Source organism: Mesorhizobium sp. M7A.F.Ce.TU.012.03.2.1 (assembly GCF_004006095.1).
GTDB lineage: Bacteria > Pseudomonadota > Alphaproteobacteria > Rhizobiales > Rhizobiaceae > Mesorhizobium.
In genome coordinates, this window is record NZ_CP034779.1 from 1,920,548 (window position 1) to 1,978,218 (window position 57,671).

The following is a 57,671-nucleotide window of genomic DNA, read 5'->3' on the forward strand; positions in this document are numbered from 1 at the left end:
GTAGTCAAAGACGATCAGAACGTCTCTCTTTCCTAAATCGACCAACAGATCCAGCTGCTGGGCGGACAGGGTCTCGATGTAGGCGACGTTGGCTCGAAACTGCGATAAGTAGCTCGCCAACATTCCGGCGACGTGCCGACTGTAGCGTCCTCCGAGCAGGACGACCTTCCCTTTGGAATCCATGACAAGTCGGGCTGCGCACTCGTATGTAGCCAGCGGGGTGGTCGTCAACGCCTTGTCGAGGCTCCCCGCAACCGAGTGCATGTAGGCTATAGCTGCGCCTTGTTCACTGTCTGTGCTCAACTCTGGGCGCTTTGCTCCCATCATAAGCAGTGGGGAATGCAATCGCGCTTCGATGTCGGCAAGCAGCCGCTGCTGAAAGTCGGGGAAACCATCAAAGCCGAGCTTTATGGCCAGACGAACCACAGTGGGATCGCTGACCCCGGCACGCTTCGCCAGGCTTGTTGCTGTGCCTATGCCGGCCATCGGATAATCCGTGAGTAGCACCTGAACGATGCGCTCCTCCGACGGGGTCAGCGAAAAATCCCCTTGAAGCAGCATATCTCGAAACTGCATCAATCAGTTCCCCTCATTCTCATGAAGAGGAAATTACAAATCATCTTGAAGTGCGTCAACATGTCAAATTCTTAATCGATCGGTGATCCAGATCGAGAAAGAATCGCTACAGCTTTTGAATTAAGGACCGGCGAATAGCGAACACCCCTACGAGGGCGATTCGACCGAAGACTCTGGTCGAATGACTCCAGCTCGATCTGCGGATGGACCTTTGCGAAGCTGGCTATGGATGCCGACTACGGCAGGAGTTCCGCGGGGTGCGATTCTCGTGAGAGGCCGACAAGGGCAAGGGCGCCACTGGGGCCTGCAAGCAACGTTGCTTTGCGAGGCCCCATGCTCGGAGGCGGCGACCTGCCTATCTGCGCTCGATCAGACGTTGAGCATCTCGCGAGGATTTACCCTGACGCGCTCCCCCTTGGGATCAAAGAATCGGTAGCTGGCGGTGACTTTCACCTTCTTGGGGCCGCCGTTCGATTGAACCTCCAACTCCGTACCAGGCTGGGCGAATTCGCTATTGACCCATGCTCGCCCAATATTGCGTTCGAGCAGTGGGCTAATCCAGCCGATCGTCGTTTCACCTACGTTCTTTTTGGAGCCACAGCTCAGTTTCGAACCTCCCGCTATCTGAGGCTCCGTTAGATCGGCCTCTATTCCTACGAGTTTGGTGCGCAGCCCTGCCTGCTTGCGGCGCAACATCTCATCTCTGCCGTGGAAGAAGCCTTTTTTGAAAGCTACGGACCACCCAAGACCATACTCAAGAGGCGAACCACCCGCATAAAAGTCCGCGCCGAACAGAAAGCCTTTATCAACCGCGATCGGAAAGGCGGCCATCAGACCGGCCGGGCCACCGCCGTACTTCGCGCAATAGGCAGTGAATTTTTCCCACATGCCGTGAGCATACTCAGGCCCGAAATGGACCTCGTAACCCAGTTCACCGGAAAACCCCACCCGTGCAATCGTGGTTGGAACACCCTCGAAATCAACCTGTATCAAGCGGTTGTGCTGCAGATCTGCAACGTCCACGGCCTGTTGAAGCACATGGATTGACTTTGGACCCTGCACGGAAAGGAACGTATTAGACAATTCCGTAACCCAGACTTTTCGACCGTCCGCCTTTTCCATAATCCACTTGCGCGATGCGTCTCGAGTAATTCCACCGTGTATTATAAAACGATCTTCACTAACCCAAAAGACGATCACGTCGTCGATCAGAATAGCCTTGTCATCAAGGATACTTGAGTAAAGAGTCCCGCCGGGGCTGATATTTCCCAAGTCGTTTACGATAATTTCCTGTATGAATTGGAATGCTTCCGGTCCGCCTACCCCGAAACAGCTCTGGAAGTCATACTCAGCGAAGCCGACACTGTTGCGGATCATCATATATTCTTCGTCAGTTGAAGTTATGTGGGATGCGACCTTCCAGCCCCCAAAGTCTATCATGGGGACCCCAAGCTTCTCGTATATCGAATGATATGCAGTTCTTTTTTCCATTTTATCCTCCAAGCTTGACAATTGACCATCTTTGTCGGCCGACAGGCGGCACTGGCGCCGTTTCCAGAACGGGACCCCACCTTGATCTCCGGTGTTTCGTACGCTGGCAGCATGTCCTCGATCGGGTGCCCATTCCGCGTGCAACGAACGTGCTGTCTCCCAAGCATGAGTTGCTGAAAATTATTTGTCAATAACGGGTCCATCTGGCGTGATGGAAAATTTCTTTCGGCTTGGCTTTGGGTAAACCAAGGTCTCAGTTTCCCGATATATCAGCTGCCGGTTTGCTTGTCGGACGATCCGGAAGGTTCAACGTTGGGAGAGAAAGTCGAGCGTCGCGGACTGAAATAATTTCTTCAAGGACCGAAGTTGGCCGTAGACAAGAAGAAAATTCCACATTAATTTCGCTGCTCAGTCAGCCTAAAGCGGACTGCTCGCCAATTCGGGAGGACGATCCTTTGCGCAGAGGGCGTGGTCGGAGGAAGTTGATTCGCGAGCCGGTGATAATCGTCGTCCTGGACCTCCACTGCCACGCCGTACCGGAAGGTGGCCGCATCGATAAGATAGCCCGTCGGGCTTTTGTAACAGGGAGCATCAAATGAGCGAAAAATTGAGCTGTGACGTACTCGTTGCGGGAGCGGGAATTGCGGGTGCGGGGGCAGCCTACTATCTGTCGGGCAAGAACCTGAACGTTATCCAAGTCGAGTCCGACCATCCGGCTTCCGGACCGACAGGCTCGTCGTCCGCCGTATGCCATGCGTTCTATGGTGATCGGGAGTTATCTTTGCTCGCAAAACGCGGGATCGAGATCCTAAAGGACCTCCCCGGCGCTTTTCATCAGTCTGGCTGCCTGTGGGTTTGCGGCCCTCAGCACGAACCCGTAAATCGCGAGATTGTTAAGCGGATTCGAGACGATGAAGGAAGCCGAATCGAGGGGCTGACCGGAGAGCAGGCTCAAGCAATTCTCCCCCATTTCAATATGGAGGGGATCACTTTTGCCGCATGGGAAGACGAATCGGGACACTGCGACCCTTACGGCGCAACTAACGAATTGGTCAATCGAGCTCGCGCGAATGGCGTTAAATTCATGGGCGGCCGCTCGGTAACCGAAATTCAAGTAACAAATGGAAACACGACTGGAGTGACGTTAAGTGATGGAACCGTCATCTCTACCGGTCGCGTCATTCTTGCGACTGGTGTCTGGTCAAAAGCGCTCGTGGCTAAGCTTGGTGTTGACCTGCCGACGTTTATCGAACGCCACTTCATGGCAGTTATGGATGCGCCCGGTGTCGCAAGAAAGCTACTTCCGCACTGCTGGGTCGATGAAACCACGAACTGCTATGCTCGGCCGGAAGGCGAAAATACAATTTTGGTCGGGACTTGGGGTGGCGGCGGCACCGGTGTGGAGAACGATGAGCTTAAAGAAGCACACTGTCGCATGAACTATCGCCTCGATGTCGCGGGCCAATTAGACCGAACGATCACGCAAGAGGAATCGGTCTGGGCAATTGAACATATTGTGTCCCGTTCTCCCGAGATTGCCGAATTGGGCATCCGTCCCGGCTATGCCTGTCAGTACGATATGAGCCCTGACCACCTTCCCATCGTCGACGAGATTCCCGGTGCGAAAGGAACTTTCGTGATCACCGGCTCGAGCGGGCATGGCTTCAAGCTGGGGCCAGCCATGGGCGAAGTCGTCGCAAAATGGGCTTTGGGTGAACGGCAGGAACTACTCAGGAAGTTCTCGCTGCATCGCTTCTCGTAACCTCCTCAACGCATCTGCATCCATGACGGGTTATTTGCTCGTCATGGATGCCAGCGCGGGCTTTTCATCTTCGAGAAGACGCGCGTTATCCAGTGATGCGCTCGCCTGGAGTCGGATCTCCTCCAATTCCTCGATACGTTCGCGCGTCCGCTTCTCCATCGAAGCAAGAATCTGAGCGATAACGGCCTCAATCTGCGCCACGGAAGAGGCCATCGTATCGTAGGGCGAATCAACCTCGATTGGGCAGGTCAGCGTTAGTTCCGAAAACTCGGAAATGGGCGACAACCAGGGGTCCGTAAACAAAAGAATGCGAACGCGGCGGGCCGCGGCCAATTGCGCGAACGCAACAACGTCCAGCTGATATCGGCGATAGTCGAATAGGATCAAGAGATCGCGCTTTCCCAAGTCGACCAACACGTCCGTCTTTTGGGCTGATAGGGCGTCGATATGCATGATATCTGGTCGAAATTGTAACAGATAGGCTGCCAGCATGCCTGCGATAAAACGGCTGTAGCGTCCGCCGAGCAGTACGACCTTGCCCTTTGTATCCATTATCAGGCGTGCGGCGCGTTGATATGACGCCAGCGGGGTTGATGTCAGCGCTTTGTTGAGGTTGCTGGCCACTGAATGCATGTAGGCGATAGCAGCTCCTTGTTCCCCATCCGTGCCCATGTCAGGCCGTTTGGCTTCCATCATAAGCAAGGGCGAATGCAATCTTGCCTCAACATCTCTAAGTAGTCGCCGTTGGAGGGCAGGGAACCCTTCGAAACCGAGCTTCATGGCAAGGCGAACAACGGTAGGATCACTGACACCGGCGCGCTTTGCGAGGCTCGTGGCAGTGCCTAGCCCGGCTGCGGGATAGTCCGTGAGGAGCACCTGAACGATCCGCTCCTCTGATGGTGTCAACGAAATGGCCCCGTGCAGGAGCATGTCTCTAACGTTCATCGAGTCCTCCAACTGACATCTCTGAAGAGAATATTACAAAAGTTCTCCTTGTGAAAATATGTTAGCGGACTGTGCGAATAATGCGCCACCAAAGTGGGCGCCCGAGTACTCTTGGTTTCAGGCCACCAAAGGGCACTCCATGGTGTCCGCCGATGGCGGCCAACATCGACCGCTGAGGCGTTGAGCAGCGTTGCACCGTTGGCCAGCCCCACCACGAAGCCGAGTTGCCTCCGGTTCTGCGCGGTGAGTCACCCATGCGCGGTCGGGTGGAGGATCTTGGTCGTCAGATCAACGGTTGGGCTAATGTGAACACCCTCAGCGCCCAGGAAGGGCGGGGCCGAGATAAGCCACTACCCAACTCCAGCGAGAGAACCGACCAAGGCGGCGTGACCCAGACCAAGCCAGCGAACTCGGAAATGTTCAGATGCAGCAGGATCTGGTGTGAAGACAGGTTTCTTAGTTTCCGTCGCGCAAAAGAGCCTCATGCCGTTGCAGAAAGTTGTCCAGATAAATCTGACCATCGCGTGAGTCCTCACCTTCCGCTTGGGCGAACGCGAAAAGCGCGATTTCGTGGTCAAGGAGTAACTGGATATAGGGTCGGTCTTCAACCGGCGACTCTGCAAGCAGAGTCTCAAAGTCACGAACAAATGGCTCCAATAGCCTCTTGAGCTTTACCGCAAATTCAGTCCATCCGAGCTCGGCGTACTCTACAGTTTCATCGCGTCCCTTCTCGGCAAGCGATGCTTTGCTGCTCGGCTGAAGTTTGTACCGCGTAACAACCGGCAATAGCGCCTCTGCGACGAGCCGCTCAATGGCGGCCAAATTGCGCAACTTTACCCGAGATTGATCGCTGTGAGCTTTCTGGGCAAGAACGCTAAAAAATTCTTCCCCCAAGATTTCCCCCTCATATGCGCTGAGCACGCGATTTTCATAAGTCGGAACAGAAGACCGCATCTGAATACCTTTGTTGTTCATGAATGATGAGGGCGTGGCAGAACCAGCCGATTGCTGAAGGCTCCTTCCGAAATGCAAAATTGTGGGCGGGAGGAGGGACCCAACCGGCATCATGCTCAAAGCCCGTTAGAGGGTAACCTCGGGCTGGAGGCGTGTCAATATCTCTTCAAAGGTAAGCTTCGGCGTGAGAAAAGTGGACGGTTCGCCAATGCCTGGAAGAGGATGGGCCTGTTGCTCAGCTCGGCTAGGTTGAGTTCGCGGAACATCGAAGCCACGACGCGGTCATAGCAATCAAAATCATTAGGTCGGCAAAGCCGGCTGTAGCGCCCTCTGCACAATTTTTCATATGACAGATTGATGTAATGATATTGACATCAAGGTTGACCTGTCCAATAGTCGCAGCTCCGCAGAGGAGCAGACGGAATGGTCAATTCCCGCATCAAGGCTGTGACGATGGATTCGCTGGCTTTGGCCGTGATCCTGGTAGCGGTAGGGATCTTGGCCGGTCTTTTGTTTGGCGCGAATGGAACCCGCATCGCGACATCGATGTCAATCGTGGTTACCGCCTGCGTTGGTTTACAGGTTTTTTCCGGCAACACAGGTATAGTTTCATTCGGTCCTGCGGCTTTCATGGGGGTAGGTGCCTACACAGCAGGCATTCTCACGATGAGTCCTGCTATTCAACGGACAGCACTTCCTCACCTCCCGGCCTGGACGGCGGGCTATAGTCTTTCAGTCTGGTCGTCGTTGGTGGCGGCCGCCGTCGCCGGACTGATTTTAGCGGGGGTGAGCGGCCTCGTTATCCGGCGTTTGTCGGGTTCCGCCGCGTCCATCGCCACTCTGGCACTGCAGATCATTGTCTACACGGTCCTGGTAGCGACAAAGGATATTACGCGCGGAAGCCAAACATTTTATGGGGTGCCCCGCAATACCACGCTTGTGGTTGCTCTATTGGTGGCAGCGTTGTCGATCGCTGTTGCTCGAACATTTAGGGATACAAGGACTGGCCGCGCCGTCAGGGCGACGCGAGAAGATGAAGTAGCCGCCGCGGCAGTGGGTGTGGACGTTCGCCAGGCGCGGCTTAAGGCATGGCTGTTGAGCGGAACGATCCTGTCGATCGCCGGGGCGTTATTGGCTCAGTTTTTAGGTGCCTTCGGCCCCAAGGATTTCTACTTCGAGTCGTGTTTTCTGCTGATTTCGATGCTAATCGTCGGAGGGCTCGGTTCTGTTTCGGGTGCTCTGGTGGGCGTGATAATAATCACCGCAGTGACGGAGCTTCTGAGGGGCCTAGAGGGTGGCGGCAATATCCTAGGGTTCTCGGTGCCGGCCTTGTACGGACTGCCCCTCGTTGGCGCCTCGCTGGCCATGATCCTGGTTCTCTTTTTCAGGCCGACTGGCCTCGTTGGTGGCAAGGAACTCGAGCTTGCAAACGCATGGGATCCTTTCAAGGGGCGCGGTGGCAAGCTGCCCACAGGATCGCTGGATTTTCAGGCACCAAAGGGTGCGCACGCCCTGGAGGCAAATCAACTGTCTCGTCATTTCGGCGGTGTGCGGGCCGTCGACGGGGTGTCCTTCAAAGCGGAAGCGGGGCTTATCACCGGATTGATCGGTCCGAATGGCGCCGGGAAGAGCACTTTGATCAATCTGTTGACTGGCCAGCTACGACCCAGTGCAGGTCATGTGGCTCTTGGCTCGGACCTGATCGAAAATAGGCAGCCTCATCTAATTGCCCGCGCAGGTCTGGCGCGAACGTTCCAAAACCTTCGTGTGTTTGCTGACATGACCGTTCGGGAGAACGTTCTAGTTGCCGCTGAGGCATGTGCCGCCGACACGGCTCTAGCTGTGTGGCGCACCAATGACGCCCTGGCGCGCTTCGGCCTGGAAACATTGGGAGACCGGCTTGCCGGCAGTCTTCCGTACGGACAAAGGCGTCTCGTAGAAATCGCCCGCGCGCTTGCGACGGGTCCTCGGTTCCTCCTTCTCGATGAGCCTGCGGCGGGGATGAATCCGGCGGAGACCAAAGAACTGATGGGCAGGTTGGCCGCACTGCGTAAGGACACAGGCGTAGGCATTCTCGTTGTTGAGCACGACCTGCACCTCATCATGTCGCTGAGTGACACCGTCGTCGTTATCGACAGGGGCAAGCGCATCGCCGTGGGCACGGCCGACGCCGTCAGAACCGACCCTGCCGTGATCTCGGCCTATCTTGGAAGCAAAAGGATGGGCGAGAAAAAAGCTCAGGTCGAACCAGGCTCGGCGGCGCAGGTCATTGGGGCCAGCGCGTCCTAGAGATCGTATCTCTGACTTGCTCGGCATGGTGGATATCGAATGGGTACAAAAGGAAGAAGGAGTTGCAGCCAGAACAACTAGATAAGACTTCGGAAAACGAAGCATCGATCAAACCTCACATGGGAACTCAAAAATGAACAAGCTAAGATATGCAACTGCGCTCGCTGGCGTTGCCACGATCGCGCTCTCGTCAACCGTGGGATACTTGTCGGCGGCTGAATACAAGATCGGTGCTGCAATGGCCCAGACTGGAGCCCTGGCACCTTACGATCAACCTGGTCTGGCCGGCTTCAAGTTGGGCATCAAGGATTTGAATGCCAAGGGCGGTATCGGCGGCATGGCGACGGTCACCCTTGAAGTCATCGACACCCGCTCCGATACAGCAGCTACCGTGAACGCAGCCCAAAAATTGATCGAAGACGGAGTTCAGTTTCTCATTACCCCGGGCGATGCGGATCCTTCAATCGCAGCGGGCCAGATCGGACAGTCAGCGGGCATTCCGATGCTCAACCTGGCGGGTTCGCCCAGCCTGACACCTGCTGTCGGCGACTATATGTTTATTTCCTACCCGTCCGACACGGTTCAATCGGCTGCGTTGGCCAGCTACGCCGCAGAGACCGGCTATAAGACGGCATTTCTTTTGAAGTCACCAGACTCCGCCTATACGTCCAAATTCCCAGACTATTTTGGCGAGGCGTTTAAGAAAAAGGGTGGAAGTGTTGTCGGTGAAGCATCCTACTCGATGGGGCAGCCGGATTTTTCTGCTGTGGTTTCTCAAATCAAGGGATTAACACCGCAGCCTGACGTCATCATGACCACGGCGTATGAGCCGGACTTCCCAGCCTTCATCAAACAATTACGCGGTGCTGGGGTTAAGATTCCGGTCCTCGAATCGGATGCCATCGGCACTCCGACGGTATATGGGCTCGGTTCGGTGGTCGATGGCGTTGTCCAGTCCTCAGCCGGGTTTCCGACCCCAGGCAGCGGGATGGAAGCGTTCAACAAGCACTTCAAGGAGGAGACCGGACATGACGCGGAAACCTCGTATGAGGCTGCAGGATACGAATGGGCACAATTGCTCGATGCCGCAGCTCGCAAAGCCGGATCGCTCGAGCCGGCAAAGATCAGAGACGCGTTGGCTAGTCTGGAAGATGTGCAGACCGTTCTCGGCAAAGTGACATATGCTGGTACCGAGCGTGTTGCCCTGCGGGACGTTGCAATGATCCGCATCGAAGGCGGGAAGCCGACCTTTGTGAAGCTGTATCGACCAACGAAGGATGAAATCCCCAATCCTTAAGCTGGTAGGAACGCCAATGCTTCGTGTCGAGGGAATGAAAATACGCTACGGCGCCGTCGAGGCTGTCCATGGCGTCGATCTAAACGTTGGAAATGGAGAAATTGTCACGCTCATTGGCGCTAATGGCGCCGGCAAGAGTTCGATTCTTGCCGGCATCGCCGGCTCTATCCCACCTGCCGAGGGCCAGGTCTTTCTGGAAGGACAGCCACTCACCGGACTGCCCGCTGACGTCATCAGCCGAAAGGGAATATCGCTAACGCCGGAAGGCCGGCGCGTTTTCGCTCATCTTACAGTAGGCGAAAACCTGCATCTCGGGGGAGCCGCGTTCGCGAAAGGTGACAAGCTTCGGGCTCGCCGCGATGGCATGCTTTCCCGCTTTCCCATCCTTGCCGAGCGCATCGATCAAAAGGCTGGGAGCCTGTCAGGCGGTGAACAGCAGATGCTGGCGATCGCCCGATCTTTAATGAGTCAGCCCAACCTCTTGCTGCTGGACGAACCTTCCTTGGGCCTCGCACCTCAGACGATAGACAGGGTCTACGAGCTGATTGATGACCTGCGCAAGGAAGGGCTTACCATTCTGCTCGTTGAACAAAATGTCGAGTTGGCTCTATCGGTGGCCGATAGAGGTTACGTGGTAGCCAACGGTCGTATTGCTCTAAGTGGTACCGCATCTGAACTCGCTAACTCTGACCTGGTGCGGCAGGCATATTTGGCAATCTAGGAGGTCGTCATGGAATTCGTCCAGTACTTGGTTAATATTCTTAGCCTGGGTGGAATATACGCTCTCCTGGCACTAGGGCTGGCGATCGTCTTTTCGATCGTTGGACTCATTAATTTTGCACACGGCGAACTGATGACGATTGCAGGGTACCTTATCGTACTCTCGCTTTCATTAGGCTTGCCTTTGCCAATCGTTCTTCTAGTGGCCTGTCTGGGGGCGGCGCTCTCAGCGGTGCTGATGGATCGAATAGCCTTCCGTCCTATGCGGTCTTCATCCGTGACGACGCTCATGATTACAAGCTTTGGCGTGAGCACCATTTGCAAGGTTCTTTTTCAGAACGGAGTTTCCGCTCGCGGAAGAGCGGTCGCTTTGCCGGAATGGATGTCAGGAACTCTTACGTTCGGAGGCTTTCAAATCGGGATGGTTCCACTGACATCCATCGTTCTGACGGCATTAGCGCTGATCGGGCTCGACATTTTCTTGCGCAAGACCACTTTGGGCGTTGCCATGCGCGCCGCATCAGAAGACTTCGTCATGGTCAGTTTGCTTGGTTTGCGCGCAAACACAGTCATCGCGACGTCATTCGCGATATCGGGCCTTCTTGCCGGTATTGCAGCGGTATTGTGGATTTCGCAGCGTGGCTCGGTAGATCCGCTCATGGGCTTTACTCCGGTTCTGAAGGCCTTCATCGCTGCGATTATCGGTGGACTGGGCTCTTTGCGGGGAGCCGTGCTAGGCGGGTTTGTGCTCGGGGCGTTGGAGGTCGGTTCAGAACCGTTCCTGAGCACTGGAACCGCGCCATACCGGGACGCGATTGTCCTTCTGGCTGTAGTCCTTTTGTTGCTTGTCAAGCCGGATGGCCTGCTGCCAGCCTTACGCGGTGTTCGCTCGTGAATACGAACACTTGGGTGCCGGGATGAACCAGCCCGGATGCGAGAAGTACCGACGGCAACGAGCATCGCTGACGCCGGTATAGGTTTCAGCCCGTTGAGCAACATCATCAATGTGCCGCGACGTGGTGGATATATCAAGGGAGGAGAATAGCGATGGACTTAACACTAACTAGCGCCGAGCTGGTACGCAATGCTCGCGCACTCCGACCGCTTTTGCGTGCAAATGCGGAGGAGTCAGCAAAAAACAGACGGCTTGCGCAGGAAAGTGCTGCGGCTGTTCGAAGTGGCGGCTTTCTACAAAGTCTAGTGCCGCGCCGCAGCGGTGGTCACGAGGTTGATATCCAAACATATTGCGAGATTTGTGAGGAATTGGCCCGCGGCGACAGTGCGGCTGGTTGGCTCGCCATGGTCGCCAATAGCAGCGCATCTTTGATGGGGCTCATGCCTGACAAGACGCGCGAAGACGTCTTTGGCTCGGATCCTCGTGCGGTCGTCATTGGTCAATGGGCTCCCACAGGCAAGGCCGCTGCGGTTGAGGGTGGCTGGATGTTGACGGGCAAATGGCCCTGGGCATCCGGATGTTTCGAAGCGCAGTGGAGCTTCGTAGGCTCCCCTGTCTTGGATACCAGCGGTGCTTTGACCGACGTACGGCTTGCACTGGTGCCGACGTCCGAGCTGAAGATCGAAGACACGTGGCATGTCGCCGGTATGGCAGGGACGGGGAGCAATACCTTTGTGGGCACAGATATCTTCGTGCCAGAACACCGGACGATGCTCATCAGCGAAATGATTTCCGGTTTCAGTCGCGCGGACCATTCTGACGAACCTCTCTATCGGGCGCCGCTCATAACCGCGCTTCCGTTGGGCATATGTTCTGCGGCTGTCGGGATGGCGGAAGCAGCTTTCGATTTGACGTTGGAGAACCTCGAGCGCGGCAAGCCCATTGTAACATCCCTGTATGCAGATGCGAGGCAGTCCCCAAGCTACCAGCTAAACCTGGCGGATGCTCGTGGCCTTATCGACTCCGCAAAGTTGCATACCATGCGCGCGGCCAGCGATATCGATCGCGCGGTCAGCGACGGTAGGAGCATGACCGATCTTGAGCGAGCGCGCGTCCGACTTGACGCGGCGGTTGCGCAAAAACGCGTGCGCGAGGCCGTAGACCTGCTGCTGAACATAGGCGGAGCTTCGGTTTTCATGCTCAGTAATCCAGTCCAGCGGATCTGGCGCGACATAGAGACCTGCACGCGACATGCCTACATCAATGGCGACATTGGGCGCGAGATATACGCCCGGGCGCTGCTGAAGCTTGACCAGGTGAGTGCAGGCTTCTGAAAACTCAGTCTGCGATCAGTTCAGATAGTCATAGCTAGGGAGGATAGATGTGGACACGAACGATGCCTTCAGGGAAGCGATGGGCCGTTTCGCCGGGGCCGTCAATATCATCACCACGGAAGAAGGTGGCCTTCCCAGCGGTCTCATCGCCACTGCGGTTTGCAGTTTATCCTTCGATCCGCCGTCTGTTCTCGTTTGCATCAACAAGTCGGCCAGTTCGCACGACACGATTTTACGGCGCGGCATCTTCGCCGTAAATCTGCTATCTCCTGCGCTGTCCAATGTGGCGCGTCGATTTCAATCTCAAAAAGGTTCAGATCGATTCGAGAAGAAATATTGGGTCGCTGGCAAAACCGGGGCGCCGCTCCTTCTTGGCGCGCCGATGGCGCTCGACTGCAAACTTAGCCATACCCACGATGGTTTTTCGCACAGTATCTTGATCGGCGTCGTCACCGACGTGCAGCTTGGGGAAGGCGATTCCCACAATTCGCTGCTTTGGCAAGGTCGCCGATACCACAAGCCTATGGAATACGTTGAGCTGATACGTCGACCGGCAGACGTACAGATGATTTTCGAAGAAATGCTGTTTTAGGTCCGAAGCAAAGCGCGGTTCCGAGTATACCGTGGCTGCCTCTGGACAGCCGCGGTCAGTTTCGAAAAGGACGACCAGTGATTGATCTTTATCGACGCGAAAGCAATTCAATCTCGAACATGGCCCAGCTTCGGTTCTTTCCCCAGGCAATTGTCGGTGGAAAAGGATCGTATTTGCGGGGGGATGATGGTCGCCAGTTTCTCGATTTTTCGGCATCTTGGGGCGCTGCCAGCTTGGGGCATGCTCACCCTTCCGTTCGCGACGCAATTACGCGGGCGGCTGCAGATCAAGCTGGTGCAAGCTACCTCTCGTCCGCAAACGAACCCAGCGTGCTCCTTGCAGAGAAACTCTTGTCGCTAGTTCCCGAGCGCTGCCGCGGCCGGGTATGGTTGGGGCACTCCGGCTCGGATGCTAATGAAACTGTTGCTCGAATGGTTCTCGGAGCCACCGGACGCCGCCGAATATTGGCATTCAATGGCGCCTATCATGGTGGCACCAGCGGCTCCATGGCCGTTTCGGGTCATCCAGCGCTCAAAGATGTGGAGAAATTCGGCGGTCTGATCCTGGTGCCGTATCCGGACAGCTATGGGGCGGGTGATCCGGAAGCTGCAAGTGCCGCGACGCTGTCCTATCTGGACGAGGTATTCTCGACGGACGTCCGGCCAGAAGAAGTTGCTGCCTTCTTTATAGAACCGATCCAGGGCGATGGAGGATTGCTGGTTCCGCCTGTCGGTTTCTTTATCGAGATCGAACGGTTTTGTCGTCGGCACGGGATCCTTCTGGTGTGTGACGAAGTCAAGTTTGGCCTGGCTCGCACCGGACTTCTGCACGCCTTCGAACATTCCAGCATCGAGCCAGATATTGTGGTCTTCGGTAAAGGATTGGGCGGAGGCCTACCCATGTCCGCGATCGTGGGTCCAGAGCCCATCATGAATCACTCTCCAACGTTTTCTTACCAGACGTTACACGGCAATCCTATTTGCGCGGCGGCAGCATTGGCGGTCCTGGAGACAATCGAAAGGGATAGGCTGGTGGGCCATTCTGCAGAGGTCGGTTCTCATATGTTGGAGTCACTTGCTAGGCGGGTCAACGCGTGGGAGTTGGTCGGTGACGTGCGCGGCAGAGGACTTGCCATTGGAATTGAGCTTGTGAGCGATCGTGTGCGTCGCACTCCAGCCAAAATCGAGACGGCTCTTACCGTTTATAGAGCGTTTCAGCTTGGGCTCGTATTGTATTATGTCGGCTCGAATTCGAACGTCTTAGAACTTACACCGCCACTTACATTGAGTAAAAGTGAAGCCGACGAAGGCATCGCTATCATTGGTCAAGCTCTTCAAGATGTCGCCGCTGGGAAGGTTCCGATCGACTTGATCTCGTCATTTGGGGGCTGGTGAAATGCACGAGTTGGCCCGTATTCGGCCTATCATCAGTTGGACGACTCAGTCCTTGCAACAATGCGGTTTACACACGAGGTATCATCGTGACAAACGCTCCACCAGTTGAGCGCATTGAGAAAGACCCGCTTGGTCCTGTGAGCATACCGGCTGACGCGTACTACGGTCCGCAGACAGCGCGAGGGATCGCTAACTTCCCAATTTCGGGTATAGGGATCAGCCATTTTCCGAACTTCATCAAGGCGCTTGCCTACGTGAAAATGGCAGCGGCGCGCGCCAATGCCGCGCTCGGCGATCTCGACAAGCAAAAAGCCGATGTCATCTGCCAGGTCTGCGAGGAAATCGCGGCGGGCAGGCATCTTGGCGAATTCCCGCTCGATGTGTTTCAGGGCGGCGCCGGCACCTCGACCAACATGAACATCAACGAGGTCATTGCCAACCGTGGCTTGGAGATCATGGGACTGTCACGGGGAGAATATGACAAGCTACATCCCAACAATGACGTGAACTTCGCTCAGTCGACAAACGACGTTTATCCGACGTCGATCCGTCTTGCGATCCTTCTTTCGCGGGGGGCGCTGCAGCGAGCGTTGGAGCAGCTCGCGCACGAGTTGGAGGCCAAGGCCGAAGAGTTTTCGGACGTGATCAAACTGGGCCGCACGCAGTTGCAAGACGCAGTTCCGACGACGCTTGGCCAGGAGTTTCAGGCTTTCGCGACGACGCTGCGGGAAGATGTGGCCCGTCTCGGTGAGATTGCCGCCTTTTTCCATGAAATCAACCTCGGTGGCACCGCGATTGGCACCGGCATCAATACGAATCCCGACTATCAGGCGGCAGCTGTCGCGGAGTTGCGTGCGATTTCTGGCCTGCCCGTCGTCCCGGCCGGAAATCTGATCGAAGCCTGCTGGGATACCGGCGCCTTCGTGCTCTTCTCGGGAATGCTGAAGCGGACCGCCACGAAACTCTCAAAGATATGCAACGATCTGCGGCTGCTCTCCAGCGGCCCGCGTGGCGGCCTGAACGAAATCAATCTGCCAGCGCTTCAGCCCGGCTCCTCGATGATGCCCGGAAAGGTCAATCCTGTAGTGCCGGAGGTGGTCAACCAGGTCGCCTTCCAGATCATCGGGTACGATCTCACGATCACTCTAGCCTCCGAAGCGGGGCAGCTGCAGTTGAACGTGATGGAGCCGGTTATCGCGTACAACATACTGCACTCGCTGGAACTTCTGACCAATGCCGTCGATGTCCTGCGCACAAAGTGCATCGTCGGCATAACTGCCAATGCCGAGGCTTGCCGCAAACATCTCGAAGCCAGTACCGCCGTCGCAACGGCACTGACGCCTGCGATAGGCTACGAGCGGGCGGCAGAGCTTGCGAAGGAGGTCTTGGCCTCCGGCAAAACTATTCGCGAAGTCCTGGCCTTGCAGCCGGACCTTTCGGAGGATCTCATCGCGCAAACCGCCGATCCGCACCTTTTGACCCGCCCAACGCGATCACAATTGGCATCATAGTAGCCGGCTGGAGTCATGAGTCTTTGCGAGGCGGCGAATTCCGCCCCAATCTAAAAAAGGAAACAGGTGATGGACGTTCGCGCTGCAGTAGCTACAGAGGCTGGCAAACCCCTCGAAATAATGACCGTGCAACTCGAGGGTCCGCGCGAAGGCGAGGTGCTGGTCCAGATCAAGGCGACCGGCATCTGTCACACCGACGAGTTCACGCTGTCGGGCGCCGATCCGGAAGGCTTGTTTCCGGCCATCCTTGGTCATGAGGGCGCCGGCGTGGTGGTCGATGTCGGCAAGGGCGTCACCTCGGTCAAGAAGGGCGACCATGTCATTCCGCTCTATACGCCGGAGTGCCGGCAGTGCCCGTCCTGCCTGTCGCGCAAGACCAATCTGTGCACGGCGATCCGCGCCACGCAAGGCCAGGGCTTGATGCCGGACGGCTCGTCGCGCTTCTCGATCGGCAACGACAAGATCTTCCACTATATGGGCTGTTCGACCTTCTCGAACTTCACTGTGCTGCCCGAGATCGCGCTGGCCAAGGTCAATCCCGACGCCCCCTTCGACAAGATCTGCTACATCGGCTGTGGCGTCACCACCGGTATTGGCGCCGTCATCAACACCGCCAAGGTCGAGCAAGGCGCGACCGCGGTCGTCTTCGGCCTCGGCGGCATCGGGCTGAATGTCATCCAGGGCCTGAAACTTGCCGGCGCCGACATGATCATCGGCGTCGATCTCAACAACGACAAGAAGGCCTGGGGCGAGAAATTCGGCATGACGCATTTCGTCAATCCAAAGGAGATCGACGGCGATGTCGTGCCCCACCTGGTCAACATGACCAAGCGCGGCGCCGACCAGATCGGCGGCGCCGACTACACATTCGACTGCACGGGCAGCACCAAGGTGATGCGTCAGGCGCTGGAAGCGTCGCATCGCGGCTGGGGCAAGTCGGTCGTCATCGGCGTTGCCGGCGCCGGCCAGGAGATCTCGACGCGGCCATTCCAGCTGGTCACCGGACGCACCTGGATGGGCACTGCCTTTGGCGGCGCACGCGGCCGCACCGATGTGCCGAAGATCGTTGACTGGTACATGGACGGCAAGATCCAGATCGACCCGATGATCACCCACTTGCTGAAGCTCGAGGACATCAACAAGGGTTTCGATCTCATGCATGAGGGCAAATCGATCAGGAGTGTCGTGGTTTACTGAAGACAACCACAAGCCGCCGACCAACCGGCCTGCGACCTCTGTGGTTCACAAGTGGGAGGAGAAGAAAATGGCGGAGAAACTGCATCCGAAAATCGACAATGGCTTACCCAGGGAAAGCGCAAGCTTTGCCGGCGGCACGCTGGTCTGCGCCTGCACCAGCAAGCCGGTGAAGGTCAAGGTCAAGGGTCAGATCGCCCACAACCATGCCTGCGGCTGCACTAAATGCTGGAAGCCGGAAGGCGCGGTGTTCTCGGTCGTTGCGGTGGCCGGCACGGGCGACGTCACCGTCACCGAGAATGGCGACAAGTTGAAGGTGGTCGATCCCTCGTCGCTGATCCTGCGCCATGCCTGCACCGGCTGCGGTGTCCATATGCACGGGCCGGTCGAACGCGACCACCCGTTCAAAGGCTTGTCCTTCATCCATCCCGAGCGCTTCGAGGAGGATGGCTGGTCGCCGCCGGGCTTTACCGCCTTTGTCTCATCGATCATCGAGTCCGGTGTGGATCCGAAGGGGATGGACGGCATCCGGGCGCAGCTGAAGACAATCGGGCTCGAACCCTATGATTGCCTCAATCCCGGCCTGATGGACTATATCGCCACCTGGACGGCGAAGAAGTCCGGCGCGCTGCCGGCCTGACAGGCTTGGAATTTTAGGTTTGGGGCCGGAGGTATTTCCGGCCCCTCAACTGTGTGTGCGTGGTGTGAGAAGTGGCCAGTCCTTAGCCTATGCAGCTGGAAGCAAAGGTTGCTCATAAGGAGCCTCAAGCAGAGGAAGATGTGCCTTGGCACACTTTCGCCGTGCGTTTTCCGGAGCAATTCCGCCATGATTGCGACTCAGCCGCCATGTCTTCGCGCTTAGCACCTACCTCGGCCACGCCTTCGTCACCGATACTTACTGATATCTGCCAAGCAGCATCAAACAATCCGCGACCAGCGTGAATCCTCCCGGTACCGCGACTTCTGATTGATTAACATTGTAACGTTCGAAGAATTTTCTGTGCATTACTTATTGCTTGGCGTCCCCTGTGCTCGCGCGGCGAGGCAAGGCCTTGCACGCTCGTCCGGTTCGTTGAGTTCCGGAAATGGGGTCACTGACCAGCCAATTACCTCGGCGGCATGTCGAAGTATCATCTGGGTCAGAGCATGACTGGGCAAAGCGGCGACGACATGGCCAATCACGTCTCGGTAATCGCCTGTCCGAACGTAAGTGCCAAGCTGACCCCATCTGGCGCGGTTTGAGGTGATGAGCGAGAGATAGTGACACTGAAGGAGCCGAGGAGCTTGCAGTGCCAATTTCTATGTCTGCGCCTATGCCTGATGATAGGAGCTTCCATGTCCTTGAGGCGGTTGCGAACCGGCTGGACGCAAGTCCGCAGCGTCCGCGGCGGCGCTGGTCGGCGGAAGCGAAGGCACGGCTGGTTGAAGAGTCCCTGAAGCCAGGGGCGATGCTGCTGTGCGCCGCGGCGGTGCATAAAGGTGCGGGGAGCTAGTCGTAACGCACATTGAACGGTCGCCGATCCCAGAGTGACCCCTCAGGCGGTGGAGGCGATGATTGCTCGATTTCGCGGCCGCCTTAACGAACTTGGTGGGTTGATTGCCGTACCCTTCAGTTCGCGCACCACGAAAGCGACCGCCTCCGCCTTGACGCTCAGCATCGATCTACGGAGTGATGGCCGGCGCGCTATCAGCTTGCCGCTCGTCCCAGATGTGGATGCAGAGCAAACGGAGGGCGTACCCGATCTTGGCCCGCGCGCACCCGACAGGTCTCTGGCTCGTCATCAGGCCCTGATTGACCTCTTGGCTCGAGAACCGCTCGTTCGGCGTGTTGAACTTCCACTACGTCTCGAGTCGGGATCGGCCAGTTCGATTGGGCTCGGAGCCGAAGCCTTAGTCCAGCCACCGGTTGCAAATCAGAGCTATCCTGTGGTTGGTGTCATCGACTCGGGCGTTGCTGCGATCCCCCAACTCGAACCTTGGCGAGCAGGAACGGCGGGTCTGATCTCGCCGGCGGATCGCGATGAGGCGCATGGGTCCTTTATAGCAGGGCTGCTTGCGAGTGGCGGTGGGCTGAACCCAACGATCGCGAACCGTCTTGAGCCAACGCCGTGCCGCTTTTTTGATATTGACGTCTTGCCGCGCCGCGGTCTCCTTGGTCAATATTACCAAACCCCTGACGAATTTTTCGACTAACTCGAAACCCAGATCGAAGCCGCGAAGGCGGAGGGTGTGCGTGTATTCAATATGAGCCTCGGTGCTCCGGGCGTGCGTCAAGGGTTGGGGTACAGTAGCTTCGCCGCCAGCCTCGATCGTATAGCGCTAACGCACGACGTGATCTTTTTGGTTTCGGCTGGGAATCTCCGCGGTCGCGATGCGCGGCCCGAATGGTCGGCCACGGCCGAAGATGCGCTCGAAATGTTGGCCACCCGCGCAATCGCAGAGGAGCGTATTACGGCGCCTGGTGAGCATCTTTTCGGCATCACGGTTGGAGCGATCAACGCTCCGAGCGTATTGGGTGCGGTGGCTGACGTTCCGACGACCTATACCCGTCGTGGACCCGGTCCTGGCGGCGCACGTAAGCCAGAACTTGCTCATATTGGCGGGGTTTCACCGCGAGCTGGAAGTTCTTGCGGCCTTCATTCCATCGGCGTTGACGGCCGGTTGGTCGAAGGTTCTGGTACAAGCTATGCGACCCCGCTCGTCACGGGTTCCTTAGCCGCGCTTGACCATCGGCTGGAAGGCCAGGCTCCACGAGAAACGCTTCTCGCGCTGAGCGTCCACAAGGCCGAAAAGCCGCATATACTATGTGCGAAGCCCTTGCGTACGGTCGCGCGAGATTTTGTCGGGTTTGGCGTGCCACGCCACGCCGATGCATGCTTGTCGGATGATTTGAACAGTATAACTCTGGTATTTGCAGACATATTGCCGCCACGCCGCGAACTGTCTTTTATCTTCACGTGGCCGCGTTCGTTGGTAACGACGGAAGGGAAATGCCGTGGCCGGATCGACGTAACACTGGCTCACACGCCTCCCATCGATGCGGCGTTCGACGCCGAATGCCAACGGGTGCAGCTTGGCGTTGGTCTCCACCAGCTCGAGGAAAAGGAGAACGACGATGGCGAACTGGTTCCCGATCCGCAACAGCGGCTGAACGCATGCGACAGCCAGCTGCCACAGCATCTCGACTACACCGAGCGCTATCTTCTGGAAAATGGGCTCAAGTGGACGCCGATAAAGCGCTATGAAAAGAACATCCCGAAGGGTTGTGGGACGACAAGCGAGTGGAAGCTGTCACTGAAGGGCTTAACACGCGCCGGAGCTCTGTACCCCGAGGAAGGAGTGCGCTTCGCGGTTCTGATGACCATCGCGGATCCACGCGGCACTGCTCCAGTGTACGAGGAGGTTCGTGCCGAGATATTGCGTCGCGGCCTAAGGCTCGCCGACATCACGGTCGCACAACGACTCCGGACGCGAGGATAGCGCTCGGCTTCGCATTGTGTGTCTGGTAGGTCTGGCGCAGAAGTCGCCGAACTCGAAGGGTGGGGCTCATGGGCGAAGCCAAAAGAAGAAAGCAGAATGCAGCTCTCGCCTCGACGATGGACGCTGAGCTGGGCGAAAAAGTTCTGAGGCAAGCTTATCAGAACACGTGCCGGGCGTTCGATGTTTATTCAGATAATCTTGTCGACGCGCTGATCGCTTCATATGCGGGGCGGAATGCTTCTCTCGATTTGGTGGCTCGAAACAATCCCCAGGGTGTCGCCGCCTGCCGAGCTGGTTGTTCCGCGTGCTGCCACCAGATGGTGCTCTGCAGTCCGTTCGAGATATTCATCCTTGCGCAACTGCTGCTCTCGACGCGCACAGATGATGAACTGGCAAGCATCGAGCGTCGCTTGTCCGAAATATCGAAACTTCCATTGAACCCTGATGCGAGATATGGGAGCCACGCTACCTGTCCGCTTCTCGTGGACAATCAGTGTTCGGTCTATGACCGCCGGCCGGCCGTCTGCCGTGCGCTGTTTTCGAATTCGAGGGAAAGGTGTGAACAGGCCTTGGCCGGTGGCGCCGGCGACGTCGCATTTCTCGTCCATCCGAAGTTGATTTCGTCTGCGTTGCAGGTCGGAATCGACAGTGCTTTGCACCTGAAACGTGGACTGAACACAGAACTCGCAGAGATGTGCGGCTCGCTGCTTGTAGCTTTGCGGGACTTTGATGCATCCCTCTCTGTTTGGTTGGATGGGGGCGATCCATTTTCGGTTTTCCACGCGCAGCGAGACGGTGCACCGTCAAATGCTCAGCTCGTGGAGAACGTCGCGGCTCGACTGGGGCTTTGAGGTCGAACGCCCACCACCTTGACGGAAGGATTGCGGTTTCCGAGATTTTAGAATGCAACCATTCATCGTAGACATTTGGTGCGGATCAAGGGACCATAGCGATGGATCAGCTCAGAGCTGTCGAACTGAAACTGGTGGATGATCTGTTCGGAATAAGCTCCGGATGGGTACTCGATTTCACGAACGCAACATTTGACGATTTCTTCCGCAGGGAGGTCGGTATCGACATCTACGATGAGGCGTATGCATCTGGGAGTGGAAGCAAGGGGAAGCGCCTGCGGGCGCTACTGACGATTGGGCAGCCACGAGCCATTGTCCGGGCACTGACGGCATTGTGGGAATACCGCGAAACCACCCGCATCAGCAGGGGAGATCCGGAGACCGTTGTCAATGCCCGAGCGCGGCTCAGTTCGATTGTCGAGAGACTAGGTGGAGCCCTATTGCCGTCTTTCGACATCAATGTCGGTTCGTCCCCAGCACAATCTCATGCCGCAATGAAGGCAGGCCCAGATCATGCGGCACTTGATCGTCTCGAACGCGACTTTATAGCGCTCTTTGCGATGACGGATGAGCCTCACGCTCGGGGATATCACTTCGAGCGCCTCCTGACTGCATTGTTTAATGCCTGGGATATGGACGCGAGGGGAGGGTTCCGGCTGGCGGGCGAGCAGATCGACGGGTCGTTCCAACATGGGGCGATCACATATCTCCTCGAGGCGAAGTGGCATCGTGCGAAGACTGGAGCTGAAAACCTACATGCCTTTCAGGGAAAGCTGAGCGAGCGTCTCGAAGGGACGAGAGGGCTGTTCGTCAGCTTCGAAGGCTTTACGGATGGAGCTCTCGAGGCATTCACAGCCAGGCGAATTATTCTCTCCGACGGGATGGACATTTTCGACGCGTTGAAGCGAAGGATTTCGTTTCCCGACATCATCGTTGCCAAGGCTCGGTACGCCTCGGAGTATCGCAACCCGTTCGCACGTGTGCGGACTCTGTTCCCGGCGTAGCGGCCGACTGCTGCAAGTACGACCGGAGCATACGATTCAGGCAAAGAACTTCGGTGACGATAAGCCTGTGAATTGGCGTGCAAAATTGACCCCATAATGGAGTGGGTCCTCGGGCACGACAGAGTGGGTTCTCAGTAATTGACCGGGCGGCCGAGCTTTCAGAGGATGAAGGCCCATGGCAAAGCACCGAACCCACAGTGTCGAGTTCAAGCGGCAGGTTTCGCAGGAGTATGTCGGCGGCGAGACCTGCATGGACTTCGACCTACACGTGCGCAAAGCCCCCTTGGCAGTACCAGTCACTGTTCGCGAGGGCCCGATACGTTGCCGTCCGCCATCCGTTCATATTCGCCGCCCGACAGCTATCCGCGAATTGCTGCAGTAGCAGGCGCACTTCGTCTGGGCCGCCATTTGCGAAATGTGTCGTCAGCAGGTTGTGCAAGTCGGTCAGCTCTTGTGCCCCCTTGGCAGCATATAATCGCGCGAGTTTTAGCATTTGAAATTGGCGCAATACCCGAGCCGTCAGCGTGTCACTCCATCCAGGTGGTGGCGAAACAAGGAAGCGTAGGGCAGCGGGCGCACTTTCGACGACCTCGGCTACCAGCCAGAGATCACCCTCAATGTCGTCATAATATGATGAAACGCCTCTTCATCCGCCGTCAGCGGCCGGGCATCAGATTTCGCCTTGTTGCAGTCATGACACGCAGGGACAAGATTCCAGGGAGCTACCGCGAGCGCTGGATAGCGGGTTTTTGGAAGGTAGTGATCGAGAGTGGACACGATATGCTGTCCGCATAGAGGACATCGGCCATATTTCGGTGCGGCGAGTAGCTCGTCATAGATAGTTCGCCCCGGGCTCCCTCTTGCGACCATTCTTCCGGAGTACACGCCCGACATCTCCTTGATTGTCACGACGCCGTCGACGTTTGGGCTAGGCTCGATAGTATGAATTTCGTTGTTGGACGCTGCTTCGTCGAAGTCGATTGAGGCCTGAATGATCGTGGTGGTGACGCTCTCAAGTCGCCCTTTTACTTTCCATCACAGCTATCAGTCGCGTTGCCGACGTTGGTCTTCGCGCCTTCGCAGGCTGCGTGGCGATGCAAGGTGTGATTGTCACGACAGATATAACTCCAGCTGTTACTCGGTGGTTCTGTTCTGCCGCTAGAAATAGCGCACGATGTCGAAGAAAGAGTTCGTGCCACTCAACCTGCTCGCCAAGTTGGCAGGAATCTCTCGACAGGCAATTTGGAAGGCCTGCCTGCGTGGCAACTGGCGAGGGCACTCGCTGGAGGTGCGCGTCATTCAGGGTAAGGGCGGCAACGCGGGCAACCAGTATCTTGTCAGTTTGACTTCCCTCCCACCGGAGTTGCAACGCCGGTTGAGGCCCATTCAAACGCAGGTCCAAACCCTTCGAAGCAGATCGCAACCCCAGGCCGGCACGGCCGAGCTGACAAAGGCAAGAAACGGGTTGTCATCAGTCGGCAGTGGGATGCTCTGGTACCGTTCGACGCTCTCACCAAGACCAAGATTGCAGAGGATCTAAAACAGGAAATCCGAGGCCTTCTTGCGGGCGGCGCAGCTTGGGGACACGTAAAGGTCTTGGCCCGCAACTTCCTGGTAGAGACCTCCAGGTCGTGGGGATTCCGCCCCAGCGATCCAGCGAGTTTTGAGCAAGCCTGTTCGATCCCGTGGACGCTCGTTTCGGAGGAGCTTCATTATCGGAAGGTCCACCAGTTTCGAGCGAACCGCAAAGCCTATGAGGACAGCCTCCCCCGGGGGAGGCGCTCCATCGAAGGCATGCGCCCGATGGAATTGGTCGTCGGAGATGTGCACCCCATCGATATCCACCTGACGCGGGCGGACGGCTCGATTTGTACTGCGAAGCTGATCGGGTTCCTTGATTGGGCGACTGGTCGCGTCTGGTGTGACTTGATCGCATTCGACACGCGCGGCGGTGTCAACAACCGCGATGTGATCGAAGTATTTGCGGCCATGGTGGAGCACCCCGCCTTTGGCCTGCCTGAAGCCCTCTACATCGATAACGGCAAGGAATACGGGTTCGCGACGTACCTGGACGATGCCATGACACTGACGGTGCCCGGGTTCCATGGGCCGGGTCGCTCGACGCGAGTTATAAACGCTTTGCCCTACAACGCCCCAGCAAAGCCAATCGAACGCTGGTTCGGCGACTTCGAGTCCCGCTATCTGAGCACGCTGCCGGGCTGGATTTCCGGCAACCGTATGAACAAGCGCCAGGAGGCGATCGGCCGGACCGTTGCGCCATACGGCACCTTCGAAGATTTCGTTCCGGCGTTCTTCGGTCTTTTGAAGGCCTATCACAGCGTACCTATGGGAAAGCAAAGCGGCCTCAAGGGGCTTTCGCCCAACACCACTTTTCAAAAGCACGTGGCTGCCGGTTGGTCTGCGATCACCATGAGCCGGGACGAGGTCCGGGCGGCTGTAGCACGCCGTGTCGAACGCACCGTGATCCAAGGCGCGATCAAACTCCGTGGACGTCGCTGGACCTGCGAAGAGCTGTGGCAGTACGCGCATGAAAAGGTGCTGGTCTGCGAGCCTGTCTATCATACGCCGGCCGAGCTGCTGTTGCTGGACATGAAGGGCAAAAGGCTCGGGATCGCAACCCCCGATGTCGCACTTCATCCACTTGATCATCGTGGCACCCAAAGCACGGCAGCACGAGCAAAGGCGCATCGCGATGCGATCGTGGACATGGCTCGCTCGGTCCCGAACATCGACGTTGCAGCTCGCCTGATAACGCTTGGTCGGGATCAACCTGTCGTCATCCCCAACCAGCCGACGGGCAAAATGTTGCTCGAGCCCGTCTGAGCGGCCGGCCCGGATCGTGATGCCGAAGAAGCCTTCGAGCTCCGAAGAGCGCCGTCGCGAACAGGACGAGCGCATAGCCGCTCAGATGGACTTGGTGAAGAGGATCGTGGGATGACGATGTTCGTTGAAGCCCGCGCTGCGCTCACCATGCGCGCCGCTTCGATATGGCGGTCAAGATGCGATATCCAGTGCTTGCGGTCGGCAAAGCCGGACTCGGAAAGACTGTAGCGCTCAGGTGGATAGCCGACCAGAGTGGAGCTGCCTACTGTGAGGTTGCGCAGCATAACAGGGCCATCAGGCCAATGTTCAAGATGCTGCACGACGCCTACGGCGTCCAAAAGGACAGCAAGCACACATACGATCTTGCGAAGGATTGCATGAACTTTTTGGGCGGGCGGTACGGCCCGACGCGCCCGTTGCTGGTGGACGAATATCAGAACTTCACGCCCACCGTGCTGCGGAGCTGCTGCATCTTCAGGAGCGCTGCGGTTTCCCGTTGCTGCTCGCGGGTAACACTCATCGGTTAGCGAGCACGAGGCGTGACACCCACGCTATGGATCAGATCGAAAGCCGTATCGGCATGCGTTTCGAGATCGGCCAGCCGACGCGGGAGGACTGCGTGAGGATAGGCGCCGAACAGGTTGCATGCGGGCGACCGGCAGCCGCAAGGCCGCCTGCGTTGACCCACGGTTTGCCATGGTGCGCACAGTACCGCGCACGACCTCCGAAGCCCGGCTTAATTCCGGACAACGACAGATAATTCCGGACGGCACAACGCTCGTACGATGTCGTGGGTCTACAGCCATCGGTCAGAGCTGCTCCTGCGAGCGGAATTCTTGAGGCGTGCGCAGATAACTGGCCCGGAAAACCCGGTTCAGATGCGAACCGTCGCAAAATCCACACTCTAGTGCAATCTCAGAAATAGACTTGTCCGTTCTCAGCAAAAGATGGCGCGCATGATCGAGCCTGATCTGCGTGTAGAGGGCTTGAGGTGAGCTACGGAGTTCCGACCGAAAGTGGCGTTCAACCAGTCGTTTGTTTATGCCGAGCTTGTCGGCTAAGCGGCCGATGGTGAGTGGGACTTCAAGGTGATGTTGCATCATCAGCATAGCTCGTTTCACAATTTCGTCCCGGGCGACGACCTGTAGGCTTCCAGTTGGCTGGGCCGTCTCACCCTTCGCTGCCTCGTTGAACATCATGATCCGCAAGCTCTTGGCGGCCAGGGCTTTACCGAGATGACGGTCGACGAGAAAGGCGGCGAGATGGGCAGCGCTCGCGCCGCCGGAACAGGTAAGCCGGTCTCGATCGACGACGAAAATCTGATCAGAAACAGCCTGAAGCCCTTCGAAGTGCCTGAGGAAATCTAAACCGTGAAACCAACTGACACAACACTTGTAGCCATCCATCAGGCCGGCGCGGTGCAAAACGAATGAGCCCGTACACAGCCCGACGAGTGGTATGCCTGCCTCGGCAGCGTGTCGAAGATGGTCGTCGAAGCGCGCGTCGACCAGGAGGCTTTCCTCTTCGAGAACCCCGCCTACGACCACCAGGTAGTCGAAGCGGCGAAGGTCTCCAATCCTTTCATGGGGTGAGATTGCAACGCCGCAACTGGCCAGGATCGGCAACATGTCGGGTGAAATGATGCGCCACTGGCAGCGGATTGGGCGGCTCCGGTCTCCGTCGTCTGCAGCCAAGCGTAGCACATCGACGAAATTGGCAAACGCGCCGAGGGTAAACCGATGGAGCAGGAGGAATCCGACGGACAAGGGGGCAGAGCCCCGGGCAAGCCTTGCTGCCTGATTCCTGGATGAACCAGGGCCTTGTCGCACATCTACTGCCATGCCGACCCAAATGTCCTTTCGTCGGTTTTTCCCGTGGCTCAAATGAGACGCGGGCTTTGGTTATCCCGCTTGGTTATCCCGCGTCGCTAAAGGGAAACGGAGAGTCTGACATGGTCCACCACTGGTCCCAGGACGCCTGGGCGTCCGTGCCTGCCACCGAGCCGATAACGGTCGCGCTCTATCTGGCGCCAGGTTTCGAACTCCTCGCCTTGTCGTCGGCTCTGGATGTCTTGCGCCTTGCCAATAATGCGGCCGGGCGGCAAGCCTTTCGATGGCGTACCGTTTCTCACCTGGGTGAAGCCGTGCGAGCAAGCTGCGGCATTGTGGTCGCGGCTGACGGCGACATCGCCCAAGAGCGCCGGTACCTCATGCAGCCTGAACGGCCCTTGTTGGCTCTGGTCTGTAGTGATGAGCCTGAACAAGGTCGTGAAACCAAAGTGCTGAGCGCATGGTTGCGCGAATGCAGGCAACGCAGGATCGCCATAGGCGGGTTTGGAAACGGTGTCGCTGCTTTGGCGAAAGCTGGTCTGCTCAATGACCGCAAGTGCGCCGTCCATTGGGAGGCATTGCCGGCCTTCAAGGAGCGCTTCATGCGCGTCGAGGCGGCGGCGACCCTCTATGAGGTGGACAATGATATCTGGACCTGTGCTGGCGGCACGGCAGCCTTCGATATGTTGGTCGAGCTTGTAAAACTTAATTGCGGTGAGCCTATCGCAGTCAATGTTGGGGAGCTTGCAGTAGCTGGGCGTGTCCGAACTGGCGATGAGCGTCAGCGACTGCCGCTGCTGCGTCAGCATGGCAGGCTGAACCTCACTGTCGTGAAACTCATCGAATTGATGCAGAGAAACTTGGCTACCCCGCTTACCATGGCTGACCTCGCGGCGGCTGCGGGGCTGTCGCGGCGCCAGGTTGAACGTCTGTTCCGCAATGACCTCGGTCGCTCGCCCTGCCGCTACTTTCGGGAATTGCGGTTGGAACACGCGAAGCTCCTGCTTGCCCAGTCGTCGATGCCGGTTCTGGAAATTGCGGTGTCTTGCGGTTTCGTGTCTGCCTCCCACTTTTCGAGGTGTTTCCGCGAGACGCATCAGATAGCGCCTCATGAAGCCCGCAATCTATCGGCCGGAAGGTTTCTCGGCGTATCAACGCCACGACCTAACGCCGGCGACACACGCCCTGACACGGTTTCGCTCCTAAACAAGGGCATGGCGTTATCCCGGTAGTATCAATAGCCGGCCTCCCGGTTGAACAGCGGAAAGACGTCAAGACCGCGCTCAAGACGGCGCACGTTGTTGGCGATTACGGCAACTGCGCTCGATGCAAATGTGGCCCCCGACATATGCGGCGTGATGTACACTTGGGGGTGAGTCCAATAGCGATGCTCGGGAGGAAGCGGTTCCTGGGCGAATGCATCTAACGCGGCGCCGGCGAGATGGCCGCGGTCGAGAGCGTCAAGCAGGGACTCGTCATGGACGACCGCGCCGCGGCTGATGTTAACAAAAAAGCTGCCCGGGGGCATGGCCGAGAATATTTTCTCATCGAGAAAGTGCCGCGTCTTCGGGGATAGCGGGAGGGCGTTGATAACGATATCGATGCGGCTCAGGAACTCTGGGAGGGGATCCGTTCCGAAATAGCAGTTGACCCCTTCGATCTGTCGCGCGCTGCGGTCCCACCCGCTGACAGCGTAGCCGAAATCGCGGATGCGGCTGGCGACTTCCGTGCCGATGCGGCCCAGGCCGAATACACCAGCGCGAAACTCTCTCGTGGGGACAATCTGTTTGCGGTGCCAGATCCGGTCCTTCTGCTGGGAACGGTAGTCCGCGTAGCGCCTGTGGAACGTCAGCACCCAGTACAGGGCATGTGCCGCCATGTCACGGGCGACGGCCGGATCGGCGAGCAGAATCACCGGGACGTCGGGCAAGCTTGCATCTGCTACGAAATGCTCGGCACCGGCGCCGAGCGAGAAAATTGCCTTGAGATTCGGATAGCGATTGAGATCGCCGGCAGGGTGGTTCCAGACCATCGCATAAACGACTTCTTTGGGGTCGATGGGTTCACCGAACACTTTGACAGGCAATCCAGGAAGCTGGCTGCTGATTTCCCTCCGCCAGCTTTCATTGTCGTAGCCATGGTTGTTCAACAGGATGGTCATGGGTTTGGGCGCCCCTGGGAGGAGAATAGGCTCGCACGGATGCAACGGCTGGCCATTCGACCTCCGTGCAAGGCTTCTGCAGACGAGTAGGCGCTGGAACCCCGGCCAGTGCCTGCCGGGGATTCAAGCTGTTCGATTAATAGCGGTACGAGGGATCAACCCGGTCGCACTGGCGCAACAGGGCGGGCCATTCATATTTGCCGAGCGGGAAATCGTCATACTGGCGATGTGCCAGGCGCCAGATATCCTCACTGCTCTTGTCGAGCTTCAGGCCTGTGGAATAGGCGTCGATCAACACCCGACAGGCACGGACCGTGTAATACAGGTTCATGAACGCTTCGCCGGCGTTGGCGCCGACCGCGAGGAATCCGTGGTTCTTCATGATCAGGCATTTCTTGCCTTCGATGTTTTTGGCGAGACGATCCCGCTCCTCGAGGGTCAGCGACAGGCCTTCCCAGTCATGGTAGCCGATGTCGCCCCAGAGCATCGAGCCGTCCTGCGTCAGGAACTCCAGGCCATCCTGCAGCGCAGTGATGGCGAGGCCGGCCGGCGCGTGGCTGTGGAACACCACCTTCATGTCGTGATGGGTGTTGTGAATTGCTGAATGGATGACGAAACCGGCGGTATTGACGTCTGGCGGGCCGTATAGAACCTTACCCTGCTCGTCGACCTTGATCAGGTTCGACGCCGTGACCTCGTTGTAAAGCAGGCCGAAGCGGTTCAGCAGGAACTGGTGATCGGTGCCTGGCACCCGCATCGTAATGTGGTTCCAGATCAGATCGTCGTAGCCGTAGATGTTGGCCAAGCGATACAAGGCCGCAAGGTCAACCCGCGCTTCCCATTCTTCCTTGGAAATGTTGGCGTGACCGCCCTGGACGCTGAAGTCCTCGGCTTTCATCTCTTTTGCCATCGGTAGTCCTTTCACTTTAGGTGGAGCGGAGGAATGTGCCGTTCTGCTCTTCCAGGAGTTTCACGGCCATCAGGTGGTTTTGATCGAAACCGAATTTGTCGACGGCTTTTTTGTAGACGGCTTCAACCTGCTCGCACATCGGCAGCGTGGCACCGACAGATGCCGCCAGTTCGAGGGTCAGGGCCATGTCTTTGTGGGCGAGCCCGAGCGCAAAGCCCGGGTCATAGCTGCCGTCCAGGATGGCTGGCCCATACCGGTTGGCGACGTAGCTCGCCCCGGTACTCTCTTGAATGATTCCAAGCATTGTTTCTGCGCTAACGCCACCTTTGACACCCAGCATCAAAGCCTCACTCAGCGCGACCGAATTCAAATAGCAAAGCACTACTTGGGAGATTTTGGCGACGTACCCAGCTCCGTGAGGGCCAAGGTGCATGACCCGGTTGCCAATCTTTTCCAAAACCGGCTTGCAGCGCGCAAATACCTGCGAGTCGCCCCCGACCATGATCATCAACGTCCCAGCCGCGGCACCTTCAATACCGCCAGTGACCGGCGCATCGAGGAAGTCGATCCCCCGCGCCTCTGCGGCCGCTCGAATGCGGCGCTCGCATTCGAGGTTGTTGGTTGAGAGATCGATCCAAACCGCGCCTTTTGGCAAAGCCGCAACAATCCCCTGATCGGCAAGGGCAACAGACTCGATGATCTTGGGGTTCGGGAGCGACGTGAACGCGATGTCGGCCCTCGAAACCGCCTCGGCGGCAGTCGCTGCCGAGCTGATCGCATCGTTGCCGGCCGCCACCCCTGCCGACCGCACGGCTTCGACCTTGTTTGTATCCAGGTCGAAGAGGGACAACTCGTAGCCGTCGCGGGCCAGATTGCTGGCCATCGGCCCGCCCATGTTTCCCAACCCGATAAATGCAATCCGCATCAATGTCTCCGTTTTAGGGGCAGCCTGCGCTTCGACCTCGAGGAGCCGTCCGAGTGGCATGGCTCCGTCAGGCGCCGTAACTGGATGCCGCAAGCCTACTCTTTCTCACCCGCATTGACGTGGCAAACGAATATAATTATCGACTCACATCGAAGAATTCGATTTGAAGGCGCTTTTAAGTGAACATCGAGCATATCAGGGCATTTCTGGAGGTCGGCTCGACTGGCAGCTTCCAGCATGCTGCCGACCAGTTGAATGTCACTCAGTCGACGATCAGCGCGCGGATCAAGGCCCTCGAACGTCGCCTGAACCGCCAGCTGTTTCATCGCAAGCGCAATGGCGTTGCTCTGACGACGGGTGGGCACCAGTTCCACTCCAGCGCCATCAACATTGTGCGAGCTTGGGAGCGCGGCCAGCAGGTCGCCACCTTGCCGGAAGGGCTGAATGCCTTTGTCACACTGGGGGTAGAGGATAACCACTGGCCACGCGTGGTTCCCGGCTGGCTGGAGCGCATGGCGAAGGCGCTGCCGGACGGTGTTGCGAGCGCGATTAGCGAGCGCTCGGACATTCTCATGGAGAAACTGCGCGCCGGCCTGCTCGACATTGCTGTCCTCTATGATCCGCGTCATTGCGCGGAAGCACGGATCGAGCCGCTTATCAGCGAAGAACTCGTGATGGTTTCGACAAAGCCGCGCGCTGTGGAGAGCGGCGTTGTTCCCGGCTACGTCTTCGTGGATTGGGGGGAAACGTTCCGGGCACAGCATAGCATGCACTTTCCGGGGGTCTTTAGCCACAAGCTGACGATCCGCAGTTCCGCAGTAGCCATGGATCATATCCTGGCCAACAACGGCTCAGGTTATTTCCTGGCCGAGTCCGTGGCGCCGCTGGTCAAGTCTGGACGCCTGCATCTGGTCGAGGGAGCACCGCGCTTTCAGCGGACGGTGTTTGTCGCGTTTCGCGTCGACGTCATAGCGCCAGACTCCGTCAAAACCGCTGTCGATGCCTTGCGCGACGCGATCGCCTGAACCCTCAACTGATCAAAGAAGCCCCATGAAAATCACGGCATTGAAGACCCGACTGACGGACGTGCCTTTTGCCAAGCCGATCACCACGGCCATTCACAATATGCGCTCGGTTGGATGCCTGCTCGTCTATCTGGAAACCGATGTTGGGCTGGTGGGTCAAAGTTATCTCTTCACTTTGAACGCGGTCCGGCTCAAAGCGTTCGACGAGATGGTCCGGGGGTTCTCGCATCGCATCGTGGGCCAGGATCCGCACTACGTGACGGCGATCAATTCGGCGATCTGGTCCGAAATTAACCCGACCGGTTATGCCGGCGTCACGATCTCGGCGCTGTCCGCGCTTGACACGGCCTGCTGGGATCTGATCGGCAAAAGCGCGGACCGGCCGCTGCATCATCTGTTCGGGGCCTGCAGGGATCGCATCCGCACATACGCCAGCGGCGGGCTCTGGTTATCCCAGAGCATCGACGAACTGGTTGATGAGGCGGCGACCTTTCTGGGCCAGGGTTTCCGGGCGATGAAGGTGCGCGTCGGTAAAGCCAGCCCCCGCGAGGATTTCGAGCGCGTCAGGGCTGTCCGCGAAGCGGTTGGGCCCTCCGTCGAACTCCTCGCGGACGCCAACCAGGCGCTCAAGCCGAAGCAGGCGATCCGCCTGGGCCGGATGCTCGAGGAGCTCGACGTCGGATGGCTGGAAGAGCCGGTTTCCGTTCACGACCTCGTCGGCCAGGCAGAGGTCCGGAATGCCCTCGACATGGCGATTGCCTCGGGTGAGACGGAGTGGACCCGCTTCGGCATTCGCAACACAATCGAAGCGCGCGCCGCCGATGTGCTGATGCCGGACCTCCAAAGAATTGGCGGGCTCACCGAAATGCGCCGGGTGGCAGCCTTGGCGGAGGCGTATTGCCTGCCGATTTCCACCCATATTTTCACGGAGCACAGTCTTTGCATTGCCGGTTCAGCAGCCAATTGCATCTCCGTCGAGCATATGCCGTGGTACGCCCCGCTGTTCCGCGAAGAAATGGAGATCGTGGATGGCGACATCCTGATTCCCACCCGTCCCGGTACAGGTTTCACCTTCGACGAGGCTGCCGTGACCCGCTTCGCCATCGATTGCTAGGGCGGTTTTGCATCGAAAAAGTCGATGTCAGGCCCGAATTATATTCGTTAGTTAAATGTTCGGAGTTCCTATAATTCCTGATGTGGGGAACCGCCCTGGCAGCATCTGACTGACGGGGACATCGCCTGGAATGGAACACCAACAGGAGAAAACAATGCTCTCACATACGCTGAAGCTCACTGCTGCTGCTTTTATTGCCGCCCTTGCCGCGACCGCGGCAGAAGCGAAATGCGGCGACGTCACGATCACCGAGATGAACTGGGCCTCGGGCTCGATCGTAACCGCCGTCTCCAAGTTCCTGATGGAGCAAGGATACGGCTGCAAGGTCACGGTTGTCCCGTCGGCTACGGCTACTGCAGTCACCTCGGTCGCAGAGACCGGCCGCCCCGACATCGTTACCGAACTCTGGCTCAACGGCGCGCCGGCATATCCAGGATTGGTGGCTGCCGGCAAGGTTAAGACGTTAGGCCATGTCCTGACCCCCGGCGGCATTGATGCGTGGTGGGTCCCGCAGTACCTGGTGGACGAACATCCGGAACTTGCGAAGATCGACGGCATTCTGGCGCATCCCGACTGGGTAGGCGGCAAATTCCATAATTGCCCCGAAGGCTGGGGTTGCAAGATCACCAACGACCATCTGGCGGAAGCCTTCGATCTGAAAGGCCACGGTATCGAAGTTTTTAATCACGGCTCCGGAGAGACGCTGGCAGCAGCAATAGCTGCGGCCAACGAGAACAAGCAGCCTTGGTTCGGTTACTATTGGGGTCCAACGTCCGTTCTCGGCAAGTACAAGATGGTCAAGGTCGACATTGGCCCGTATGTCCCCGAGATCCACGCATGCAATGCGGTCGAAACCTGCAAGACACCCGGTAAGTCGGCTTATCCGCCGGCAGAGGTGGTGACGGCAGCGACAACGGATTTCGAGAAGCGTGAGCCGGAGATTGCGGCGCTCATGTCCAAGGTGACCTTCACAAATGAGCAGATGAGCGAGACGCTGGCCTGGCAGGATAGCAAGAAGGCTTCGGCCGACGAAGCGGCGGTCCACTTCCTGACCACCTACAAGACGGTTTGGGCGGACTGGCTCAGCCCCGAAGCCAAGGAAAAGCTTGCAGCGGTCCTCAAGTGAGATCCACACTCTCGGCCACTGGGCCTGCCACCAACGGATGTGCGGGTCTAGTGGTTGACTTGGGAAAATGCCTGGCGGCACCTCAAGCACATCGACAAATGCTCCTCGGTCAATTCCGGTAGCCGCGTCCAAGGGCGTAGCTGCCGGTTTGCGGCGATTTAAGGCTAGACATGGCAGCTTACGAACAGGCTTTCGACACGCTGGGACTACGCTCCTGGTGCGACGCCGGCGCAACCGGCGGCCCCATGTCGATGGACGAGCTTCTTGCGAAGGCCGGCACCGCGGGGACCGGCCAAACCGAATCTTTTCCGTTTCCGTCCCTGGACGTCCTCCACAAGGCCTGCAGCGCCATTCCACGCACCCGCGACATGACAGCCGGCCTGGAACGTCTGTTCCTGGATGTGAAAGACCCCATTAAAGTCGTTCTCGACCCGGTTACGCAGCCGTTGAGCTGGGGGTTGCGCAACGCCATCGACATCATGCAGTCCCTTCCGTGGTGGGCGACGATCCTCATCCTGGTTGCCGTGGCCCATTTTGCTGGGCGTCGCATCGGCGTCACGGTTTTCGTACTGGTGGCATTCCTTGGATTGGCGTTCATTGACCATTTTGGCTACGCGATGCAGACGCTCGCCATCATCATGGTCTGTACGTTCATCTGCGTCCTGTTTGGCGTGCCGATCGGCATAGCGATGTCGCGCAGCAACCGGTTGGAGGGCTGGCTGACGCCTTTTCTCGACCTGCTGCAGACGCTGCCCACCTTCGTCTATCTTATCCCGCTGATCTTCCTGTTCAGCGTCACGGAGCCGAAGCTCTATGGCATCGCAATCATTCTCTATGCGATCGTGCCATCTATCAGGCTCACCAATCTGGGCATCCGGCTGGTGGACAAGGACGTTCTGGAAGCGGGGGAGGCGTTTGGCATGACCTCCTGGCAAAAGCTCTATCGCGTCCAGTTGCCGCTTGCTCTGCCGAACATCATGGCGGGCATCAACCAAACGATCATGCTGTCTTTATCGATGGTCGTCATCGCTTCGCTAGTATCTGCGCCTGGCTTGGGGACGCTTGTCCTGCGCGGTATCAACAGACTTGAACTCGGCGTCGGCCTCGTCGCAGGTCTCGGAATTGTTCTCCTGGCCATTGTGCTCGATCGGGTCAGCCGGGCGGCCCTTCAGCGCGTCAACAAGATGCACCAGTCGCGGACATGAGTATGACCGAGAGTTTCGTATCAATCCGCAACCTCTACAAGATCTTCGGAAACAACCCGCCGGCCATGGTTTCCCACGCGAAGGCGGGCATGCACAAGAAGGACATGCTGCAAATCCACGGGCATGTACTTGGGTTGCGCGACATCAACGTCGAGATCAAAAAGGGCGAGATCACCGTGATCATGGGGCTGTCGGGCTCCGGAAAATCAACCTTGATCCGTCACCTCAACCGCCTCGTCGATCCTACCGCCGGCGAGGTTATCGTCAATGGTACAGACATCATGAAGCTGGACAAGGTGCGGCTCCAGAATCTGCGCCGCACCCAGATGTCGATGGTGTTTCAGAAGTTTGCGCTGCTGCCGCATGAGACGGTTCTGCGAAACGCTGGTATGCCGTGTTCGGTGCGCGGTGACGGCGGCGCCAAAACCGACGAGACTGCCCGCAAGTGGCTCAGCAGGGTCGGCCTTGCCGGCTCGGAGTCGCTCTATCCCCATCAACTCTCAGGAGGCATGCAACAGCGCGTTGGCCTTGCGAGGGCATTGGCTTCGAACTCGGAGCTCATGCTCATGGATGAAGCCTATTCGGCGCTGGACCCGCTTATCCGCTCAAGCATGCAGGACCTTCTCCTGGAACTGCAGAAGGACCTCCAGAAGACTGTCGTATTCATCACCCATGACCTCGATGAGGCGCTTAAGCTCGCCGATCATCTGGTGATCCTGAAGGACGGTGAGATCGTGCAGCAGGGGGAGCCGCAATACATCCTCCTCAACCCAGCAGATCCCTACATCGAAGATTTCGTAAGCGATACCAATCGCGCACGGGTGCTTCGGGTGCGTTCCGTGATGAAGAAGACGGACACCGAGGACGATGGCTTGGAAGTCCTTGATGGAGACGAGACGTTGGAGCGGGCGATCCTGCGATCCCGTGGCGCCGCCGACAAATCCTTTGCGGTGCACTCGGACGGAGTCCGGGTGGGCACGCTCAAGATGACTGATGTTCTGAAGGCACTTGTACCCGCCGTCGCGACGGGGCGTATCCACAGCAACACGTAGATCGGGTCAATGATGGGATTTTCATGGCGCTCCTCAACCGAATGGACTTCGCTCTTGCCGAAACAATGCCGTGCGCCATGGATGCGCACCATTCTGCAGAGACTTTTCAGGCGTCGCTCGGGACGATGACTGCATGAGCCCTCTGGTCATAGCCTACGGAGCCTTGGCGTTGGGCATTGTGTCAGAATTCATCGGTTCATCGCTGTTGCCGAGGACGGAACAGTTCACGAAGCTTGGGCCCACCGCAGCTGCTATCGCCAGCTTCATCGTCGCGCTGTTCTTTCTGTCTCATGCACTCAAGGTGGTTCCGCTGGGTGTGACCTACGCGATCTGGTGTGGTGTCGGAATGGTGCTGACTGCTGTGGTGAGCGTGGTCTTCTATAGATCGCCGCTTGACCCGGCGGCTGTCCTTGGCATTCTTTTCATCATTTGTGGGGTGGTGGTGATAAACGTGTTTTCAACGAGCGTCCCTCACTGACGCCTAGTCGTGATGGAGAAGGCCCACGGGTTACAAGTTGTTGAAAATACGCAGTCCCGCTTTATCCGGTGATTGTCGATTATACGGCATAAGGGGTGGCGATCGCCTGCGCGCCATTGGCTTGGCAGACGCAGTGGGAACGGAGAGAGGCACCAAAGAAGGATGCATCGTCGGACCGTCATTGTCGAGGGGCCGCTCGCCTTCCGCATGAGGCGGATCGCGGCCGCGCGGCAGGGGCAGGCCGGCGTGCAGAAAAAGACCGTACATGAACTGGCTATACGAATCGACGATCTGATCCCGGTGAGAATCCCCGTCGACGATCACGGGATAGCGGAAAGTGAGACCGTGACTTTCCGCTTTCATCGCCCATCCAGGCGAGCGGCAACTGCGATAGTTTGTTGGCGGGATAGCCGCCTCCATATTGATGCCGCCGCCGCGCCTGCGCGTGGATGTCGCCGTCGGCAAGGACCCCGACATCCGGCAGCTCTCCAGCATCGCGACGAAGTATGACGTCAGCAAGGAGGCCGCCGGCAGGGCCTATGTGCGCTTCCGTGAGGAACCCGTAGCCTTGGTGGTGACGCAAAACGGCAAGATCCTTCGCGATTATCGGGATCCGCTGAAATTTCCCAACCTCACCGCGCCACGAGGGACCCTCGTTCCAGACCACTCCCTGCTGCGGCGCCGCAAGCACGAATTGGGCGTGGCGAGCGATATCGACGAGACCGACGCCGGCGTATGGACCCATGTTGAAAGGGGCCGCAAGCCAGCTCCGCTCTATGAACAGGTGCTGCTGCAGCGGGATGGCTTTGCGCTCATCATGTGTTGTCGAGGGACGCCGAAGCCGACCGGGACGATGAAGAAGATGAAGAAGCCGAGTTGACGGCGGCGCAACGACTCAGGCGTCGTTTGTCATCTGACAGGTAGCAGAAGGGCTGGGGATATCCCACTCACACGCAAGGATCGGATGGAATGCTCTTTCCCGCAAGGCTATAGACCAGTGGTGGCGCAAGCGAGAGCAAAACTTAAGAAAATGGGGCGGCAATGAAGATTGAAGTCATCTTGGATACTGGCGGGTCCGCTACCGCCGCGTGGATCGCGATGCTTTCGTTGCGAATATTCAGGCGGAATTAGACAAACTCGCTGCCGCCGCGGGCACAAACGCACCTAAGCCAAAGGAGCGGCCGGCACCTCCTGGAGCGCAAGGCGATCTTTCGGCGCTTCAATGGATCATCGACATCGCCACTGATCCCGCTATGGCAAAGACCTATGCCTCCGCGCTCATTTACGGCATCAACCAGATCATTGCTGCGGCTACGTCTAAGCAGTCGGGCGAAAAACCTGCCCAGAAAGGGGAAGCTTCAGGGGAAGAAAAGCCTATTGTGAAGATCAAATTCCTCGGCAAGGAGCTGGCGCTTCCGGTTGCGACTAGTGTTATCAAGAAAATCCTCGAATCAATCGAGGGTTAGCGATGGTCGACCGTCGGGCGCTTGTGATCGGCAGCTGGAAGGCTGCAGGACGCACCATTCCCACCCCGCAGAAAGTGTTGTCGTTGTTGGCGCGATGGCAAAAGATCTTCGATGAAGATCGGTATGGCTTCAGATCATTAGCTGACCGCGGAGCGAAACCAGTCGCGCTCGAGAACCCGGCTCGTGCTGATATCGTCGCGCAGCTTGATAGCGCATCTGGCATTTCTAGCGAGACCGAGCTGCTGATGTACTTCGTCGGGCACAGCGTAAGCGAGGGAGCAGACGACATACGCCTCATCCTCGATGTCGATAAGGACGGAAACAACCGGTTCATCCAGCTTAGATCGTTACTTGAGACTATAGCAAGCGAGCGCATTCGGAAGCTCGCCGTCATTCTGGATACATGTCACGCCGGACGAACCGAACAGCAGTTCCGCGTCGCTAGCGGCGACTGGTTCGCGATGTTCGGGACCGGCGACGCCTACGCGTTCGACGCAGCATTTTCTGATGCTGTGCTTCGCGCCCTTGAAGCTCCGATCAAAAAAAATGATCAGCGCCTCGACCGTCGACATGAAGGCATGACCTACAATAAGGTTTTCGAGAATGCCCGCGGGCGAATGATTTCCACCGCATCTCAGACAGGCTCGCCTCAGATTCCACGTGCATTCGGCGAATACGGGAACACTGTCCTTTTGTCAGCGCCGCGCCGTGTTTCAACCGGTTACAACCCCTTCGCCTCCGATCGCAGTATCTACGGACGGGTGTTCCGGCTGCTCCACATTATCCAGACAGTGCCTCTCTCGGTAGACAAGCTGAGGGCGGCGGTCAGGTCCGATCCGATCTTCCTCCTGCAGAAGGAGAAGGGCGGCACTTCCAGGTACGTGTCTTCAGAGCGTTTGAGCGAGTACTTGGAATTTTTACGCAAAGCCCGTTTCGTTGTTCAGCCGGGTGGATTTATTACACTCACCGAGGTTGGTATTCGAGCCTGCGACTTGGCCGGCTTCAATAGGGAGATCATGGCTGCCATCGAAGCGCATGTGCTCACCGATGGAATAACTTTCGGGTTCCTCGATCAGGTCGTCATGAAACTGCTGGAGGACATGATCCCCCCGACTCCGATTAAGATCCAGGAACGGGCAGCGATGCTGGGCAAGGCGATGAAGTTGGATACGCCCACTCGCTTGGCGCTGTTGCTTCTGCCCTCAACAGGACAGTTCCTCAAAGGATCTGCCGACGCAATCTTCCCATCGGAACTGGGCTAGTGCTCCACTTTCGACAAGTCAGGGCTTCGAAGTAGGTCCAAAGAAGCCACACGGCTTTCGCTGTCCGTGGGCTGCCATGTCATGCAAGTCATTCTGGATTTTTTCGGCAACGTGAATGTGCACGAAATCCGTTTCGAAGCGTTAGCTCTCCTGCTCTGCCAGCCATGCAGCCAGCGGTATCTTGACCATACGGGGTCTGACGCTCTCGTCTCCCGGGTCGACCAGGGCGACAGGGGGCGCGTTCTCGTCGGTTTGCGGCGGCTTGGATCGCAGCCAATCCGCTTGGAACAGGTCCTCGAAATATCGTACCGCGCGCGCGTCGTGGAGGACCAGACTTGCATCACGATTGGTCGTCACCCCTTGGCTGGACCAGTTGTGGCTTCCGATGACGACAATGTCGTCGTCGATCACGATGCCTTTGGTGTGGCAGTGGCCATTGACGCGCACGCGTTCGAGATCAAAACCGCGACGCTGAATGTTGGTCGTGACCTGGCGATCCGTGTCGAAGCCGTTTCGCATGATGATCCTGAAATCCTCGATCGTTGGATCGTTATGCTTGCGCAGCATGACCTCAATCAGTTCGCGGAAGCCCGGGCGATCGCTCCCGTCACCGGACGGCTTGAACGTCTGGTTTTGGAACAGGATGCGCCGTTGCGCGCGATCCAGCAGATCGAGCACGACTTCGGAATAATTGTCCGGCGTGAGCAGCGGATGAACCTTGATCTTGCCGGTGATGGTGAGCGATTTGCGCAAAACGTATGGCGCTTCTATCAGAGCGGTATCGGGCTCCAGATAGTCGATGGGAACCCAAACATATCGCTCGATGGCGGGAGCCTCCGGCCGCGCGGTTTCGCGCGCTTCGATCAGATCTTGCTCGATGTGCTCTCGGAACGTCTTGGCTAAACCGGGATGATCAACGATCGCATGCCACTCGCGATTGTAGTCGTTCCACATTCCGGTGGGCGTGCCGAGGTCGTCACCTTCACCGACCGGCGCCTGATTGGACGATTGCCAATTCCCGGACGACAACCAGAACGCGGCGTTGTCTCGAACCGCAACCTTGATGTGGTAGCTGCTTTCAAAAAGTCCGAAGGCGTTGCTCTTGTAGCCAACCGGCCTATAGACCGAGGCAAGGGAAAACGCGAACCGGTCCGAGAGATCTGTCGCAAGCAGGTCGACAACCTCGGCGTCCTTCAGGTCGTTCTTCTTCGCGCCCGTCTTCTTGAGCGACTCGCCTTCCTGCAGCACGAGCGTCATGGTCGCGCCTGGCGCCGTTAGACTGCCGCGGACACCCTCGATGACATGCGGTGCGCCGAAATCGTACATGGCAACCGTCAGCGTCCGATCCACCTTCTTGAGGAAGGATTTCAGTTCGGGCCAGCCCATATCGGGGCTCGCGCACAGCGTGATCGACATGTCGTCCTTGACGGCCTTCAGCTTGCGCTTCTTGTACGCAGACTGCCAGGGAGCCTCGGACGCCGCTTCCAGGTCCATACCCAGACTCTCAGAGAGCGTAGCGACCGCCACGTCGATGGGATAGCCGCCAATCGAGGCTGGTAGCGGCAACAGACCCATCGAGGTGAGTTCGTCCGGTTCGTAGCGTTGCCTGACGGAAACAACGACGACCGGTTCCTTGGTCATCATGCCTCTGGTCACGCGGTAACCAGGCTTCACGGCGATGACGTCGCGCCGGTTGCCAAGCGCAGTGCGGATTGCTGGGATGGCCGCCTCGATCTGATCCCACGTCAGTCCAGTGAGGAGCGGTGTCATCTTCGGCTCGACCGGTCCTACGGTTGTAGCCGCGGCGGCAGCCGTTGCCCCGCCCGGTTCGCCGAGCGACACGGTGATTGTCAAAGGGATCGTAATCTTGACCTCGTTGTTTGCCACTACGGCCCCTCCCATGGTTGTAACGTCCGGTTCCTGAGCCGGCGGCCTTGCTTCAACCCCGATGATCGGCGGTCGCCGCGCAAGATCGACGGCCTGGGCTATGCCCGCAGGCGTCACCGCGAAGTTGCGTGACAGGAATATTCCCGCCCGGTGATGCCCCACGACCTCTCCGCTTTCCAGATCGACGACGGGCGAACCCGAGTTGCCCGTCAGTGTCGAGCAGTCGTGCTCGATATCTGCCGTCAGTTCGTTCATGACAAAGCCGGGCGCGATTTGCTTGCGCTCATAGCCGTTGAAGAAGATCTCATCCATCAACGTCTGCTCAGGCAAGAACGGGTCCCGGTGCGGATAACCGATGACGGCCACCGTTTTTCCGACGCTCGACGTCTTCGAAAGTGTCAGCGGAGGCGGCACAGTCAATCCCGACTTGCCCTTAATCCGCAGCAACGCGATGTCCGGGAGGTTCATCGGCGCCAGATAGATTACTTCCGCGACGTCGAATTCGCGTTCCACGTCTGAGCCAAATTCCTCGGCGAAGTCGACGTCAACCCCGATCGGAATGCGCCGATCGTCGCCCAACAGGAAGCGCAGACCGCCGACCGATCGCTGCACGAAGTATTCGGCCACGTGCCGGTTGGTCACTGCGACTTCGGCCGCAATCATCCATGCTGTTCCGACGGAAGGCGCCGCGACGTAGTTCGTCAGTTCGACGCGTCCGACCGAAGGGATTGTCCGGCGAAGCTGCGGCGATGCGGCCACGAGTTTCTCGCGCCATGCGGTGGAAGCGGATTGCGCGAATTCCAGAACAGTGTCGCCATCTTTAATCGCAAGCACCGGGCGGCCGTGCCGCAACGCTATCGACTCTTCCCGAATACGTGCAACGTCCAGTTCCGCCGGGCGTGTCGTCGGCCCGTCGATGACCAGGGTCGGTCCAAGCGCATCCGGCGTCCGTGGCAGTGCCATAGGGCGGAAGCGGCGGTCGAAATCCGGGCGGGGATGGGTGGCTTCGGGCAGGGCGACGATATCGTTCAGGGTCACGGTATTCGCGACACGGTCCTCAATGCGACACTGATGGCGGACAGCCTGCTGTTCGGCGGCGAGTTTCTTCACCAGATCCTGGTCGCGTGCATAGGGTGCACCAAGATTTCGGGCATTCACTTCAACGAGCGTCTTGCCGAGCTCTTTCATGGTGTGACCATATTTGGAGTGGTGCAGTGATTGGCCTGAAGTCTCTTACTCGCAGCGTATTTCTACATTACGACATCGCTTCACGAAATATTCTGTTGCTAGTATTCAGCTCGCGCGAGTTTGAGCGTCAGCCCAAGGGTGAAAATTCGCCATTTCGAGAGTGACGACGCCGCGTCGCTTCTGGCCAACGTCGGTTCCGCCAGGGCGCGAACAATCGCCGCCGCCAGAGCGAGTTTTATCTCAGGCTCCCGCTCAGTGCGCCAGTATGTCCTGAGCCCTCCAAGCGTTTCGTTTCGGCGAGCCGGCGGCATTCTCGCAATTGCGGCGTCGACAATTTGAACTCCCGCAAGGCGGGCCGCGGCGTCTGGAGCAATGCGCAACTGATCGCGCAACATTGTAGCGTCTAGTTCCAGGTTTGATTGGTTTGCAAGCGCGACGGCCGCCGCTTCGGCCACTTCTGTGAGCGTGTTGGGTCGAACTCCGAACCGCAGACCGTCCGCGCCAACGCGCGTTGCAAGAAGGGAAATGAACGAGGATCTTTGGCAGGGCCGCCTGCTACACTGGACCCGAGGACAAGCCGGGAGAAGGCCAACAGATGAGGGAACCGCAACCCCGCGACAAGTTCAATCGCTTCTCCGCGCTCGCCCTTGTCCTCGTTGGTGAAGACCACTGGCCGTGGCTCAGCGTCCGAGCTTTCGATGACGCTCATTAAAGCGTCGCGTTGAGCCCGCGAAAGGGTTGTGCCCGAGCGTGCAAGCAGACCGGCAAGCTCCACCTCGGTCTCACTCGGCGGCAAGACATAGGCGGATACATCCAGCAATGCTCGGTAGCGGGGATCTAAAGTGGTAGCCGCTCCTGCGGGCGTGCGAGCTATGATGTCGATTGCCTGCTCACTTCCCTTACTATCGCCACGGGCGGCCCGCTCGGTGGCATAGTCCATCAGCCGATACACGAGCTCGTCCGGCAAGTGCCGTAGGTCTGCTACCGACCGTAACCATTCACGACCATTAACAAAGGCGCGCTTGCGGTCAGACGCGTCGCCTGCAAAGCCCAGCATGTCCAATACCCAGACAATGACATTGTCGGGCAGCGCGCCATGCGCCGCGAGGATACGCAATGCGATGCGCCCTTGATCGGACGTTGCGCGCCCATTGGCCCAAGATAGAACGCGCTCGGGATTCCCGTTCTTGCCCAGCGCTGCCAGAACATGTGCCGCCACGTCGGCGCAGCCTGCCATAAGGCCCACCAGCCGTGCTCGCTCGCCAGCGGTTACCGGCTCAAGTGCGCTATCGCTTCGTCTCGCCGCGATCGCGGCGGCTACATCCACCAGGGCATTCACCTCCGAGAGCGTTGGTCTTTCCGTGAAGCGCGCTGCGATCCTGGCAGCTGTGATGGGTTCGTCAGGGGCCGAGATGATCGCAGTATATTCAGCGCGCCATACGCGGTTTGCTTCGGTGAACATTTCGGCGATCTTTGCCACCTCTTCATAGCCGACTGCCCCGTCGGCACGCGCGGCCAGGGCTAGGCCTCGCAACCAAGCGGCGTACGCCTCCGGTTCTGATAGTCGAAGATAAAAATCAAGCTCATCCGACTGTTCGTGCGAGATCGGATCGTCATTGCAGCTCGCCTCTGTCACATTGCTCCGCCATTGGATTTTCCAGACGTCATCAAGGGTCGTGGCGGGCTGCAGTAGCTTGGCCTCGGCGGCCAACTCCGTGGCCGAGTCTGTCGCAACCGTTCGGATAGGCACGATCCGAGTCGACGTTGTGCTGAGGCGTTCGACAGCATCCGGATAACCTAGGCGGACACGCCACTGAGCTGCGGCATCCGCGTTGAGGTAGGCGTCGAGGAAAGCATCCGCCCAGCGTCGCACGCCGGCCCGGTTCAAACCGGGCCAGGCATGCAGCCCCTGTTCGTTCAGCAGTTCTTCATGGACAACAGCATCCCTCAGATCAGATACCTCGACATCTGTCTCAACGCGCCGTTGCCAAAAACCGATATTGAACGGTGACAGCCATTTTGGGCCTGGCCGAATCTCAATGTGACCGGTTCCGTTGAGCGCCGGTCGCCATGTTGCGTATGACGTAAGGCAAGCCCCCGAAACCAGCAGAAGCGCTAGTCCGGCGATGATCTGTCTGCTTCGCCGCAAGAGGACCTGAAAGGTCGTGATCGATCCTATTGCCTGGGCTTCCGGCGCTACGGTCGGTAGCGAAAGTGGATCATCACGAGGGCCGATCAGAAAAGGTTCCTGAGCTTCGCTTCGCTTGAGCGCAAAGGCGTGGCGCGTGACATCACTCCCAACGTCATCGAAAAAATCGCCAGCTACCCGCTTCTCCCCACCAAGTTGGGAGGGCGTGCGGGTCAACGCTCGAGCAACGGCATCTGCGAATAATGACCGTTTAAAATAGGGGTCCTCCCAACTCTTCTGGTCTGATCGGGAGGACGCGAGACAAAGGCGCGAAGCTGGACTGCTCGTCGTGCTGAAAAACGTTTCATTGTCGCCATAGGCGCCGGCGTAGCAGGCGTCGAGAAGCAGGGCGACATTGGCGGCCTTCGATCGTGCAAGAACCAAATCGATGTTATGAGCGCTAACCGCCGCCTTCTCAGGCAGCTGTTCATGGAGAAGGAACTGAAACTCGTTGCCGACCCCTATGCGACCGTGCCCGCCAAGATACAGGACAAGAAGGTCGTACTCTCCCGTTTCCGACGCCAACATCTCTTCAAATCTGGCGAGGGAGGCGGCTTCATCAATAATAATACGATGCTTGCATTCAGGACCGGGCCAAATTCGTTGAAACAGCGCGCTGAGGTCGCAAGCGCTCTTTGCTAAAAAGCGCAACGGTGCCTCGCCCGGCTGGAGAATATTTGTCGGGTAGGCCGAGATCCCAATACAGATCGTCAGCGTACGCTGAGCTTTCATCCTCGCAGAAAGTCGCGCACCGAGGCCGGTTTTGCGCCCATGCCTCCGCCGGGCTCAGGGGCGGCTTTTATAAGCTTCTGCAAAAGCATGGGAGCGGCCAGTCCGATCTGAAATGCGATCAGCGCATCGGCCTGACTGCCGAGCTGCAACCATGCCAACCCGCCACCTAAAAGGATCATGCCAAGCGTCACCACCCAGTAGAAAATCCTTTTGACATATTCCGGGAGATTCGGATTCTCTCGCAATCCCCACCAATGCAGAAGTTCATTGGCGGCGCCACCCGCGACGCCTACACCGAACACCGCCAAATCAGATTCGAGTGCCATTTGTCCCTCCCATGCGGTAACCATCGTCTCGTTCGAAGCCGCCCAAGCATGTTCCTATACAAATCGCTTCAAACCGCTTGTTCTGATACCTGCGCTTCGACATGCTAAGCGAGAACAATGCAGACTATGGCACAGCTTCAAACCAAGTTACACTTGAATTGCATCAAAGAGTTTGGTGGAGATTGGTGTGCTTCCTCTGTAAGATCTCTTGAGATGGATAATCGTCATTATCCGGCGGTTGGAGAAAGCAGCTGCCGTTATCCTGACCCGGAATGTGTCGGACGCCTTTCTCGCCGATATCTAGACGAGCCTCCCGAACTCGTCATTGAACCGTTTGGAAACGCGCGTCGCAATCTGACCAAATTCGGGGCTTCGGCGCAGGACTTTTTCGATCTTCTCGGAAAGCAACGACTCACAAAGCTTGGAAGGCGGCCGCGTTCGCACACAGCGGACTATAGCCACAAGTTCACGATCTGTGCTTCGAAAGTCGCATAATTGGCAGTCTGGTATAATGGCCGAAATTATCTGTCGTCAGTTGAGCCTACGAGTCCAGAATTATCTGTCGTCGGCCTGACTGTTAAGTGGCTCATATCCCACCGCTTTCGCCCGAAGGGGTTCCCAATGCCCTTCGGTCAACAGGTTACCAATGTGCCCCAACGACAATTAATTCCGAACTGGCGCTAAGGAGCTGTCTTCATTAGCTTATTGCGGCCCTGATTGGTAACCTAAGGCCACCCACCACGCGGATTGGTAGCCCACAGGAATAGGTTTGGTAACCCTTATCGAGTGAGGGCCGCTCGTACCTTTCGGCGGGTTCGTTTCAGTTCTAAGCCCGGCTTAATTCTGGACAACGACAGATAATTCTGGACGGCACAGTGGAACTCAACGCGTTGTAAGGATGGCATAGAGAAGCAGTAGCCCTCCAGTCTCGCTACGGGAAAAATTCTGGAAAATGGGTCTGCTTGGCTGGACGCAGAACGTTGTGATTATTCAGCCGGCATTTCTGAAGCTTCTCGAACACAAACAGCTTGCCTTCGCGCACGCTATCTTCGAGCGACTTCGCCTTCGCCAGATGCGCCGCAATCGCGCTGGCCAGCATGCAACCTGTTCCGCGCATCGATATAGCAAGGCGCGGCGTGTCGAAGTGGATGGGTTCATGATCGGAGCGTAACAGAATATCGGCCGATCGGGGACCCGACGCGTGCCCACCCTTGATCAGCAGGGCCTGAGGGCCGACGGCCTGCAGTCTTTGTCCTTGTTGGAGCGCACCGTCCTCATCCGAAGCCGGTTCGGAACCAGTAAGGAGCGCCAGTTCAGGAAGGTTGGGCGTGACAATGCAGCAAAGCGGCATCAAATCGCGCTTCATGGCAGCGATAGCGCCTGCTTCCAGAAGTGCGCGGCCTGAGGTGGAGGCCAGCACAGGGTCGAGTACTGCCGGCACTTGCGGAAATTTGCGCAGCACTGCGGCAACGGCAACAATGATCTTGGCAGTCGCCAGCATGCCGATCTTGATTGTGGCTACGTCGTTGGCCTGTAGCGCGGCACACATCTGATTGGCCACCATGCTGGGTGGCGAATGATGGATTTCGATCACGGCGTCGTGCGTTTGCACCGTTAGCGCTGTGACGGCGAGACAGGTGCGCACGCCAACGGCAGAGATCGTCTCGATGTCGCGTGCTATTCCAGCACCCCCGCTGGAATCTGATCCGCCAACGACAAGCACATGCGGTTCTCGTCTCATCGCCATCGGTCCGTCTTTTCGATCCATTCTCGCGTGCGCGCTTCGGGGTCGAAGCTCAACGTGATGTCCGTGACCACTGCGGCGCTGTTGGCGCCGGCCTCAAAGACGCCGTCGAGGCGGTCGGGGTTGAGGCCGCCGATGGCGACCAATGGGATCGGCGCCACCCGCCGCTTCCACTCGCTGATCCGCTCTAGCCCTTGCGGTGCCCACTTCATTTTCTTCAAAGTGGTGGGATAGATCGGACCGAGCGCGACATAGTCGGGCTCGGCAAACATGGCCGTTTCCAGCTCGACATGATCATGCGTGCTCAATCCGAGCCTGACGCCCGCTGCCCGTATCCTCGAGAGGTCGGCCGTTTGCAAATCCTCCTGGCCCAGATGCACGAAATCGCAGCCTTCCTCGATTGCCAGGCGCCAATGATCATTGATGATGAGCTGGCTTTTGTGTTGGACACACCAGGCCTTCGACTTGCGGATCTCCGCGCGCAGCCCGGTTTCATCCATGGTTTTGACGCGAAGCTGAATCAGCTTGACGCCGAGCGGCGCCAACCTTTCGATCCAGGCGGCGCTGTCGACGATCAGGTAGAAGGGATCGAGCTTCATGAAAAAACGGCCCTGCCGACCATCGGTGTCGATGGCACGGCGACGTCGCGCGGTTCGAGCATTCCCGAACTGAACGCCTCACGACCGGCGTCGACCGCCTTACCGAAAGCACGCGCCATGCCGACCGGATCTGCCGCCTTGGCGACCGCTGTGTTCAGGAGCACGGCGTCAAAGCCGAGTTCCATGACGGTGGCCGCGTGCGACGGCCGTCCGAGCCCCGCATCCACAATCAGCGGGACGCCAGGGAAATATCCGCGCATCGAGCGCAGCGCCGTCATGTTGACCGGTCCCAAGGCGGAACCGATCGGTGCGCACCACGGCATCAGGACCTTGCAGCCCGCTTCCAGCAGCCGCTCGGCGACAACGAGATCGTCGGTGGTATAGGGGAATACCGCAAAGCCGTCCTCGCACAGGATGCGGGCGGCTTCAACCAGACCGAACACATCCGGCTGTAGCGTGTCGTGATTGCCGATCACTTCGAGCTTGATCCAGTTGGTGCCGAAGACCTCGCGCGCCATTTTCGCGGTGGTGACGGCTTCCTTGACGGAGAGGCAGCCGGCGGTATTGGGCAGGGTTCTGGCGCCCAGCGAGCGGATCAACGACCAGAATTGTTCGCCGGCCCTACCGCCCGCCATCTCACGCCGCAACGAGACGGTCACCACCGACGTGCCCGATGCCTTGACTGCATCGGCAAGGATGGCCGGCGAAGGATACTGAGCCGTGCCGAGAAGCAGGCGCGACGAAAGCTCGGTTCCATAAAGCTCCAACATGCTAGCCGCCCTGCATGGGCGAGAGGATTTCGATCCGGTCGCCGTCGCTCAACTGGAACTCCGCGCGGTTGGCTTTGTGCACGAGGTCGCTGTTGACGGCGGTGGCGAGCCAATCGCCCTCATAGTCGAGCGCGGCAAGCAACTCGGCCAGCGTGGTGGCGGCAATCTCACGCGCCTCGCCGTTGACCATCAGTTTCATGAGCATGCTCCTTGGTTCTGTCTTGACTGAAAACCAGGTCGGCAGCCTGGCGCGCCATGGCGGGGGCGAGGAGAAAACCGTGACGATAAAAACCGTTGATCGCGATGATCTCACCGTCTGTTTCGACGCGTGGCAAATTGTCGGGAAATGCCGGACGGACACCCACACCGGTTTCAACGATCTCGGCCTCACCAAAGGCCGGATGGAGGGCATGGGCGGCGCCCAGCAGCTCCATCATGGAACGCGCCGTCACCGGTCCGGCGCTCTGGCTTTCAATCATCGTCGCTCCGATCATGAAACGGTGATCGGTGCGCGGCACGGCATAAAGCGGAAAGCGTGGATGAAGCAAACGGACCGGCCGCGACAGCGAGACATCTGGCGTGCGAAGGATCAGCATTTCGCCGCGAACACCGCGCAGCCTGTCATCGGCCGCTGCCATTCCCATGCAGTCTATCTGACGGGCGAAACCCGAAACAGGCCGGGCGTCGCAGCCGAAGTGGAATTTGACACCCATGGTCGCAAGCTTGTCATGAAGTGCCGCCATCGCCTGGCGTGGGTCGAGGTGAGCCTCGTCGGGGAAGAGCAATCCACGCCGGAAGCGGCCGGCGAGGTCGGGTTCCAGGAGCGCAATTTCGTTTTCATCGACGCGCCTATGCCCTGACGTGCGACTGGCGAACCGGTCAAGCTCACCGGCATCACGCGGCGCGGCCACGACCAATGTCCCGGCCCGTGTCACCTGACCCGACAGCACCGCATCCCACCAGTCGGCAGCGTCGCGTCCGAGATCCAGCACCGGCTGCTCCGCGCTTTCGCGCTCGCACCATGGCGCTAGCATGCCGCCGGCGAACCACGACGCGTTGCCGCCAAGGCCATGCCGCATCTCGGCGACTGTGACCGTCGCGCCGCGGGCGGCGAGTTCGAAAGCGACGGTGAGGCCGGCAACGCCGGCCCCTTTGACGAGCACCCTCATGATGGTTTGGGAGCCTCTGGCACGACCGGTACGCCAGTCTCGTCCGCCGGCATGTAGAGATCGCCGCCCTCCCGGTATTTTGCCGCCATTGCCGCCATGCCTTCCTTCTGGGCCTCGGCACGGATGTCGTGGGAAATGCGCATGGAGCAGAATTTCGGCCCGCACATCGAACAGAAATGTGCCAGCTTGTGCGCCTCCTTGGGCAAGGTCTGGTCGTGGAAGGACCGTGCGGTTTCGGGGTCGAGCGACAGGTTGAACTGGTCCTCCCAGCGGAACTCGAAGCGCGCGCGCGAAAGGGCATCATCCCTGGTTTTCGCTGCCGGATGGCCCTTCGCCAGATCGGCTGCATGGGCGGCTATCTTGTAGGTGATCACCCCAATCTTGACGTCGTTGCGGTCGGGAAGGCCGAGATGCTCTTTCGGCGTGACGTAGCAAAGCATTGCGGTGCCGAACCAGCCTATCATGGCGGCACCTATCCCTGAGGTGATGTGGTCATAGCCCGGCGCGATGTCGGTCGTCAGCGGCCCCAACGTGTAGAACGGCGCCTCACCGCACACTGCGAGCTGCTTGTCCATGTTCTGCTTGATCTTGTGCATGGGGACATGGCCCGGGCCTTCGATCATCACCTGGCAGTCCTTTGCCCAGGCAATCTTGGTGAGTTCTCCAAGTGTTTCCAGTTCGGCGAATTGCGCCGCGTCGTTCGCATCGGCGATTGAACCGGGACGAAGGCCGTCGCCGAGCGAGAAGGAGACGTCATAGGCTCTGGCGATGTCGCAGATCTCCTCGAAATGCTCGTAGAGGAAGCTCTCCCGGTGATGGTGCAGGCACCATTTGGCCATGATCGAGCCGCCGCGCGAGACGATGCCCGTGACCCGGTCGACGGTCAGCGGTATGTAGTGCAGCCGCACGCCGGCGTGGATGGTGAAATAGTCGACGCCTTGCTCGGCCTGCTCGATCAGCGTGTCGCGGTAGACCTCCCAGTTCAGATCCTCGGCGATGCCGTTGACCTTTTCCAGCGCCTGATAGAGCGGCACCGTACCGATCGGCATCGGCGCATTGCGCACGATCCAGTCGCGGATGTTATGGATGTTGCGGCCGGTCGACAGGTCCATCACCGTGTCCGCGCCCCAGCGGATCGCCCAGACCATTTTTTCGACCTCTTCGGCCATCGATGATGTGACAGCCGAGTTGCCGATGTTGGCGTTGATCTTGACCAGAAAATTGCGACCGATGATCATCGGCTCGCTCTCGGGATGATTGATGTTGGCGGGAATGATTGCGCGTCCGCGCGCCACCTCGTCGCGCACGAATTCGGGTGTGACGAAATCTGGGATCGCCGCGCCGAAGGCTTCGCCGTCGCGTTGCAGCTTGCCGCGCATCACCTCGCGGCCGAGATTCTCGCGGATGGCTACGAACTCCATTTCTGGCGTGATGATGCCGGCGCGCGCATAGGCAAGTTGGGTCACCGCCTTGCCCTGCTTGGCCTTGAGCGGCCGATTGCGTATCGGAAATTCCGGTGTCAGGCGCTCGCCGGTGGCGAAACCATTGTCTTCCGGCCGGACGTGGCGGCCGTCATAGGCTTCGACATCGCCACGCGCCGTGACCCATTCGTGGCGAAGCCGGGCAAGGCCTTTTTCGATGCTGGTTTCGACCGACGGATCGGTATAGGGGCCGGACGGATCGTAGACGGTGACGGGCGGTTCGCCGGCCGTCGGATGGACGGAAATCTCGCGCATCGGCACCCTGATCTGCGGGTAGAGGACGCCGGGCTTGTGGATTTTCCGCGAGGCGGGCAGTGGTCCCGTCGACACGGCGGGGGTGAGGGCATTCATCGTGAGGCTCCTTTGCTCATGCATTGGAGACCCAGTTCTGTGCCGGAAGGATGAAAAGACGCTTCTGTAGACCTGCTGCAGCAGGACCTCGGGCGTAAACTCCCGCAAAGCGCTTGCACCGTCCCTACGCCAGTATGAACTGGATCAGGTTCAACGGGTCACTGCGCCGCGAAAGCCAGCAGTATCTCAGCCCCTTGCCGGGACTCCCCTGGTGAATGCCTCAGGTTGAACGGGCTGACGCTATCTTGTCAAGCGCATTCGGGCGCCTTCGGCCGGTGGCGACGGCCGGCGGCCAGCCGGGCGGAGAGCTCGCGCATGCATCGGGGACAAGTCACGCCCCGTTGACCGTGGCCAAAGCCTCATTCGCTTCGTGAAGGATGGAGAAACTGTATTGGCCATGTGAGCGTATCGACCAAGTAGCTCAGGCGGTCACGGATGTGGTTATTCTGGTCGAAGGTGACGAACGGCCTTGGGGGTCACCTCCTTTAGGATTCAGAGATTGGAAGACGGCTTCTCGCGATCTCGGCCATCAGGAAATACCTGTCTTCGGCTCAACCTCGACATGGCGTCCGATCGACCGCAGATATACAGCTATCTCGTTCATGAGATGATCGCGTTCGCCGTAGATTTCAGCAATCCTACGCAGCTGTGGCTCGACGGCCCTCCGTTGCGCTGGCGTGAAATCAGCATCGCCAAAGACGTATCCCAAGTTGCCAATCGCGCAAATGTTGCAGCCGGCGTCCACAACTGCTTGTACGAATGCCGGAATGTCTTTTTCTTGCATGGTCTTCATGTCGAACCTCTCGTGAATGGCGTGCTTGCGCCCCAATCTGCCTTTTCAGCGTGTCCTCTGGGCGGCGCAAGCCCTGAGCGTGATTGTGCACGGGCAACCTCGACTATCCCATCTGCCACGCTCTTTAGAATCGGTGGGGTCTGGTGATCGCAGGCTGGGCCACTCAAAAGCCTACAAGAAGAAAGTCATGGCGACCATTGCTCAAGATCGCAAGGGTGCGTGCAAGACCTTCCGTTGGCAGTCATGCACGCTCGCTCAGAGATAGTCCGGCCGCGGAAATTCTCCCTTATTCGTAAGAAAGCTCATTGAGCAACTGGGCATTGAGCAACTGGGTCTCACGTCGCGGGTCTCGTGTGCTTCACACCCGAAAAATAGCCGCCGTGGCAATTCTCGAAAAGTGCAGGCTACCTCGTTAAGGACACTGCGGATGATCGTTCGCGCTTGGCAAAAGCGAACGGATTAGTCTATGGCTCTCGGCAGGGGGGCGAGTTATGCGGCGGGTGCGAATCCTTCAAGTAGGCGATATTCACTATCCGGACTGGCATCCTTCCTCGAGCAACATCGATGCCAAGGATAGCAAGTTCGCTCCGAAAATAACGCAGAAGCTACGCGCGTCTTCGCTGCGTGCCGTCTTGACGAAACTTCGGCGGCTGACGACTTCGAAGCCCTTGGATTCGATCGCCTTCATGGGGGATTTCACGAGCCGTGGCGACAAGACTTTCATTGCTTCGGCATTCCAGCATTTCACGTTGCTCTGCCGCGCACAGGGACGCAGTTCAAAGGCGCTTCCGTTGATATTCGTACCGGGAAATCACGATGTGAACCGTGATGACGCGCGCGAACTTGGACCGACTGAGAAATTCAGCGAAATGGCGAGTTTAGCCGCCCGCTTGGGTTGGCAGACCGTTCCCGTGGACCAACCCGTGCACTTCAGACTTCCGACAGGATCCGCAGGCGCAAACTTCATCCTCGTCAACACAGCAATAGGCAGTTGGGAGCTTCAGAACCTTCCCGCGTTCCTTCGTGATCGTCTCGAGGCACTCAGTCCTTCTACAGAACCTGTAGATCTCGGTTCGCCGGACATCTCGGGACATTCGCCCGCGACACCTCCCAGCGATCCAGATAAGGAGGCGTCCGACGACGAGTATTACGGTCAGATGGACACGCCATACATCTCGCGTGAGATGCTTGCAGGCCTACAGGAATTGCTCCAGCAGCCCGACATGCGTTACGGCATCATGATCGGCCATCACAATCTGCTGCCACAAAAGACTCCGCGCATTACGCCATACGCGGAGATGCTCAACAGCGGATTTGTCAGAACTCAGCTGCTGCAGGGTAACAAGCCTATCGTCTACCTGCATGGACACATACATGCTGATCCGGTCGAGATCGTCAACGATCCAAGGTTTCCGGACGGCAAATTGATCTGCATCTCAGCACCAGAGATACAGTCAGGTTTCAATGAGCTCGTCTTCTTCACGACCGATCAGGGAGAGCTCGTCGGCATCCGACTTATACCCTACCGCACCAATGTCGCCGACGGGACGGTCATGGAAGGCGAACATTGCTTTATTTCGACCATGTCCAACGGCAAGGCCTTTCTGAACAACGACACGTTTGACCTGCAGCGCCGACTGCGCGACCATGCCACCAGGCGCGGGAATGGGTTACTCTTCTGGGACGAGATCACTGAGATTGCCGCCTCCGCCGAGCTAGGGCTAGATCTGGAAGACTCTCTTCTGATGCTCCAAGCGGCGCGCTTCGTCGAGATAGACGGCCTCACCAAGGCAAACTCGGCTTGGCGCATTAAGGTAAGGGACGAATAGCGATGGAGAATCCGTTCGGCCCCAACAGGATCGAGTACGAAAGCCGCCCGATACTGTGGTTCAGTCAGAAGTCGGCCTTGATTTCTGCCGCCGCCAAGCCGGTCTTCGTCGCAGGGACGAGAGGCAGCGGCAAGACCAGCATTCTTCGCTCGCTTTCCACAGTCCATATCCTTGAAGACAAAAGTCTCGCGGACCAAGTCGGCAAGCTCGGCTGGTATGGCGTCTTCTTCCAGCTCAATGAGACATTCTCGCCCCTAATCGACAACGCGGTTCTGAACCTCATTCCGGAGCGGATACGCTTCGACACGGCCGCCGTGATCCCGCGGCAATTCGTAATCTTCTCTCACTATCTGGAGCTGAAGATAGTCGAACGCCTGCTCGAGAGCATCGGCCAGCTCAGACGCGACGGCCACTTGAAATACCGGGCCTCCGAAGATAGGGACGTCGCCCTGGCACTGCATCGCGAAGTGCTGCACTTCATACCCCAACCTGCCCGTCTCGACTTCTTCAGCATCGATGAGCTGCGGGGTGGGATAACCCGGTACGTCGACGAATGCTTCAACGCGTTCTTCTTTGCCGCCGATGCCGGAGCGACCGGCTTCAGAGCGACAGACCCTGGCGCGATCATTAACAAGGTCGCGACCGCGATCACTCCACTTTTAAATGGCCCATCTTTCGCCGGTGACAGGGCGCCCTTCTTCAAGATACTGATTGACGACTGTGAAGCACTGACACCGCTCCAACAGCAGTTCCTGAACACCTTGGTGAGAAAGACGCGCGGCAACGTGAAATGGGTCCTCGCCTACATCGGCGGCCTCTACGACACGATCCGGACGATCATACCCGGCCAGTCGCTCTCGAATGCTGACCGGGACGTCGAGAATCTTGATTCAGTCGATCCGAGGGAGTTCGCCACGCTGTGCGAGAACGTGTCGTCGCTTCGGCTGTACTATGCGCTTCCTGACCATCTGCGGAGTGATCTCGAGCGCAACGATGCGCTCAGCGCGTTTTCGCTCAAAAACCGGCTGGGGCGGCTTTCCGTCAATGACATCATCGAGCGGGTTATCATATCGGGTCATTCCGAGGGCAGAGAAGAGCTTGTGGCACTTGCTGATGCAGCACGTGAATTCCTCTCCGTGAATTTGAGGACGGCGGATCAGCAGCAATTCCTTCTTGATCGAAAAGCGCGCCCTTATGCCGAAGGGCTGGCGCTCGCGCTCATGAACCCGGAAATCAAGCGCCGGCCCATGAGCAAGGCGGATGCTTCAAATCTGAAGAGGTCGATCGCCCGGAAACAGGGATGGGCTTTTCTGAAAGCGTGCCAGATGCTGCGTCTGCATGACTACCCGTACGTAGGGCACCAGATCATCACATCATTGAGCGACGTCTGTATACGCGATTTCCTTGATATAATGGGAGAGATCTTCCGCCGCAGTGTTCCGAGTTCCAGTGATCCACGAAAACTGGTGGAATTCATCAACTCGGATTTACAGATTCATCTCGAACAGCAGAGACAGGCTGTGAACGCCGCCTCTCAACGGAAGCTTGATGGACTTCAGGCGCTTTCACATCCGTACGAAGAAGAGAGCGTGCGCATGGTGCGGGCGTTGGGTTACCTGACCGCTCGCCTCCAGACAGAGTTTGCCGAAGAAAATGCTCTAGGAACGACAGAGAGAGGCATTTTCAGGGTTGATCTAAAGGAAATGCGCTCGCTGGTGAACCGACTGGAGCAACCCAGCGGAAAACTGGACGAGGTCCTGCGTCGGGCGGAAAGGGATGGGTTTATCCGGGAGGTCTCCGCCGCCGGCAACTTTGAGGTGGACCGCGCCGACCCCGCATCGAAGGAGATGATGATCAGATTGCATCGGCGATTTGCACCTTACTTCGGGTTCTCCTATCGCGGCCCGTACGAAATCAACACAATCCCTGCGGCGCGGATGGTCGACCTGCTTTTTACCAGGCATCGGCTCCCAGAAGACTGGGCCGACTCGGTGTTTAAGGAGCTCGTCGCGCGGCCCGCACTCAAGACCGAATTCCAGCACTCGCTTTTCGAGAGCGATCTCGAATGACCGCTTCAACTGTCGAGTATCGAGTCTTCGGCCATCTGGCCGTCACCGAGAAGGCGAGAGATGCAGGTACCTGCGAAACGATGGAGGCAGATATCGCGATCGTCGCGCTTGGATGGGAAACGCGTTTCGCCGCGTTCGAAAACCATCTTGACCTGAAGGTCGGCAAGATCGTGGTTCTGGACTTTGCTCTGAAGGAAGCGAACGTCCCAGCCGTCGAAGAAAACCGGCGAAAGCTCATCGCTATGGGTACCCGATGGGGCGTCGAAGTGACTGTGATCACCCTCGAGCCTTCCATCGAGTATCAGAAGAACATCAATCTCCTCGATCACCTGCTCACTCAGATGGCCGCTTCATGTGGCTCATACGAAGGAAGCCTGCGGAAGGTTTTCGTCGAGTGCTCGACGATGCCGCGAATCTATATCCAATGGCTGATTGCGGTGGCATTCAAGAAAATGTCGATTCAGTCTCTCGAATTCGGGTACGCCGAAGGTATCTACGGGAACGCGATCGGCAAAGAGGATTTTTCCAGCGGCTTGGACCGATACGTCACCGTCCCTCATCTTCAAGGCAGCGGAGGAATGGGCGAAGAGAAAGTCCTGCTCGTGGGGATCGGAGGAGATGCCGACGTATTCTACGGATTGATCGATATCGTCAGTCCGGAACGGATCTCGCTCCTCGTCCCAAGAAGCGAGAAGAATGCGCATATCGATGCTTTGCTCGATCAACAGGTGGCCAAGGTACGTGAAACCCACCGGCTCGAAGATGGCGAAGTTCGCGACATCCAGGCTTTCGGGCTGATGGCCCACCTCGATGCTTTCGAGACGTATCTCGACGGGTTCGGCTCGCGTGCGGTGGTGAA

49 protein-coding genes and 1 riboswitch (2 of these 50 running past the window's edge) are annotated in these 57,671 nt (G+C 58.2%); of the genes, 30 read left to right on the plus strand and 19 right to left on the minus strand.

Annotated features, from left to right (window positions below; translation table 11 throughout):
• Both EJ079_RS09300 and EJ079_RS09305 read right to left on the minus strand, forming a co-directional pair.
• Positions 1-576: the 5' portion of a MurR/RpiR family transcriptional regulator gene (locus EJ079_RS09300; RefSeq protein WP_127808853.1), read on the minus strand. 339 nt of this gene lie to the left of the window's left edge; 576 of the gene's 915 nt are visible here — the first part of the coding sequence; the start codon lies at positions 574-576; its stop codon lies off the left edge, out of view.
• Between the two features lie 369 nt (positions 577-945).
• On the minus strand, positions 946-2,067 hold the full coding sequence (locus tag EJ079_RS09305; RefSeq protein WP_127808854.1) for an aminomethyltransferase family protein: 1,122 nt from the start codon (positions 2,065-2,067) through the stop codon (positions 946-948).
• Positions 2,068-2,662: 595 nt separating this feature from the next.
• Between EJ079_RS09305 and EJ079_RS09310 the strand changes: the two genes are divergently transcribed.
• Positions 2,663-3,829, plus strand: coding sequence for an FAD-binding oxidoreductase (locus EJ079_RS09310; RefSeq protein WP_127808855.1), 1,167 nt, complete (start codon positions 2,663-2,665; stop codon positions 3,827-3,829).
• Positions 3,830-3,859: 30 nt separating this feature from the next.
• Here EJ079_RS09310 and EJ079_RS09315 read toward each other — a convergent pair whose 3' ends face one another.
• Together EJ079_RS09315 and EJ079_RS09320 are read right to left on the minus strand one after the other, a co-directional pair.
• Positions 3,860-4,774: a MurR/RpiR family transcriptional regulator gene (locus tag EJ079_RS09315; protein ID WP_127808856.1), complete on the minus strand. Its 915-nt coding sequence runs from the start codon at positions 4,772-4,774 to the stop codon at positions 3,860-3,862.
• Positions 4,775-5,230: 456 nt separating this feature from the next.
• Positions 5,231-5,749, minus strand: coding sequence for a hypothetical protein (locus EJ079_RS09320; RefSeq protein WP_127808857.1), 519 nt, complete (start codon positions 5,747-5,749; stop codon positions 5,231-5,233).
• A 402-nt stretch (positions 5,750-6,151) separates the two neighbouring features.
• Between EJ079_RS09320 and EJ079_RS09325 the strand changes: the two genes are divergently transcribed.
• The 16 genes from EJ079_RS09325 to EJ079_RS34265 all read left to right on the plus strand — a co-directional run bounded on the left by EJ079_RS09325 (position 6,152) and on the right by EJ079_RS34265 (position 25,660).
• On the plus strand, positions 6,152-8,017 hold the full coding sequence (locus tag EJ079_RS09325; RefSeq protein ID WP_127808858.1) for a branched-chain amino acid ABC transporter ATP-binding protein/permease: 1,866 nt from the start codon (positions 6,152-6,154) through the stop codon (positions 8,015-8,017).
• Between the two features lie 133 nt (positions 8,018-8,150).
• Complete coding sequence (locus EJ079_RS09330) at positions 8,151-9,314, plus strand: ABC transporter substrate-binding protein (protein WP_127808859.1); 1,164 nt, start codon at positions 8,151-8,153, stop codon at positions 9,312-9,314.
• A gap of 16 nt (positions 9,315-9,330) precedes the next feature.
• Positions 9,331-10,035, plus strand: a complete 705-nt coding sequence (locus EJ079_RS09335) for an ABC transporter ATP-binding protein (RefSeq protein WP_127808860.1) — start codon at positions 9,331-9,333, stop codon at positions 10,033-10,035.
• A 9-nt stretch (positions 10,036-10,044) separates the two neighbouring features.
• A complete protein-coding gene (locus tag EJ079_RS09340) occupies positions 10,045-10,929 on the plus strand; it encodes a branched-chain amino acid ABC transporter permease (RefSeq protein WP_127808861.1) in 885 nt (294 codons plus the stop codon).
• Between the two features lie 152 nt (positions 10,930-11,081).
• A complete protein-coding gene (locus EJ079_RS09345) occupies positions 11,082-12,263 on the plus strand; it encodes an acyl-CoA dehydrogenase family protein (RefSeq protein WP_127808862.1) in 1,182 nt (393 codons plus the stop codon).
• Positions 12,264-12,312: 49 nt separating this feature from the next.
• A complete protein-coding gene (locus tag EJ079_RS09350) occupies positions 12,313-12,855 on the plus strand; it encodes a flavin reductase family protein (protein WP_210214658.1) in 543 nt (180 codons plus the stop codon).
• Positions 12,856-12,932: 77 nt separating this feature from the next.
• On the plus strand, positions 12,933-14,249 hold the full coding sequence (locus EJ079_RS09355) for an aspartate aminotransferase family protein (protein ID WP_127808864.1): 1,317 nt from the start codon (positions 12,933-12,935) through the stop codon (positions 14,247-14,249).
• Positions 14,250-14,335: 86 nt separating this feature from the next.
• Positions 14,336-15,760 (plus strand): aspartate ammonia-lyase, encoded by a 1,425-nt coding sequence (locus EJ079_RS09360; RefSeq protein WP_127808865.1) that lies wholly within the window; start codon positions 14,336-14,338, stop codon positions 15,758-15,760.
• Between the two features lie 69 nt (positions 15,761-15,829).
• Positions 15,830-16,957 (plus strand): S-(hydroxymethyl)glutathione dehydrogenase/class III alcohol dehydrogenase, encoded by a 1,128-nt coding sequence (locus EJ079_RS09365; protein WP_127808866.1) that lies wholly within the window; start codon positions 15,830-15,832, stop codon positions 16,955-16,957.
• Positions 16,958-17,024: 67 nt separating this feature from the next.
• The gene (gene gfa / locus EJ079_RS09370; RefSeq protein WP_127808867.1) at positions 17,025-17,594 is read left to right on the plus strand and encodes an S-(hydroxymethyl)glutathione synthase; all 570 of its coding nucleotides are present in this window, start codon (positions 17,025-17,027) and stop codon (positions 17,592-17,594) included.
• Positions 17,595-18,481: 887 nt separating this feature from the next.
• On the plus strand, positions 18,482-19,147 hold the full coding sequence (locus tag EJ079_RS09380; RefSeq protein WP_127808868.1) for a hypothetical protein: 666 nt from the start codon (positions 18,482-18,484) through the stop codon (positions 19,145-19,147).
• A gap of 12 nt (positions 19,148-19,159) precedes the next feature.
• Complete coding sequence (locus EJ079_RS09385) at positions 19,160-20,434, plus strand: S8 family peptidase (protein ID WP_281040161.1); 1,275 nt, start codon at positions 19,160-19,162, stop codon at positions 20,432-20,434.
• 68 nt (positions 20,435-20,502) lie between these two features.
• A complete protein-coding gene (locus tag EJ079_RS09390) occupies positions 20,503-21,285 on the plus strand; it encodes a YkgJ family cysteine cluster protein (RefSeq protein ID WP_127808870.1) in 783 nt (260 codons plus the stop codon).
• Positions 21,286-21,386: 101 nt separating this feature from the next.
• On the plus strand, positions 21,387-22,289 hold the full coding sequence (locus EJ079_RS09395) for a restriction endonuclease (protein ID WP_127808871.1): 903 nt from the start codon (positions 21,387-21,389) through the stop codon (positions 22,287-22,289).
• Between the two features lie 1,596 nt (positions 22,290-23,885).
• Complete coding sequence (locus tag EJ079_RS09400; RefSeq protein WP_127808872.1) at positions 23,886-25,133, plus strand: hypothetical protein; 1,248 nt, start codon at positions 23,886-23,888, stop codon at positions 25,131-25,133.
• 176 nt (positions 25,134-25,309) lie between these two features.
• On the plus strand, positions 25,310-25,660 hold the full coding sequence (locus EJ079_RS34265; RefSeq protein ID WP_348629737.1) for an AAA family ATPase: 351 nt from the start codon (positions 25,310-25,312) through the stop codon (positions 25,658-25,660).
• A 282-nt stretch (positions 25,661-25,942) separates the two neighbouring features.
• Here EJ079_RS34265 and EJ079_RS09410 read toward each other — a convergent pair whose 3' ends face one another.
• Entirely contained in the window at positions 25,943-26,899 is a 957-nt protein-coding gene (locus EJ079_RS09410) for a GlxA family transcriptional regulator (RefSeq protein WP_127808873.1), read from the minus strand.
• Positions 26,900-27,084: 185 nt separating this feature from the next.
• Here EJ079_RS09410 and EJ079_RS09415 point away from each other — a divergent pair, with 185 nt between their 5' ends.
• Positions 27,085-28,194 carry a GlxA family transcriptional regulator gene (locus tag EJ079_RS09415; protein WP_164873755.1) on the plus strand — a complete coding sequence of 370 codons (1,110 nt, stop codon included), beginning with the start codon at positions 27,085-27,087 and terminating at the stop codon, positions 28,192-28,194.
• A 2-nt stretch (positions 28,195-28,196) separates the two neighbouring features.
• Here EJ079_RS09415 and EJ079_RS09420 read toward each other — a convergent pair whose 3' ends face one another.
• From EJ079_RS09420 to EJ079_RS09430, 3 genes are all read right to left on the minus strand, one after another.
• Complete coding sequence (locus EJ079_RS09420; RefSeq protein WP_127808875.1) at positions 28,197-29,123, minus strand: glyoxylate/hydroxypyruvate reductase A; 927 nt, start codon at positions 29,121-29,123, stop codon at positions 28,197-28,199.
• 136 nt (positions 29,124-29,259) lie between these two features.
• On the minus strand, positions 29,260-30,033 hold the full coding sequence (locus EJ079_RS09425) for a class II aldolase/adducin family protein (protein WP_127808876.1): 774 nt from the start codon (positions 30,031-30,033) through the stop codon (positions 29,260-29,262).
• Positions 30,034-30,049: 16 nt separating this feature from the next.
• Complete coding sequence (locus EJ079_RS09430; protein WP_127808877.1) at positions 30,050-30,958, minus strand: NAD(P)-dependent oxidoreductase; 909 nt, start codon at positions 30,956-30,958, stop codon at positions 30,050-30,052.
• A gap of 179 nt (positions 30,959-31,137) precedes the next feature.
• On the opposite strand from EJ079_RS09430, the gene EJ079_RS09435 reads away from it, so the two are divergent.
• From EJ079_RS09435 to EJ079_RS09460, 6 genes are all read left to right on the plus strand, one after another.
• Positions 31,138-31,983, plus strand: coding sequence for a LysR family transcriptional regulator (locus EJ079_RS09435; RefSeq protein ID WP_127808878.1), 846 nt, complete (start codon positions 31,138-31,140; stop codon positions 31,981-31,983).
• 25 nt (positions 31,984-32,008) lie between these two features.
• Complete coding sequence (locus EJ079_RS09440) at positions 32,009-33,097, plus strand: mandelate racemase/muconate lactonizing enzyme family protein (RefSeq protein ID WP_127808879.1); 1,089 nt, start codon at positions 32,009-32,011, stop codon at positions 33,095-33,097.
• A gap of 154 nt (positions 33,098-33,251) precedes the next feature.
• The gene (locus tag EJ079_RS09445; RefSeq protein WP_127808880.1) at positions 33,252-34,223 is read left to right on the plus strand and encodes an ABC transporter substrate-binding protein; all 972 of its coding nucleotides are present in this window, start codon (positions 33,252-33,254) and stop codon (positions 34,221-34,223) included.
• A gap of 245 nt (positions 34,224-34,468) precedes the next feature.
• Complete coding sequence (locus EJ079_RS09450; protein ID WP_245481844.1) at positions 34,469-35,428, plus strand: ABC transporter permease subunit; 960 nt, start codon at positions 34,469-34,471, stop codon at positions 35,426-35,428.
• Positions 35,429-35,430: 2 nt separating this feature from the next.
• Positions 35,431-36,480, plus strand: coding sequence for a betaine/proline/choline family ABC transporter ATP-binding protein (locus tag EJ079_RS09455; RefSeq protein ID WP_127808882.1), 1,050 nt, complete (start codon positions 35,431-35,433; stop codon positions 36,478-36,480).
• Between the two features lie 133 nt (positions 36,481-36,613).
• Positions 36,614-36,958 carry an SMR family transporter gene (locus EJ079_RS09460; protein WP_127808883.1) on the plus strand — a complete coding sequence of 115 codons (345 nt, stop codon included), beginning with the start codon at positions 36,614-36,616 and terminating at the stop codon, positions 36,956-36,958.
• 30 nt (positions 36,959-36,988) lie between these two features.
• Here EJ079_RS09460 and EJ079_RS09465 read toward each other — a convergent pair whose 3' ends face one another.
• A complete protein-coding gene (locus EJ079_RS09465; RefSeq protein WP_127808884.1) occupies positions 36,989-37,321 on the minus strand; it encodes a hypothetical protein in 333 nt (110 codons plus the stop codon).
• Between the two features lie 58 nt (positions 37,322-37,379).
• On the opposite strand from EJ079_RS09465, the gene EJ079_RS09470 reads away from it, so the two are divergent.
• The 3 genes from EJ079_RS09470 to EJ079_RS09480 all read left to right on the plus strand — a co-directional run bounded on the left by EJ079_RS09470 (position 37,380) and on the right by EJ079_RS09480 (position 39,686).
• Positions 37,380-37,838, plus strand: coding sequence for a hypothetical protein (locus tag EJ079_RS09470; RefSeq protein ID WP_127808885.1), 459 nt, complete (start codon positions 37,380-37,382; stop codon positions 37,836-37,838).
• Positions 37,839-38,046: 208 nt separating this feature from the next.
• Positions 38,047-38,424, plus strand: a complete 378-nt coding sequence (locus tag EJ079_RS09475) for a hypothetical protein (protein ID WP_127808886.1) — start codon at positions 38,047-38,049, stop codon at positions 38,422-38,424.
• A 2-nt stretch (positions 38,425-38,426) separates the two neighbouring features.
• Positions 38,427-39,686, plus strand: coding sequence for a hypothetical protein (locus EJ079_RS09480; protein ID WP_127808887.1), 1,260 nt, complete (start codon positions 38,427-38,429; stop codon positions 39,684-39,686).
• Positions 39,687-39,827: 141 nt separating this feature from the next.
• Here the strand turns inward: EJ079_RS09480 and EJ079_RS09485 are convergent, their stop codons facing one another.
• From EJ079_RS09485 to EJ079_RS09530, 10 genes are all read right to left on the minus strand, one after another.
• A complete protein-coding gene (locus tag EJ079_RS09485; protein ID WP_127808888.1) occupies positions 39,828-42,761 on the minus strand; it encodes a phospholipase D-like domain-containing protein in 2,934 nt (977 codons plus the stop codon).
• 403 nt (positions 42,762-43,164) lie between these two features.
• Positions 43,165-45,681, minus strand: coding sequence for a caspase family protein (locus EJ079_RS09490; protein ID WP_127808889.1), 2,517 nt, complete (start codon positions 45,679-45,681; stop codon positions 43,165-43,167).
• A complete protein-coding gene (locus tag EJ079_RS09495) occupies positions 45,678-46,007 on the minus strand; it encodes a hypothetical protein (protein WP_127808890.1) in 330 nt (109 codons plus the stop codon). The genes EJ079_RS09490 and EJ079_RS09495 overlap by 4 nt, the downstream gene beginning before the upstream one ends.
• A 931-nt stretch (positions 46,008-46,938) precedes the next feature.
• Entirely contained in the window at positions 46,939-47,754 is an 816-nt protein-coding gene (locus tag EJ079_RS09500; protein WP_127808891.1) for a hydroxymethylpyrimidine/phosphomethylpyrimidine kinase, read from the minus strand.
• Positions 47,745-48,350, minus strand: coding sequence for a thiamine phosphate synthase (locus EJ079_RS09505; RefSeq protein ID WP_127808892.1), 606 nt, complete (start codon positions 48,348-48,350; stop codon positions 47,745-47,747). Before EJ079_RS09505 ends, EJ079_RS09500 begins: the two co-directional genes overlap by 10 nt.
• Positions 48,347-49,120, minus strand: a complete 774-nt coding sequence (locus EJ079_RS09510; protein WP_024504259.1) for a thiazole synthase — start codon at positions 49,118-49,120, stop codon at positions 48,347-48,349. Before EJ079_RS09510 ends, EJ079_RS09505 begins: the two co-directional genes overlap by 4 nt.
• 1 nt (position 49,121) lies before the next feature.
• Positions 49,122-49,319 carry a sulfur carrier protein ThiS gene (gene thiS, locus EJ079_RS09515; RefSeq protein WP_024504260.1) on the minus strand — a complete coding sequence of 66 codons (198 nt, stop codon included), beginning with the start codon at positions 49,317-49,319 and terminating at the stop codon, positions 49,122-49,124.
• Positions 49,288-50,289: a glycine oxidase ThiO gene (gene thiO / locus EJ079_RS09520; protein WP_127808893.1), complete on the minus strand. Its 1,002-nt coding sequence runs from the start codon at positions 50,287-50,289 to the stop codon at positions 49,288-49,290. The genes thiS and thiO overlap by 32 nt, the downstream gene beginning before the upstream one ends.
• Complete coding sequence (gene thiC / locus EJ079_RS09525) at positions 50,286-52,121, minus strand: phosphomethylpyrimidine synthase ThiC (RefSeq protein ID WP_127808894.1); 1,836 nt, start codon at positions 52,119-52,121, stop codon at positions 50,286-50,288. The genes thiO and thiC overlap by 4 nt, the downstream gene beginning before the upstream one ends.
• A 103-nt stretch (positions 52,122-52,224) precedes the next feature.
• Positions 52,225-52,341, minus strand: a riboswitch (TPP riboswitch).
• A gap of 309 nt (positions 52,342-52,650) precedes the next feature.
• Positions 52,651-52,914, minus strand: coding sequence for a hypothetical protein (locus EJ079_RS09530; protein WP_127808895.1), 264 nt, complete (start codon positions 52,912-52,914; stop codon positions 52,651-52,653).
• 491 nt (positions 52,915-53,405) lie between these two features.
• Between EJ079_RS09530 and EJ079_RS09535 the strand changes: the two genes are divergently transcribed.
• The 3 genes in view from EJ079_RS09535 to EJ079_RS09545 are tightly spaced (at most 2 nt apart) and all read left to right on the plus strand, a layout consistent with a single transcriptional unit that may run on beyond the window.
• The gene (locus EJ079_RS09535; protein ID WP_127808896.1) at positions 53,406-54,743 is read left to right on the plus strand and encodes a metallophosphoesterase; all 1,338 of its coding nucleotides are present in this window, start codon (positions 53,406-53,408) and stop codon (positions 54,741-54,743) included.
• A 2-nt stretch (positions 54,744-54,745) separates the two neighbouring features.
• Positions 54,746-56,812, plus strand: coding sequence for a hypothetical protein (locus tag EJ079_RS09540; RefSeq protein WP_127808897.1), 2,067 nt, complete (start codon positions 54,746-54,748; stop codon positions 56,810-56,812).
• Positions 56,809-57,671, plus strand: the 5' portion of a protein-coding gene (locus EJ079_RS09545) for a hypothetical protein (RefSeq protein ID WP_127808898.1). The gene runs 193 nt beyond the window's last position; the window shows 863 of its 1,056 coding nt (coding positions 1-863); the start codon lies at positions 56,809-56,811; its stop codon lies beyond the right edge, outside the window. The genes EJ079_RS09540 and EJ079_RS09545 overlap by 4 nt, the downstream gene beginning before the upstream one ends.

What these genes read in the sequence shown, in the direction of transcription:
- EJ079_RS09390 (WP_127808870.1), top strand. Translation starts at nt 20,503, where the DNA reads ATGGGCGAAGCCAAAAGAAGAAAGCAGAATGCAGCTCTCGCCTCGACG.
- EJ079_RS09425 (WP_127808876.1), bottom strand. Translation starts at nt 30,033, where the DNA reads ATGGCAAAAGAGATGAAAGCCGAGGACTTCAGCGTCCAGGGCGGTCAC.
- EJ079_RS09325 (WP_127808858.1), top strand. Translation starts at nt 6,152, where the DNA reads ATGGTCAATTCCCGCATCAAGGCTGTGACGATGGATTCGCTGGCTTTG.
- EJ079_RS09340 (WP_127808861.1), top strand. Translation starts at nt 10,045, where the DNA reads ATGGAATTCGTCCAGTACTTGGTTAATATTCTTAGCCTGGGTGGAATA.
- EJ079_RS09500 (WP_127808891.1), bottom strand. Translation starts at nt 47,754, where the DNA reads ATGGCGATGAGACGAGAACCGCATGTGCTTGTCGTTGGCGGATCAGAT.
- EJ079_RS09495 (WP_127808890.1), bottom strand. Translation starts at nt 46,007, where the DNA reads ATGGCACTCGAATCTGATTTGGCGGTGTTCGGTGTAGGCGTCGCGGGT.
- EJ079_RS09345 (WP_127808862.1), top strand. Translation starts at nt 11,082, where the DNA reads ATGGACTTAACACTAACTAGCGCCGAGCTGGTACGCAATGCTCGCGCA.
- EJ079_RS09305 (WP_127808854.1), bottom strand. Translation starts at nt 2,067, where the DNA reads ATGGAAAAAAGAACTGCATATCATTCGATATACGAGAAGCTTGGGGTC.
- EJ079_RS09445 (WP_127808880.1), top strand. Translation starts at nt 33,252, where the DNA reads ATGCTCTCACATACGCTGAAGCTCACTGCTGCTGCTTTTATTGCCGCC.
- EJ079_RS09540 (WP_127808897.1), top strand. Translation starts at nt 54,746, where the DNA reads ATGGAGAATCCGTTCGGCCCCAACAGGATCGAGTACGAAAGCCGCCCG.
- thiS (WP_024504260.1), bottom strand. Translation starts at nt 49,319, where the DNA reads ATGAAACTGATGGTCAACGGCGAGGCGCGTGAGATTGCCGCCACCACG.
- EJ079_RS09415 (WP_164873755.1), top strand. Translation starts at nt 27,085, where the DNA reads ATGGTCCACCACTGGTCCCAGGACGCCTGGGCGTCCGTGCCTGCCACC.
- EJ079_RS09535 (WP_127808896.1), top strand. Translation starts at nt 53,406, where the DNA reads ATGCGGCGGGTGCGAATCCTTCAAGTAGGCGATATTCACTATCCGGAC.
- EJ079_RS09310 (WP_127808855.1), top strand. Translation starts at nt 2,663, where the DNA reads ATGAGCGAAAAATTGAGCTGTGACGTACTCGTTGCGGGAGCGGGAATT.
- EJ079_RS09485 (WP_127808888.1), bottom strand. Translation starts at nt 42,761, where the DNA reads ATGAAAGAGCTCGGCAAGACGCTCGTTGAAGTGAATGCCCGAAATCTT.
- EJ079_RS09505 (WP_127808892.1), bottom strand. Translation starts at nt 48,350, where the DNA reads ATGAAGCTCGATCCCTTCTACCTGATCGTCGACAGCGCCGCCTGGATC.
- EJ079_RS34265 (WP_348629737.1), top strand. Translation starts at nt 25,310, where the DNA reads ATGCGATATCCAGTGCTTGCGGTCGGCAAAGCCGGACTCGGAAAGACT.
- EJ079_RS09480 (WP_127808887.1), top strand. Translation starts at nt 38,427, where the DNA reads ATGGTCGACCGTCGGGCGCTTGTGATCGGCAGCTGGAAGGCTGCAGGA.
- EJ079_RS09460 (WP_127808883.1), top strand. Translation starts at nt 36,614, where the DNA reads ATGAGCCCTCTGGTCATAGCCTACGGAGCCTTGGCGTTGGGCATTGTG.
- EJ079_RS09465 (WP_127808884.1), bottom strand. Translation starts at nt 37,321, where the DNA reads ATGAAAGCGGAAAGTCACGGTCTCACTTTCCGCTATCCCGTGATCGTC.
- EJ079_RS09450 (WP_245481844.1), top strand. Translation starts at nt 34,469, where the DNA reads ATGTCGATGGACGAGCTTCTTGCGAAGGCCGGCACCGCGGGGACCGGC.
- EJ079_RS09395 (WP_127808871.1), top strand. Translation starts at nt 21,387, where the DNA reads ATGGATCAGCTCAGAGCTGTCGAACTGAAACTGGTGGATGATCTGTTC.
- EJ079_RS09335 (WP_127808860.1), top strand. Translation starts at nt 9,331, where the DNA reads ATGCTTCGTGTCGAGGGAATGAAAATACGCTACGGCGCCGTCGAGGCT.
- thiC (WP_127808894.1), bottom strand. Translation starts at nt 52,121, where the DNA reads ATGAATGCCCTCACCCCCGCCGTGTCGACGGGACCACTGCCCGCCTCG.
- EJ079_RS09510 (WP_024504259.1), bottom strand. Translation starts at nt 49,120, where the DNA reads ATGTTGGAGCTTTATGGAACCGAGCTTTCGTCGCGCCTGCTTCTCGGC.
- EJ079_RS09330 (WP_127808859.1), top strand. Translation starts at nt 8,151, where the DNA reads ATGAACAAGCTAAGATATGCAACTGCGCTCGCTGGCGTTGCCACGATC.
- thiO (WP_127808893.1), bottom strand. Translation starts at nt 50,289, where the DNA reads ATGAGGGTGCTCGTCAAAGGGGCCGGCGTTGCCGGCCTCACCGTCGCT.
- EJ079_RS09440 (WP_127808879.1), top strand. Translation starts at nt 32,009, where the DNA reads ATGAAAATCACGGCATTGAAGACCCGACTGACGGACGTGCCTTTTGCC.
- EJ079_RS09530 (WP_127808895.1), bottom strand. Translation starts at nt 52,914, where the DNA reads ATGAAGACCATGCAAGAAAAAGACATTCCGGCATTCGTACAAGCAGTT.
- EJ079_RS09490 (WP_127808889.1), bottom strand. Translation starts at nt 45,681, where the DNA reads ATGAAAGCTCAGCGTACGCTGACGATCTGTATTGGGATCTCGGCCTAC.
- EJ079_RS09365 (WP_127808866.1), top strand. Translation starts at nt 15,830, where the DNA reads ATGGACGTTCGCGCTGCAGTAGCTACAGAGGCTGGCAAACCCCTCGAA.
- EJ079_RS09320 (WP_127808857.1), bottom strand. Translation starts at nt 5,749, where the DNA reads ATGAACAACAAAGGTATTCAGATGCGGTCTTCTGTTCCGACTTATGAA.
- EJ079_RS09455 (WP_127808882.1), top strand. Translation starts at nt 35,431, where the DNA reads ATGACCGAGAGTTTCGTATCAATCCGCAACCTCTACAAGATCTTCGGA.
- gfa (WP_127808867.1), top strand. Translation starts at nt 17,025, where the DNA reads ATGGCGGAGAAACTGCATCCGAAAATCGACAATGGCTTACCCAGGGAA.
- EJ079_RS09430 (WP_127808877.1), bottom strand. Translation starts at nt 30,958, where the DNA reads ATGCGGATTGCATTTATCGGGTTGGGAAACATGGGCGGGCCGATGGCC.
- EJ079_RS09315 (WP_127808856.1), bottom strand. Translation starts at nt 4,774, where the DNA reads ATGAACGTTAGAGACATGCTCCTGCACGGGGCCATTTCGTTGACACCA.
- EJ079_RS09420 (WP_127808875.1), bottom strand. Translation starts at nt 29,123, where the DNA reads ATGACCATCCTGTTGAACAACCATGGCTACGACAATGAAAGCTGGCGG.